The organism is Bacillus sp. T17B1 (assembly GCF_026796395.1).
GTDB classification, from domain to species: Bacteria; Bacillota; Bacilli; order Bacillales; family Bacillaceae; genus Bacillus; species Bacillus spizizenii_A.
Genome location: NZ_JALAYA010000011.1, coordinates 1 through 57,671, shown reverse-complemented (window position 1 = coordinate 57,671; position 57,671 = coordinate 1). Strand labels below are relative to the sequence as shown.

At 44.2% G+C, this 57,671-nt stretch carries 52 protein-coding genes, 2 riboswitches and 1 other annotated feature (1 of these 55 running past the window's edge); all 52 genes read left to right on the top strand.

Annotated elements, in window-relative coordinates; translation table 11 throughout:
* On the top strand, nucleotides 1-1,529 hold the 3' portion of the coding sequence (gene bshC / locus MOF34_RS07150) for a bacillithiol biosynthesis cysteine-adding enzyme BshC (protein ID WP_268399463.1). Its footprint begins 91 nt before the window's first position; 1,529 of the gene's 1,620 nt are visible here — the last part of the coding sequence; its start codon lies off the left edge, out of view; it ends in the stop codon at nucleotides 1,527-1,529.
* A 125-nt stretch (nucleotides 1,530-1,654) separates the two neighbouring features.
* Nucleotides 1,655-2,086: a division/cell wall cluster transcriptional repressor MraZ gene (mraZ, locus tag MOF34_RS07145; protein ID WP_003221402.1), complete on the top strand. Its 432-nt coding sequence runs from the start codon at nucleotides 1,655-1,657 to the stop codon at nucleotides 2,084-2,086.
* Between the two features lie 69 nt (nucleotides 2,087-2,155).
* Nucleotides 2,156-3,091 carry a 16S rRNA (cytosine(1402)-N(4))-methyltransferase RsmH gene (gene rsmH / locus MOF34_RS07140; protein ID WP_268399461.1) on the top strand — a complete coding sequence of 312 codons (936 nt, stop codon included), beginning with the start codon at nucleotides 2,156-2,158 and terminating at the stop codon, nucleotides 3,089-3,091.
* 36 nt (nucleotides 3,092-3,127) lie between these two features.
* On the top strand, nucleotides 3,128-3,481 hold the full coding sequence (ftsL, locus tag MOF34_RS07135; RefSeq protein WP_003221405.1) for a cell division protein FtsL: 354 nt from the start codon (nucleotides 3,128-3,130) through the stop codon (nucleotides 3,479-3,481).
* Nucleotides 3,478-5,628: a penicillin-binding protein 2B gene (gene pbpB / locus MOF34_RS07130; protein WP_268399459.1), complete on the top strand. Its 2,151-nt coding sequence runs from the start codon at nucleotides 3,478-3,480 to the stop codon at nucleotides 5,626-5,628. Before ftsL ends, pbpB begins: the two co-directional genes overlap by 4 nt.
* Nucleotides 5,629-5,744: 116 nt before the next feature.
* A complete protein-coding gene (locus MOF34_RS07125) occupies nucleotides 5,745-7,685 on the top strand; it encodes a stage V sporulation protein D (protein WP_268399458.1) in 1,941 nt (646 codons plus the stop codon).
* Between the two features lie 175 nt (nucleotides 7,686-7,860).
* Entirely contained in the window at nucleotides 7,861-9,345 is a 1,485-nt protein-coding gene (locus tag MOF34_RS07120; protein WP_268399456.1) for a UDP-N-acetylmuramoyl-L-alanyl-D-glutamate--2,6-diaminopimelate ligase, read from the top strand.
* Nucleotides 9,346-9,456: 111 nt separating this feature from the next.
* Nucleotides 9,457-10,431, top strand: coding sequence for a phospho-N-acetylmuramoyl-pentapeptide-transferase (gene mraY / locus MOF34_RS07115; RefSeq protein WP_268399455.1), 975 nt, complete (start codon nucleotides 9,457-9,459; stop codon nucleotides 10,429-10,431).
* Complete coding sequence (gene murD, locus MOF34_RS07110) at nucleotides 10,432-11,787, top strand: UDP-N-acetylmuramoyl-L-alanine--D-glutamate ligase (protein WP_268399453.1); 1,356 nt, start codon at nucleotides 10,432-10,434, stop codon at nucleotides 11,785-11,787. It begins immediately after the preceding gene.
* 60 nt (nucleotides 11,788-11,847) lie between these two features.
* Nucleotides 11,848-12,948, top strand: coding sequence for a stage V sporulation protein E (spoVE, locus tag MOF34_RS07105; RefSeq protein WP_268399451.1), 1,101 nt, complete (start codon nucleotides 11,848-11,850; stop codon nucleotides 12,946-12,948).
* 119 nt (nucleotides 12,949-13,067) lie between these two features.
* Entirely contained in the window at nucleotides 13,068-14,159 is a 1,092-nt protein-coding gene (gene murG / locus MOF34_RS07100) for an undecaprenyldiphospho-muramoylpentapeptide beta-N-acetylglucosaminyltransferase (protein ID WP_268399449.1), read from the top strand.
* A gap of 31 nt (nucleotides 14,160-14,190) precedes the next feature.
* Nucleotides 14,191-15,102, top strand: coding sequence for a UDP-N-acetylmuramate dehydrogenase (gene murB / locus MOF34_RS07095; protein WP_268399448.1), 912 nt, complete (start codon nucleotides 14,191-14,193; stop codon nucleotides 15,100-15,102).
* Between the two features lie 130 nt (nucleotides 15,103-15,232).
* Complete coding sequence (gene divIB, locus MOF34_RS07090) at nucleotides 15,233-16,024, top strand: cell division protein DivIB (RefSeq protein ID WP_268399446.1); 792 nt, start codon at nucleotides 15,233-15,235, stop codon at nucleotides 16,022-16,024.
* A complete protein-coding gene (locus tag MOF34_RS07085; RefSeq protein ID WP_268399444.1) occupies nucleotides 16,021-16,716 on the top strand; it encodes a DUF881 domain-containing protein in 696 nt (231 codons plus the stop codon). Before divIB ends, MOF34_RS07085 begins: the two co-directional genes overlap by 4 nt.
* A gap of 22 nt (nucleotides 16,717-16,738) precedes the next feature.
* The gene (locus MOF34_RS07080; RefSeq protein WP_019714333.1) at nucleotides 16,739-17,446 is read left to right on the top strand and encodes a DUF881 domain-containing protein; all 708 of its coding nucleotides are present in this window, start codon (nucleotides 16,739-16,741) and stop codon (nucleotides 17,444-17,446) included.
* A gap of 17 nt (nucleotides 17,447-17,463) precedes the next feature.
* Nucleotides 17,464-17,829 carry a small basic family protein gene (locus MOF34_RS07075; protein WP_268399442.1) on the top strand — a complete coding sequence of 122 codons (366 nt, stop codon included), beginning with the start codon at nucleotides 17,464-17,466 and terminating at the stop codon, nucleotides 17,827-17,829.
* Between the two features lie 176 nt (nucleotides 17,830-18,005).
* Entirely contained in the window at nucleotides 18,006-19,328 is a 1,323-nt protein-coding gene (ftsA, locus tag MOF34_RS07070) for a cell division protein FtsA (RefSeq protein ID WP_268399441.1), read from the top strand.
* Nucleotides 19,329-19,363: 35 nt separating this feature from the next.
* Entirely contained in the window at nucleotides 19,364-20,512 is a 1,149-nt protein-coding gene (gene ftsZ / locus MOF34_RS07065; RefSeq protein ID WP_019714336.1) for a cell division protein FtsZ, read from the top strand.
* 300 nt (nucleotides 20,513-20,812) lie between these two features.
* Nucleotides 20,813-25,114 (top strand): S8 family peptidase, encoded by a 4,302-nt coding sequence (locus tag MOF34_RS07060; RefSeq protein ID WP_268399439.1) that lies wholly within the window; start codon nucleotides 20,813-20,815, stop codon nucleotides 25,112-25,114.
* Between the two features lie 196 nt (nucleotides 25,115-25,310).
* Nucleotides 25,311-26,240, top strand: coding sequence for a sigma-E processing peptidase SpoIIGA (gene spoIIGA, locus MOF34_RS07055; protein ID WP_268399498.1), 930 nt, complete (start codon nucleotides 25,311-25,313; stop codon nucleotides 26,238-26,240).
* A gap of 62 nt (nucleotides 26,241-26,302) precedes the next feature.
* Entirely contained in the window at nucleotides 26,303-27,022 is a 720-nt protein-coding gene (sigE, locus tag MOF34_RS07050) for an RNA polymerase sporulation sigma factor SigE (protein ID WP_268399438.1), read from the top strand.
* 138 nt (nucleotides 27,023-27,160) lie between these two features.
* Entirely contained in the window at nucleotides 27,161-27,943 is a 783-nt protein-coding gene (sigG, locus tag MOF34_RS07045) for an RNA polymerase sporulation sigma factor SigG (RefSeq protein WP_019714339.1), read from the top strand.
* 152 nt (nucleotides 27,944-28,095) lie between these two features.
* Nucleotides 28,096-28,890, top strand: a complete 795-nt coding sequence (locus MOF34_RS07040) for an ABC transporter ATP-binding protein (protein ID WP_268399437.1) — start codon at nucleotides 28,096-28,098, stop codon at nucleotides 28,888-28,890.
* A gap of 11 nt (nucleotides 28,891-28,901) precedes the next feature.
* A riboswitch (TPP riboswitch) is annotated at nucleotides 28,902-29,004 on the top strand.
* An 87-nt stretch (nucleotides 29,005-29,091) separates the two neighbouring features.
* Entirely contained in the window at nucleotides 29,092-30,372 is a 1,281-nt protein-coding gene (locus MOF34_RS07035) for an acetylornithine deacetylase (RefSeq protein ID WP_268399435.1), read from the top strand.
* Nucleotides 30,373-30,454: 82 nt separating this feature from the next.
* Complete coding sequence (locus MOF34_RS07030; protein ID WP_003221455.1) at nucleotides 30,455-30,700, top strand: YlmC/YmxH family sporulation protein; 246 nt, start codon at nucleotides 30,455-30,457, stop codon at nucleotides 30,698-30,700.
* Between the two features lie 162 nt (nucleotides 30,701-30,862).
* Entirely contained in the window at nucleotides 30,863-31,699 is an 837-nt protein-coding gene (pgeF, locus tag MOF34_RS07025) for a peptidoglycan editing factor PgeF (RefSeq protein ID WP_268399433.1), read from the top strand.
* 6 nt (nucleotides 31,700-31,705) lie between these two features.
* Nucleotides 31,706-32,398, top strand: coding sequence for a YggS family pyridoxal phosphate-dependent enzyme (locus tag MOF34_RS07020; RefSeq protein ID WP_268399432.1), 693 nt, complete (start codon nucleotides 31,706-31,708; stop codon nucleotides 32,396-32,398).
* Nucleotides 32,395-32,850 carry a cell division protein SepF gene (gene sepF / locus MOF34_RS07015; RefSeq protein ID WP_019714345.1) on the top strand — a complete coding sequence of 152 codons (456 nt, stop codon included), beginning with the start codon at nucleotides 32,395-32,397 and terminating at the stop codon, nucleotides 32,848-32,850. The genes MOF34_RS07020 and sepF overlap by 4 nt, the downstream gene beginning before the upstream one ends.
* 6 nt (nucleotides 32,851-32,856) lie before the next feature.
* Nucleotides 32,857-33,129 (top strand): YggT family protein, encoded by a 273-nt coding sequence (locus tag MOF34_RS07010; RefSeq protein WP_268399430.1) that lies wholly within the window; start codon nucleotides 32,857-32,859, stop codon nucleotides 33,127-33,129.
* A 60-nt stretch (nucleotides 33,130-33,189) separates the two neighbouring features.
* Entirely contained in the window at nucleotides 33,190-33,963 is a 774-nt protein-coding gene (locus MOF34_RS07005) for an RNA-binding protein (RefSeq protein ID WP_268399428.1), read from the top strand.
* 93 nt (nucleotides 33,964-34,056) lie between these two features.
* Nucleotides 34,057-34,551: a septum site-determining protein DivIVA gene (gene divIVA / locus MOF34_RS07000; protein WP_003221468.1), complete on the top strand. Its 495-nt coding sequence runs from the start codon at nucleotides 34,057-34,059 to the stop codon at nucleotides 34,549-34,551.
* A 62-nt stretch (nucleotides 34,552-34,613) separates the two neighbouring features.
* Nucleotides 34,614-34,840 (top strand) — a binding site (T-box leader).
* A 53-nt stretch (nucleotides 34,841-34,893) separates the two neighbouring features.
* Nucleotides 34,894-37,659 carry an isoleucine--tRNA ligase gene (gene ileS, locus MOF34_RS06995; protein ID WP_268399425.1) on the top strand — a complete coding sequence of 922 codons (2,766 nt, stop codon included), beginning with the start codon at nucleotides 34,894-34,896 and terminating at the stop codon, nucleotides 37,657-37,659.
* 144 nt (nucleotides 37,660-37,803) lie between these two features.
* Nucleotides 37,804-38,178: a TraR/DksA family transcriptional regulator gene (locus MOF34_RS06990; RefSeq protein ID WP_268399422.1), complete on the top strand. Its 375-nt coding sequence runs from the start codon at nucleotides 37,804-37,806 to the stop codon at nucleotides 38,176-38,178.
* A 102-nt stretch (nucleotides 38,179-38,280) separates the two neighbouring features.
* The gene (lspA, locus tag MOF34_RS06985; protein WP_268399420.1) at nucleotides 38,281-38,745 is read left to right on the top strand and encodes a signal peptidase II; all 465 of its coding nucleotides are present in this window, start codon (nucleotides 38,281-38,283) and stop codon (nucleotides 38,743-38,745) included.
* Between the two features lies 1 nt (nucleotide 38,746).
* Nucleotides 38,747-39,658: an RluA family pseudouridine synthase gene (locus MOF34_RS06980; protein WP_268399418.1), complete on the top strand. Its 912-nt coding sequence runs from the start codon at nucleotides 38,747-38,749 to the stop codon at nucleotides 39,656-39,658.
* A gap of 181 nt (nucleotides 39,659-39,839) precedes the next feature.
* A complete protein-coding gene (gene pyrR, locus MOF34_RS06975) occupies nucleotides 39,840-40,385 on the top strand; it encodes a bifunctional pyrimidine operon transcriptional regulator/uracil phosphoribosyltransferase (RefSeq protein WP_003221477.1) in 546 nt (181 codons plus the stop codon).
* A gap of 174 nt (nucleotides 40,386-40,559) precedes the next feature.
* Nucleotides 40,560-41,867 carry a uracil permease PyrP gene (gene pyrP, locus MOF34_RS06970; RefSeq protein ID WP_019714350.1) on the top strand — a complete coding sequence of 436 codons (1,308 nt, stop codon included), beginning with the start codon at nucleotides 40,560-40,562 and terminating at the stop codon, nucleotides 41,865-41,867.
* A gap of 143 nt (nucleotides 41,868-42,010) precedes the next feature.
* The gene (locus MOF34_RS06965) at nucleotides 42,011-42,925 is read left to right on the top strand and encodes an aspartate carbamoyltransferase catalytic subunit (RefSeq protein WP_268399414.1); all 915 of its coding nucleotides are present in this window, start codon (nucleotides 42,011-42,013) and stop codon (nucleotides 42,923-42,925) included.
* Entirely contained in the window at nucleotides 42,909-44,195 is a 1,287-nt protein-coding gene (locus MOF34_RS06960) for a dihydroorotase (RefSeq protein WP_268399413.1), read from the top strand. Before MOF34_RS06965 ends, MOF34_RS06960 begins: the two co-directional genes overlap by 17 nt.
* Nucleotides 44,192-45,286 carry a carbamoyl phosphate synthase small subunit gene (locus tag MOF34_RS06955; RefSeq protein WP_019714353.1) on the top strand — a complete coding sequence of 365 codons (1,095 nt, stop codon included), beginning with the start codon at nucleotides 44,192-44,194 and terminating at the stop codon, nucleotides 45,284-45,286. The genes MOF34_RS06960 and MOF34_RS06955 overlap by 4 nt, the downstream gene beginning before the upstream one ends.
* On the top strand, nucleotides 45,271-48,486 hold the full coding sequence (gene carB / locus MOF34_RS06950; RefSeq protein WP_268399410.1) for a carbamoyl-phosphate synthase (glutamine-hydrolyzing) large subunit: 3,216 nt from the start codon (nucleotides 45,271-45,273) through the stop codon (nucleotides 48,484-48,486). The genes MOF34_RS06955 and carB overlap by 16 nt, the downstream gene beginning before the upstream one ends.
* Nucleotides 48,483-49,253, top strand: coding sequence for a dihydroorotate oxidase B electron transfer subunit (pyrK, locus tag MOF34_RS06945; RefSeq protein WP_268399408.1), 771 nt, complete (start codon nucleotides 48,483-48,485; stop codon nucleotides 49,251-49,253). The genes carB and pyrK overlap by 4 nt, the downstream gene beginning before the upstream one ends.
* Nucleotides 49,253-50,188 carry a dihydroorotate dehydrogenase gene (locus tag MOF34_RS06940; protein ID WP_268399406.1) on the top strand — a complete coding sequence of 312 codons (936 nt, stop codon included), beginning with the start codon at nucleotides 49,253-49,255 and terminating at the stop codon, nucleotides 50,186-50,188. The genes pyrK and MOF34_RS06940 overlap by 1 nt, the downstream gene beginning before the upstream one ends.
* Nucleotides 50,157-50,876, top strand: a complete 720-nt coding sequence (gene pyrF / locus MOF34_RS06935) for an orotidine-5'-phosphate decarboxylase (RefSeq protein ID WP_268399404.1) — start codon at nucleotides 50,157-50,159, stop codon at nucleotides 50,874-50,876. The genes MOF34_RS06940 and pyrF overlap by 32 nt, the downstream gene beginning before the upstream one ends.
* A complete protein-coding gene (gene pyrE, locus MOF34_RS06930; protein ID WP_284439989.1) occupies nucleotides 50,873-51,538 on the top strand; it encodes an orotate phosphoribosyltransferase in 666 nt (221 codons plus the stop codon). Before pyrF ends, pyrE begins: the two co-directional genes overlap by 4 nt.
* A gap of 111 nt (nucleotides 51,539-51,649) precedes the next feature.
* Nucleotides 51,650-51,755: riboswitch (SAM riboswitch) on the top strand.
* Between the two features lie 164 nt (nucleotides 51,756-51,919).
* Entirely contained in the window at nucleotides 51,920-52,621 is a 702-nt protein-coding gene (locus tag MOF34_RS06925) for a phosphoadenylyl-sulfate reductase (RefSeq protein WP_003221498.1), read from the top strand.
* An 11-nt stretch (nucleotides 52,622-52,632) separates the two neighbouring features.
* Nucleotides 52,633-53,697 carry a sulfate permease gene (gene cysP, locus MOF34_RS06920; protein WP_268399399.1) on the top strand — a complete coding sequence of 355 codons (1,065 nt, stop codon included), beginning with the start codon at nucleotides 52,633-52,635 and terminating at the stop codon, nucleotides 53,695-53,697.
* 48 nt (nucleotides 53,698-53,745) lie between these two features.
* Nucleotides 53,746-54,894 carry a sulfate adenylyltransferase gene (sat, locus tag MOF34_RS06915; RefSeq protein ID WP_268399396.1) on the top strand — a complete coding sequence of 383 codons (1,149 nt, stop codon included), beginning with the start codon at nucleotides 53,746-53,748 and terminating at the stop codon, nucleotides 54,892-54,894.
* Between the two features lie 12 nt (nucleotides 54,895-54,906).
* Nucleotides 54,907-55,500 (top strand): adenylyl-sulfate kinase, encoded by a 594-nt coding sequence (gene cysC / locus MOF34_RS06910; RefSeq protein ID WP_268399393.1) that lies wholly within the window; start codon nucleotides 54,907-54,909, stop codon nucleotides 55,498-55,500.
* A gap of 98 nt (nucleotides 55,501-55,598) precedes the next feature.
* Nucleotides 55,599-56,372 carry a uroporphyrinogen-III C-methyltransferase gene (cobA, locus tag MOF34_RS06905; RefSeq protein WP_268399390.1) on the top strand — a complete coding sequence of 258 codons (774 nt, stop codon included), beginning with the start codon at nucleotides 55,599-55,601 and terminating at the stop codon, nucleotides 56,370-56,372.
* Nucleotides 56,373-56,374: 2 nt separating this feature from the next.
* Nucleotides 56,375-57,160 (top strand): sirohydrochlorin chelatase, encoded by a 786-nt coding sequence (gene sirB / locus MOF34_RS06900; protein WP_268399387.1) that lies wholly within the window; start codon nucleotides 56,375-56,377, stop codon nucleotides 57,158-57,160.
* The gene (gene sirC, locus MOF34_RS06895; protein ID WP_268399383.1) at nucleotides 57,141-57,629 is read left to right on the top strand and encodes a precorrin-2 dehydrogenase; all 489 of its coding nucleotides are present in this window, start codon (nucleotides 57,141-57,143) and stop codon (nucleotides 57,627-57,629) included. The genes sirB and sirC overlap by 20 nt, the downstream gene beginning before the upstream one ends.
* Nucleotides 57,630-57,671 lie beyond the last annotated feature (42 nt).

The following is a 57,671-nucleotide window of genomic DNA, read 5'->3' as shown; positions in this document are numbered from 1 at the left end:
ACAGCATTCATAATAAGGATATGTGGGGCGAAAGACTGAAAGACTTATCCTCCCGATTTTTCGCAAGAGAGGAATTGGCGGCGTACTTATCCTCATATCATAACAAATTCGGTTCAAGTGCCATGCAGTCTGCTATTGAGAAGCTGAAGGACCCGTCAAGTGCCGCTGTTGTCGGCGGACAGCAGGCCGGACTTTTAACAGGACCGCTTTACACGATACATAAAATCATTTCAATCATTGTGTTAGCAAAGGAACAAGAAAAGCAACTGCAAGTGCCTGTCATACCGATCTTCTGGGTGGCCGGAGAAGACCACGATTTGGATGAGATTAATTTTGTCCATACATCCGAAGAGAACGGGCCTGTGAAAAAAAAACTGCCTCAGTCTTATTGGAAGAAATCTTCGGCAGCAAGCACATCGCTTGATCAGGAAAAATGTGCCGAGTGGATAGATGATGTATTTGCCGCTTTTGAGGAAACGGACCATACAAATGCACTTCTCGACAATGTAAAACGATGTTTAAGGGAATCTGTTACATTCACTGACTTCTTTGAACTGTTGATCGCGGATCTGTTCCAAGAGGAGGGGTTAGTTTTATTAAATTCTGGAGATCCGGGGATTAAAAAGCTGGAAACGGCCATGTTCCAAAAGATTCTTCGGGAAAATGATGAACTCGCCCGCGCGGTTTCAGATCAGCAGGCCTTCATGCGTGAAGCAGGCTACAAGCCGATTATCGAGTCCGGAAAAGAACAGGCGAACCTGTTTTATGAATATGAAGAAGAACGTTTTTTAATTGAGAAAGACAACGGTCATTTTGTCGTCAATGAGCTTGATCTTACATGGACGATGGATGAACTTTATACACATATGGAAGAGCATCCTGAGCGTTTTAGCAACAATGTCGTGACGAGGCCGTTAATGCAGGAATACCTCATTCCGACTTTAGCATTTATTGCAGGGCCCGGAGAAATCAACTATTGGGGTGAGCTCAAACAGGCCTTTGCGGTGATGGGCTTTAAAATGCCCCCTGTTATGCCAAGGATGAACATTACGATACTTGAACGGCATATTGAGAAAAAGCTGCTTGAACGGAATATCTCATTACAAGACGCGATTGAACGCGGAACAGAGAATCAAAGAGAGACATACTTTGAGCACCAGATTCCGGAAGAGTTTACAGCAGTGATGGATGAGGCGAAAAGCCAAATTGAAGCGATTCACAAAGCGGTCCGGCAGGAGGCGTTGAAGGTTGATCAAAGCATGGAACCTTTACTCCTGAAAAATGCCACCTTTATACAGGATCAGCTTCAGTTCTTAGAGCGTACTGTGACGAAGCGAATTGAAGAAAAAGAAGGCTATGTCCTGAAGGATTATGAGAGAATCCAAAATAGCATTAAGCCGCTTCTTGCGCCGCAAGAACGAATTTGGAATATTATGTATTATTTAAATAGGTATGGTCCAAAATTCTTCACATCATTCAAAAATCTGCCATTTTCTTTTCAAAATCAACATCAAGTTGTCAAACTTTGAAATAAAGTTTTAAAGAACCCTGAATAGTTCAGGGTTTTTTTTTATGGGTAAACAGTGTAAAATGAAGTTGTGGAGAGAAGTGGTGGATAGTGGTGAGTTAAGGAGAGAAAGTGGGGCAAGAGATCATGTTTATGGGTGAATATCAGCATACCATCGATGCGAAGGGCCGCATGATCGTACCCGCTAAATTCAGAGAAGGCCTAGGTGAGCAATTTGTGCTGACTAGAGGGCTTGACCAATGTCTCTTCGGCTACCCTATGCACGAATGGAAACAAATTGAAGAGAAACTAAAAGCACTTCCTCTCACTAAAAAAGATGCCCGTGCGTTTACCCGTTTCTTCTTTTCAGGGGCGACCGAATGCGAACTGGACAAGCAAGGCAGGGTAAATATCGCATCATCTCTATTGAATTACGCCAAACTGGAAAAAGAATGTGTTGTTATCGGGGTTTCTAATCGAATTGAATTGTGGAGTAAAGTAATTTGGGAACAATACACAGAAGAGCAAGAAGATTCATTTGCTGAAATTGCTGAAAACATGATTGGGTTTGATATATAATGATTCTTCGTGTATAACACTCTAAAAACAATTTCAATTCATCCTGATAAAAGGTGGGACCAACACAATATGTTTCAACACAAGACAGTACTTCTTCGTGAAACCGTAGACGGGCTCAATATTAAACCGGACGGTACATATGTAGACTGCACACTCGGCGGAGCTGGGCACAGTACATACTTATTGCAGCAGTTATCCGAGAAGGGGCGTTTAATCGCTTTTGACCAAGACGATATGGCATTACAGTATGCGAAAGAAGCGTTGTCCGATTATAAAGGGCAGCTTATTCTGATTAAAAGCAATTTCAGGTATTTAAAAGAATGTTTGAATGAACAAGGCATTACTGAAGTAGACGGTATTTTATTTGATTTAGGGGTGTCTTCTCCGCAGCTGGATACACCGGAACGCGGATTCAGTTACCATCATGACGCACCGTTAGACATGAGGATGGACCAGTCGGCCACACTTACGGCGAAAGAAGTCGTTAATGAGTGGCGCTATGAAGATCTCGTTCGTATATTCTTTAAATACGGCGAAGAAAAGTTCAGTAAACAGATCGCCAGAAAAATTGAAGAGGCAAGAATCAAATCTCCTATTCAAACTACGGGCCAACTGGTCGATCTAATAAAAGACGCGATTCCCGCTCCAGCGAGAAGGAGCGGAGGACATCCTGCTAAACGCGTGTTTCAGGCAATCAGAATTGCTGTGAACGATGAACTTAAGGTGTTTGAAGAGGCTTTGGAGCAAGCAATTGAGGTTCTGAAGCCAGGGGGAAGGGTATCAGTCATTACCTTCCACTCGCTTGAAGACAGAATTTGCAAATCCACTTTTAAAGAAAAGTCGTCACTTCCGGAACTTCCTCCGGGTCTTCCAGTCATACCGGAAGAGTTTGAACCGGAGCTAAAGCTCATCACACGAAAACCGATTACGGCATCTCAAGAAGAGCTTGAAGAAAATAACCGGGCTCGTTCTGCGAAGCTTCGGATTGCCGAAAAAAGAAAATAAAAACGCGAAAGCAAATTAAAAGGAGGTCATCAGCCTATGAGCAATTTAGCTTACCAACCAGAGAAACAGCAGCGGCATGCGATTAGTCCTGAGAAAAAAGTGATTGTCAAGAAAAGGGCTTCCATTACTCTCGGGGAAAAAGTGCTCCTTGTCCTCTTTGCTGCGGCGGTGCTCAGCGTATCGCTTTTGATTGTATCGAAGGCGTATGCGGCATATCAAACCAATATTGAGGTGCAAAAGCTTGAGGAGCAAATTTCAGCCGAAAACAAGCAAATTGGTGACCTCGAAAAAAATGTTGCTGATTTAAGCAAACCCCAGCGCATTATGGACATTGCGAAAAAGAACGGATTGAATTTAAAAGATAAAAAAGTGAAAAACATACAGGAATGATTCAAATGCCAAAAAAGAATAAATTTATGAATAGAGGAGCAGCGATTCTAAGTATTTGTTTCGCTCTCTTTTTCTTTGTGATCCTGGGGAGAATGGCATATATTCAAATAACCGGAAAAGCGAATGGCGAAGTTCTTGCGACAAAAGCGACAGAGCAGCATGAAAAGAAACGGACCATCGAAGCAAGCCGCGGCTCGATTTTAGACCGGAAGGGAAAAGTGATAGCAGAGGATACAGCGACATATAAACTGATTGCCATTCTCGATGAAAAAATGACCACTGATATCAAGCATCCTCAGCATGTCCAAAACAAAGAAAAAACGGCGGAAGCGCTATCTAAAGTGATAAAGATGGACAAAGCTGACATTCTTGATATCTTAAATAAGGATGCGAAACAAGTCGAGTTCGGCTCAGCAGGCCGGGATATTACGTATTCGCAAAAGCAAAAAATCGAAAAGCTGAAACTCCCGGGCATTTCATTTTTACGGGATACAAAACGCTACTATCCAAACGGCGTATTTGCATCCAATTTAATCGGCTATGCCGAGGTTGATCAAGAAACAAATGAAATTTCCGGCGCGATGGGATTAGAAAAAGTGCTGGATAAGTATTTGAAGGAGCGGGATGGATATGTGACATATGAAAGTGACAAATTCGGCTGGGAGCTCCCGAACAGCAAAAATAAAATTACAGCACCAAAAAATGGTGATAATGTATATCTAACCATTGACCAGAAAATTCAAACCTTTTTGGAAGACAGCATGACGAAAGTGGCGAAAAAGTATAATCCGAAAAAAATCATGGCTGCAGTCGTCGACCCGAAAACGGGCAAAGTGCTTGCCATGGGGCAGCGCCCAAGCTTTGATCCGAACACGCGCGATGTGACGAACTACTATAATGATTTAATTTCATATGCGTATGAGCCTGGATCAACGATGAAGATCTTTACACTTGCTGCTGCCATACAGGAGAATGTGTATAACGGCAATGAAAAGTACAAGTCTGGAACATACAAAGTAGGCGGAGGAATAGTAAGAGACCATAATGAAGGGGTAGGCTGGGGGCCAACTTCATACCATGATGGTGTAGTACGGTCTTCTAATGTGGCTTTTGCCAAATTGGCTAATGAAAAGCTAGGCTATAACCGTCTAAATGAATATCTTCATAAATTTAATTTCTATCAAAAAACGGGTATTGACTTGCCGAATGAAGTTTCAAGTAAAATGAACTTTAAATATGAATTTGATAAAGCATCGACTGCATATGGTCAAGCTTCCGCTGTTACACCAATTCAACAGCTGCAGGCTGCGACTGCGATAGCAAATGACGGTAAAATGATGAAACCTTACGTCATAGACCATATTGTTGATCCAGATACAAAGAAAACCATTTATCAAAATAAACCTCAGTCGGCTGGTACGCCAATCTCTGCAGACACCGCTAAAGAGGTTCGTAATATTTTAGGTGATGTTGTTACATCTGATATCGGTACTGGGCAGCCTTATAAAATTGAAGGATTTGATGTAGCTGTTAAAACCGGGACAGCACAAATTGCCGGGCAAAACGGTTATCTATCTGGGCGCGATAATTATGTTTTTTCTGTTATGGGAATGGCGCCTAAAGATGATCCTGAGCTGCTGATCTATGTTGCAGTGCAGCAGCCGCAATTAGAAAATGATGAAACGGGTTCAAACCCAGTATCAGAAATCTTTAACCCAACAATGAAAAACAGCCTGCACTACCTGAACATTGAACCGACTGAAACGTCTGATTCAAATAAGGAAGAAACGAAAGCGCAGACAATGCCTGATTTAACAGATCAATCGGTAACTGCTGCCCAAAAGAAAGCAAAAGAAGAGAATCTCACACCGATTGTCATCGGCAGTGATGTCGCTGTAAAAGAACAGTATCCAAAAGCAGATGAGGAAGTTCTGACCAATCAAAAGGTGTTCCTGAAAACGGGCGGCAACATCAAAATGCCTGATATGACAGGCTGGTCGAGAAGAGAGGTTCTTCAGTACGCCGAGCTGGCGGGAATTCATATTGAGGTAAGCGGACAAGGTTATGCTGTCAGCCAAAGCGTTAAGAAGGACAAAGAAATAAAAGACAAAACCGTCATCAAGGTTAAGTTTAAAAATCCGGATTAAAAAGAAAGCTTGCGTTATGCAGGCTTTCTTTTTTTATACCTTCAGTTGAGCATCGTTCTACCTGTCCGATTACAGGCATAAAATGAAACAAGCCTAAATAAGGAGTGAACGGTCTCTTGCGCGTCTCGAATGTAACGGTTAGAAAACGTTTATTATTTGTTTTGCTTTTTGGCGTGATCGTGTTTTTGATCATTGATACTAGGCTGGGGTATGTTCAGTTTGTGATGGGCGAGAAACTGACTTCGCTGGCGAAAGATTCCTGGAGCAGGAACTTGCCGTTTGAGCCGGAGAGAGGCGAGATTCTGGATCGGAACGGTGTAAAACTCGCAACAAACAAAAGTGCGCCGACCGTATTCGTCGTGCCGCGCCAAGTCCAGAATCCAATGAAAACGAGCAAGCAGCTGGCGGCGGTATTAAACATGTCAGAAGAAAAAGTATATAAGCATGTGACGAAAAAAGCGTCAATTGAAAAGATAACTCCGGAAGGAAGAAAGATATCAAATGAAAAGGCGAAAGAAATTAAAGCGCTTGATTTAAAGGGAGTGTATGTAGCGGAGGATAGTATCCGCCATTACCCGTTCGGCAGCTATTTATCTCATGTGCTTGGATTTGCCGGTATTGACAACCAAGGACTCCTTGGACTTGAAGCCTATTACGACGATGATCTCAAAGGTGAAAAAGGGTCTGTTAAGTTTTATACGGATGCCAAGGGGAAGAAAATGCCTGATGAAGCGGATGACTACACGCCGCCTAAGGACGGGCTTGATATGAAGCTGACAGTTGATTCAAAGGTTCAGACGATAATGGAAAGAGAGCTTGATAACGCTGAGGCCAAATACCACCCTGACGGTATGATTGCCGTCGCCATGAATCCGAAAAACGGAGAAATATTGGGAATGGCGAGCAGACCTGACTTTGACCCGGCTGATTATCAATCGGTCGATCCGTCAGTCTACAATCGGAATCTTCCGGTATGGAGCACGTATGAGCCGGGATCTACCTTTAAAATTATTACACTTGCAGCAGCACTAGAGGAGCAAAAAGTAAATTTAAAACGTGATCAATTTTACGATAAAGGGCATGCGGAAGTGGATGGAGCGAGACTGCGGTGCTGGAAAAGAGGCGGACACGGGCTGCAAACGTATCTAGAAGTTGTACAGAACTCCTGTAACCCGGGGTTTGTTGAATTAGGCGAACGCTTAGGAAAGGAGAAGCTTTTCAAATATATCAAAGACTTTGGTTTTGGGCAAAAAACGGGAATTGATCTGCAGGGCGAGGGAACAGGAATTTTATTCCCGCTTGACAGAGTAGGGCCGGTGGAGCAAGCGACTACGGCTTTCGGACAGGGGGTATCTGTCACGCCGATTCAGCAGGTTGCAGCCGTATCTGCCGCTGTAAACGGAGGAACGCTCTACACACCTTATATTGCAAAGGAATGGATTGACCCTGTAACGAAAAAAACAGTTAAAAAACAATCACCAATCGCAAAGAAACAAGTTATTTCTGAGGGGACATCAAAACAAATCCGTTATGCACTAGAGAGCGTCGTCGCGGAAGGCACGGGCCGCAATGCATTTGTTGAGGGGTATCGTGTCGGCGGTAAAACGGGAACTGCACAAAAGGTTAAAGATGGAAAATACCTTGAAAACAACCATATTGTATCATTTATCGGTTTCGCGCCGGCTGACGATCCGAGTCTTGTCGTCTATGTCGCGGTAGATAACCCGAAAGGCACGATTCAGTTTGGCGGAACGGTTGCAGCGCCAATTGTCGGTAATATTATGAGAGACAGCCTGCCGGAGCTTGGTGTGAAGCCTCGGAAAAATCAAATCGAGAAAAAATACCAATGGAACGACACAAAAACAGTAGAAGTTCCGAATGTTGTAGGGATGTCTGTCTCAGATCTTGAGTCACTTTTGGTGAATCTCAATGTGGATGCTTCCGGGAAAGGAAGCAAAATCGTTAAACAATCGCCAGCTGCCGGAACGAAAGTAAAAGAGGGCTCAAAGATACGCGTTTATTTGACTGAAGAAGATGAAAAGGAGGCAGCCGATTAATTCGGGCTGCCTTTTATATTATTGCAGAAAAATTGCTGATATCTTTCAAGATTAGCTGGATGTATCCTTTTATTTACGCTAAAATATGAACTGTATGCTTAAAATCATTATCACATCAGTTGACGTGACTTCAATGATAAAAAGAACGAACTAGAATGTTGAGAGGTTTGATACGATGAAACTTACAAAGCTGCTTACATATTTAACAACCGAACCATCTGTAAACGACTCACAAGACCCTGAAATAACTTCAATTGAGATGGACTCCAGAGAAGTAAAAGAAGGGAGTCTTTTTGTATGTGTAAAAGGGTATACGGTGGATGGCCATGATTTTGCGCAAAAAGCAGTAGAAAACGGTGCAGCGGCTATTGTGGCAGAAAGAGAGCTCGATGTGGATGTGCCTGTCATTATAGTCCGGCGGTCACTGCGAGCGCTGAGCGTTTTGTCGGATGCGTTTTACGGACAGCCGACTAAGAAGCTCCAGCTGATCGGAATCACAGGTACAAACGGCAAAACATCAACGACCCATATGGTCGATGAGATTATGAAAAAAGCGGGAAAACGCACAGGCCTGATCGGTACCATGTACATGAAAATCGGTGATGAAACAATTCCCGTTAAAAACACGACTCCGGAAAGCGTCACACTGCAGAAAACGTTTAAGAAAATGAATGACAAGCAAGTAGACACTGCCATCATGGAAGTTTCTTCTCACGCTTTGTCTTTGGGACGTGTTCATGGGTGTGATTATGATGTTGCCGTGTTTACGAATTTAACGCAGGACCATCTGGACTACCATAAAACGATGGATGAGTACCGACAGGCAAAAAGCCTGCTCTTTTCTCAGCTTGGCGGGGCTTTCAACCACGAACATCCAAAGCGTGCCGTACTGAATGCTGACGATGAGGCGAGCGCTTATTTTGAAAAGGTAACCGCAGCGCATATCTCTACATACGGAATTAAAAACAATGCTGATGTGATGGCGAAGAACATCACGATCACTGCACAAGGAACAAGCTTTGATCTTGTGACAATGATAGGCACTAAGCACATTACAATGTCGCTTGTCGGACAATTTAATGTGTATAATGTGCTGGCAGCTGTTGCAACATGTATCGCAGCGGGCATTCCGTTTGATACCATTACCGCAGCTGTTGAAGAATTGCATGGTGTAAGAGGCCGATTTGAATTGGTCAATCAGCAGCAGGAGTTTCCGGTCATTGTAGATTACGCACACACGCCGGACAGCCTTGAAAATGTGCTGAAGACTTGCAGGGACATGACGGAAGGAAAGCTTTTTGTCGTTGTTGGCTGCGGGGGAGACAGAGATAAGACGAAACGCCCGAAAATGGCTAGAATTGCTGTGGAGTTGGCTGACGAACCGATTTTCACTTCAGATAATCCGAGAAGCGAGGATCCCCGCGCGATTTTAAGAGATATGGAAGCTGGCGTTGAGAACGAATACTATCACAGCATTGCAAACCGCGAGCAGGCGATCTTTTTCGCGATTGCCAATGCCAAAAAAGGTGACGTTGTTCTTATTGCCGGAAAAGGACACGAAACCTATCAGCAGATTGGAAGCGAAACTTTCGATTTTGACGATGCTGAAGTGGCGGCGAGAGCCATTGTCGAACTCAATAAAAATAAGACAAATTCATAGGAAAGAGATGTTATGGAATAATGGAGCTTGAAAAGATGTTTCATATGGAAAAAAATCATGAATATGATAACTACGTATGTCGTTTGAAAGAAACAGGAGGAGAAAAGGACAATGCTTGAGCAAGTCATTCTGTTTACAATTTTAATGGGATTTTTAATTAGTGTTCTGCTCTCTCCAATTCTTATTCCGTTTTTAAGAAGATTAAAATTCGGCCAGAGTATTAGAGAAGAAGGACCGAAATCACATCAGAAAAAATCAGGGACGCCGACAATGGGCGGGGTCATGATCATACTTTCTATCATTGTGACAACAATTGTTATGACACAGAAGTTTTCAGAAATAAGCCCGGAAATGGTGCTGCTACTGTTTGTTACGCTCGGCTACGGGTTGCTTGGCTTTTTAGATGATTACATCAAGGTCGTCATGAAGCGCAACCTTGGATTGACGTCAAAGCAAAAGCTGATCGGGCAAATTATTATTGCGGTTGTATTTTATGCCGTGTACCATTACTACAATTTTGCGACGGACATTCGAGTGCCCGGAACTGACTTGTCATTTGATCTTGGCTGGGCTTACTTTATCCTGGTGCTCTTTATGCTTGTCGGCGGATCAAATGCAGTTAACCTGACTGACGGTCTTGACGGTCTATTATCCGGTACGGCTGCGATTGCTTTTGGCGCCTTTGCTATCCTGGCATGGAATCAGTCTCAATATGACGTAGCGATTTTCTCAGTTGCCGTTGTCGGTGCAGTGCTGGGCTTCCTCGTATTTAATGCTCATCCGGCCAAAGTCTTTATGGGAGATACGGGATCGCTTGCATTGGGAGGAGCTATCGTTACCATTGCCATCTTAACGAAACTAGAGATCCTGCTGGTTATCATCGGCGGTGTATTCGTTATCGAGACATTATCCGTTATTCTGCAGGTTCTCAGCTTTAAAACGACAGGTAAACGAATCTTTAAAATGAGTCCGCTTCATCACCATTATGAGCTTGTCGGCTGGTCTGAATGGAGAGTAGTCGTGACGTTTTGGGCTGCGGGACTTTTGCTTGCCGTTTTAGGAATTTACATCGAGGTGTGGTTATAAGTGGAAAACGATCAATTTTTACAGAATCAGCATTTTTTAATCCTTGGTCTCGCGAAAAGCGGGTATGCGGCGGCATCCATTCTTCATGAAAAAGGCATTTATGTTGCAGTCAACGACCAAAAGCCTTTTGAAGAAAACGAACCAGCGCAAAAGCTTTCTGAAAAAGGAATCGAGGTTGTTTGCGGGGAGCATCCAGTTTCTCTGTTCGATCAGCATCAAATCACAGTTCTGATCAAAAACCCGGGAATTCCTTATGAAAATATTATGGTTCAGGAAGCGGAAAAAAGAGGCATTCCGGTTTGGACGGAAATTGAGCTCGCTTACTACTTGACAAACGCCAAGTTTATCGGGATTACCGGATCAAACGGAAAAACGACCACGACAACGCTGATTTATGAAATGCTCAAAGCTGACTCGCAAAAGGCACTGATTGCGGGGAACATCGGCACAGTCGCAAGTGAGGTTGCCTATCATGCTGATGGGGATGAATGGATCGTTACTGAACTGTCTTCGTTTCAGCTGATGGGAACACACGCTTTTAGACCGGAAATCAGTCTGATTTTAAACGTGTTTGACGCTCATTTGGATTATCACCATACGAGAGAAAACTATGAAAAAGCGAAACAGAAAGTGTATCTTCATCAGACTGCCTCAGATAAAGCCATTGTCAACCAGAATGATGAAACTGTCGTGCGTCTGGCTGAAGCAGGAAAAGCCGAAATCATCCCATTTTCAGTCACCAAAACGCTTGAACAGGGCGCTTATGTAAAAGACGGTATGATTATGTTTAACGGCGAAGCCATTATTCCTCTGGAAGAGGTTGTGCTGCCCGGCGCTCATAATTTGGAGAACATTTTAGCTGCTATTGCAGTTGTGAAAACAGCAGGAGCGTCCAACGAAGCAGTCAAAAAGGTGCTGACAAGCTTTACTGGCGTGAAGCATCGTCTCCAATATGTCACAACAGTGAAAGGCCGCAAATTTTATAATGACAGTAAGGCGACAAACATTTTGGCGACAAGCAAGGCGCTTTCAGCGTTTGACAAACCGGTCATCTTGCTTGCGGGCGGACTGGATCGCGGAAATGGTTTTGACGACTTAAAACCATATATGAAACATGTCAAAGCAGTGCTAACATTTGGCCAGACAGCGCCGAAACTTGAGAAGCTCGGCAATGAGATGGGAATACAACATGTCAAACGTGTCGATAATGTTGAACAAGCAGTATCTGCGGCGTTTGCGCTCTCAAATGAAGGAGATGTCATCCTGCTGTCACCTGCGTGTGCGAGCTGGGATCAATTCAAAACATTTGAAGAACGTGGTGACATGTTTATACATGCCGTGCATATGCTTAAGTAAGGGCTTGTCTTGGAGTAAATCGGCAGCCCTAATGACTTTAAGCTTGGGGTGTCGATTGCTTTGACTACTAAAAAAACATCGCCTGATTTCTTATTGGTCATCATTACGTTATTATTATTAACAATCGGGTTAATTATGGTGTACAGTGCGAGTGCGGTATGGGCAGATTATAAATTTGACGACTCATTCTTTTTCGCGAAACGGCAGCTGCTGTTTGCGGGAATCGGCGTCATTGCCATGTTTTTTATCATGAATGTTGATTATTGGACTTGGAGGACATGGTCCAAGCTGCTATTGGTTATCTGCTTTTTCCTTCTGGTGCTTGTTTTGATACCGGGCGTTGGCATGGTGCGAAACGGTTCAAGAAGCTGGATCGGAGTCGGGGCATTCAGCATACAGCCATCAGAGTTTATGAAGCTTGCGATGATCGCATTCCTTGCTAAATTTCTCTCTGAAAAACAAAAAAACATCACATCGTTCAGACGGGGATTCGTCCCGGCACTTGGCATCGTGTTTTCAGCGTTTTTGATTATCATGTGCCAGCCTGACCTCGGAACGGGAACGGTGATGGTCGGAACTTGTATTGTCATGATTTTTGTAGCCGGCGCGCGAATCGCCCATTTTGTCTTTCTAGGGCTGATTGGCCTTAGCGGATTTGTCGGGCTCGTACTATCGGCCCCATATCGGATTAAGCGGATTACCTCCTACTTAAATCCGTGGGAAGACCCGCTCGGAAGCGGTTTTCAAATCATTCAATCGCTTTATGCAGTGGGGCCGGGCGGATTGTTTGGAGTGGGACTTGGACAAAGCAGACAGAAGTTCTTTTATCTGCCTGAGCCTCAAACAGACTTTATTTTCGCCATCTTGTCAGAGGAGCTTGGCTTTATCGGGGGAACGCTTATTTTGCTTCTCTTCAGTGTTCTGCTGTGGAGAGGGATCAGAGTTGCGCTCGGTGCCCCTGATCTGTACGGAAGCTTTGTCGCAGTCGGCATTATTTCAATGATTGCTATTCAAGTCATGATTAATATCGGTGTAGTAACGGGTCTTATTCCGGTAACAGGCATCACGCTCCCGTTTTTGAGCTACGGAGGCTCTTCATTGACCCTGATGCTGATGGCTGTCGGCGTGCTGCTGAATGTGAGCCGCTACTCGAGGTATTAATGAATGTATTGCCAGGCGTCCTATGAACAGGAAGCTGGGAACCAATTGATGCGATAACCCTGTCCAACAAAACAGGGTTATCGCTATGTTATAGAGAAACTTAGACTGGGGGAAGAGATATGCGAATTGCAATAAGCGGAGGCGGTACAGGAGGACATATTTATCCTGCGCTTGCTTTTATTAAAGAAGTTCAGCGCCGTCATCCTGATGTGGAATTTTTATATATCGGAACAGAAAACGGACTGGAGAAAAAAATTGTTGAGCGGGAGAATATACCGTTTCGTTCAATTGAGATTACAGGATTTAAAAGAAAGCTGTCATTTGAGAACGTCAAAACTGTGATGCGTTTTCTGAAGGGTGTAAAAAAGAGCAAGTCGTATTTAGCGGAATTTAAGCCCGATGCCGTGATTGGAACGGGCGGTTACGTATGCGGGCCGGTTGTCTATGCCGCTGCAAAAATGGGAATTCCGACTATTGTCCATGAACAAAACAGCCTCCCGGGCATCACGAATAAGTTTCTTTCAAAATATGTTAATAAAGTAGCGATATGTTTTGAAGAAGCAAAATCACATTTTCCTAGCGAGAAAGTTGTTTTTACGGGAAACCCGAGAGCTTCTGAAGTCGTCTCAATAGAGACGGGCCGATCAATGGACGAATTTGGGCTTTCTGAAGAGAAAAAAACAGTTTTAATCTTCGGAGGAAGCCGAGGCGCTGCACCGATTAACCGTGCTGTCATTGACATGCAGGATGCGCTGAAAACAAGAGACTATCAAGTGCTGTATATCACCGGTGAGGTTCACTATGAAAAAGTGATGAGTGAGCTGAATAGCAAGGGTGCCGCTGATAATATGGTCACAAAGCCGTTTCTTCATCAAATGCCAGAATATTTAAAGGCCATTGATGTCATTGTGGCCAGAGCCGGTGCGACGACGATTGCCGAAATTACTGCTCTCGGAATCCCAAGTGTTTTGATCCCAAGTCCATATGTAACAGCGAATCACCAGGAGGTCAATGCGAGATCTCTCGGCCAGCATGATGCGGCGATTGTTCTGAAAGAAACAGAGCTTAGCGGTGAAAAGCTGATTGATGCGCTCGACCGGATTGTATTGAATGAGCAAACGTTAAAGGAAATGAGCGAACGGACAAAGTCACTCGGTGTTCCTGATGCGGCTGCCCGTTTATACAGCGTACTCGAAGAATTGAAAAAATAATAGAAAAGCAAATGGAATGCGGAGGTTTACGATGGAGAAAGTGATACAGGAATTAAAAGAACGCGAAGTCGGCAAGGTTCTTGCAAACGAACCGCTCGCGAATCATACAACGATGAAAATCGGCGGACCTGCGGATGTATTGGTCATTCCAAGCAGTGTAGATGCTGTCAAAGATATCATGGACGTGATTAAAAAATATGATGTGAAGTGGACAGTCATCGGCCGCGGATCGAATCTTCTTGTTTTAGATGAGGGAATCAGAGGCGTAGTGATTAAGCTGGGTGCAGGTCTTGACCATTTGGAGCTTGAAGGGGACCAAGTAACGGTCGGAGGCGGTTATTCAGTGGTCCGTCTTGCTACATCATTGAGCAAAAAAGGCCTGTCCGGTTTGGAATTTGCTGCGGGTATTCCTGGATCAATCGGCGGAGCGGTTTACATGAATGCCGGCGCTCACGGCTCTGATATGAGCGAAATCCTCGTCAAAGCACATATTTTGTTTGAAGACGGTACGATTGAGTGGCTGACAAATGAGCAGATGGATTTCAGCTACAGAACATCTGTATTGCAAAAGAAACGGCCGGGCGTTTGCCTTGAAGCTGTTCTGCAGCTGGAGCAGAAGGATAAAGAATCAATCGTTCAGCAAATGCAAAGCAATAAAGACTACAGAAAAAATACACAGCCGTATTCAAGCCCATGTGCGGGAAGCATATTTAGAAATCCGCTTCCGAATCATGCTGGAAACCTTGTAGAAAAAGCTGGCTTGAAAGGATATCAAATCGGCGGTGCAAAGATATCGGAAATGCACGGAAACTTCATCGTCAATGCGGGCGGAGCTTCAGCAAAAGATGTGCTTGATCTCATTGACCATGTGAAAAAGACAATCCGTGAAAAATACGAGATTGATATGCACACAGAGGTTGAAATCATCGGCGAAAATCGCTGATTCAAGTTCTGGCTGAAGCTGTTCTTATGATATACTGTAAGCAAATGACAAACGGCATCCATAGTATGCCGTTTGTTTTGGAATAGACAGACTTTTAACAGCTGTTTCATTTGAATGAGGTGAACAGGCAATGAACCCGGGTCATGAACAAGAAAAAATCGTAAACATAGAGGAACGGATTCCTAAAATTAAAGAGCAGCGGAAACAGAAGGCCAACCGCCGTCTCATTTCATTTATTATGCTCTTTTTTATTATGGTGCTGATCATCGTGTATCTGCAGACGCCAATCAGTAAAGTATCAACAATCTCTATTACAGGGAATGAGAATGTATCCAAAAAGGAAATTATCGACCTTTCCGATATTAACAGCGGAGATACTGAGTTTTGGAGTTTGGACAAGAAAAAAACAGAAAAGAAGATTCAGCAAAATAAATTAGTGAAAAAAGCGGAGATCAGCAAATCGCTTCCTAATAAAATCAACATTGCGATTGAAGAATATAAAGCGATTGCTTATTTAGAAAAAGACGATGTGTACTATGAAGTGCTTGAAAACGGTTCAGTGCTGCCAAACGAAGTAACGCCGGATGATGCGGGACCGATACTGGTAAATTGGACAAACGCGAAGAAACGGTCTCAAATGGCCAAGCAGCTCGATGCTTTGTCAAATTCGTTAAAACAGTCGATTTCAGAAATTTATTATACGCCAGTAAAAATGGATGAAAACCGTATTAAGTTGTACATGAACGACGGTTATGTTGTCACTGCGTCTATTAAAACCTTTGCAGACCGTATGAAAACATATCCTTCTATCATTTCGCAGCTTAGCAGCAATAAAAAAGGAATTATTCATTTAGAAGTTGCTACCTATTTCGAAGAGTTTGGAAAAAACGATAAAGCTGCTAAAAAGGAAGATGAAAATTGAGGGGCAAATCAGCAGTCCTCCTTTCTTTGATTATGCTTATCGCAGGCTTTTTGATTTCATTCTCCTTTCAAACGGCAAAAGAAAAAAACAAAAGCGCGGGTGAGACGGAAGAATGGAAAAAAGAATATGCGTTGAGAGATGAACTCTTGAAACAGGAGAAAGAAAATAAAAATCTTGAAAAAGAATTATATCAAAAGCAAAACAAAGTCCGTCAGGCAGAAAATAAACTGAAGAAAGAAAAGACGGAATACTATAACGTCCTCGAAGATACAGAAAAATACAGAATGTACATTGGGGAAGTCGGTGTGCAGGGAAAGGGCATTGAGGTGACCTTGGAGGATGCGTCGTACATACCGGAAGGGGAGAATGTGAACAGTTACATCGTTCACGAAAGCCATATCTTTCAAGTGGTAAACGAATTGTATATCTCTGGTGCGGCGGCCGTCGCCGTTAATGGCCAGCGTTTGACATATGATTCCTATATCAAGTGCAATGGTCCTGTTGTAACGGTAGACGGGGTACAGTACCCCGCCCCATTTACGATATCTGCTATTGGCGATCCTGATGTCCTGCTGCCTTCGTTAAATATAGCAGGAGGCCTGATTGATCAGCTGTCAATGGATCATATTTCTGTTTCCGCAGAAAAAGAGAAAAACGTACAAATGAAACCGATTCTGAAAACGAAGGAATGATTGAAAAAGCGGGTGAAACGGATTGAAAATAAAGCGTTCCTTCATAAGCATCAGTGTGCTTATGGTCATTTTCGGCCTCATGATAGCTGTTCAGTTTAACTCATTGAAGCACCCTCAAGTCCGAGACACAAGAGATATGTGGGATATAAGGGAAGAGCTGACGTCAGAGCAGAAGAAGCAGGAAAAACTGCTGGCTGAAATAAACAAATATGATAAACTGCTCAATAGCTATTCGCAAACGAAAGAAATGACAAAAGAAACCGCGCTTAATAATACCTTGCAAACCTTAAAAAAAACAGCCGGCATGACCGATATAACTGGTAGCGGAATTGTCATCACCATTTCCCCGCTGTTTTCTGAAAGCTTAACAGGAGAGCCGATCGAAAATCCGCCTCCGGATTTGCTGAAGAAGCTGATCAATGAACTCAACTCCTTCGGTGCAGAACATATCTCGATTAATGAGCGAAGAGTTGTGAATCATACGGTCATAAGGGATATAAACGGCACAACGAAAATAGACGGATACAGCCTTGACGATTATCCTTTAAAAGTAAAAGTGCTTGCCGAAGATCCGGACATGCTGTACAGCAGAGTGAAGGGATCAGGACTTGAGGACCTTTTTGCATCTGAAAATTTAGCATTAAAGGCCGGTAAATCTGACAGCAACCTGACACTAAAAGCATATGACAGACCATTAGACGTACAACAGCTGAAACCGCTTAAAGACTGAAAAGGAGGAGAATTGTCATGTGGCTGCCCGTGCTGGGACTGGTGCTCGGAATAGCGATCGGACTGATGACAAACCTAACGATACCGAGTGAATATTCAAACTATTTGTCACTTGCCGTGCTTGCCGCACTTGATACTTTAATTGGCGGAATCAGGGCGCATTTACAAGGTACATATGATGAAATGGTATTTGTTTCCGGTTTCTTTTTTAATATTATATTGGCAATAAGTTTAGCTTTTCTGGGAGTCCATCTTGGTGTAGACTTGTATTTAGCAGGTATATTCGCATTTGGAGTCAGATTATTTCAGAATATAGCCGTTATCAGAAGAAATCTACTAACAAAGTGGAGTCTTTCTAAAAAAAATAAAAAAAATGTGATATAAAAGAGGATATACATAGGATATAACGAATATTTTCAATAAACATAAAATGTGATTAGCATATAAGGAATATTCCGTTGTTATTTTTTTTGTTACACACTTGTAAAGCCACATTCATTGTATTGTTGTTCCGCAAATAATAGAATAGAAATGATCGAAATGTGAGGAGGTGCCATAGAATGAACAACAATGAACTTTACGTCAGTCTTGACATCGGTACGTCCAATACAAAAGTGATCGTCGGAGAAATGACAGATGATTCCCTTAATATTATCGGTGTGGGAAATGTACCGTCTGAAGGGTTGAAAAAAGGCTCAATCGTTGATATAGATGAGACTGTTCATTCTATAAGAAAAGCGTTTGACCAAGCTGAAAGAATGGTAGGTTTTCCGCTTAGAAAAGCTATTGTCGGCGTTAATGGAAATTATATCAATATTCAAGATACAAACGGTGTCGTAGCAGTTTCCAGTGAAAATAAGGAAATTCAAGTTGAAGATGTGCGCCGTGTCATGGAGGCAGCACAGGTTGTTTCAATACCGCACGAACAGCTGATTGTAGACGTCATTCCTAAACAGTTTATCGTTGATGGAAGAGATGAAATCACCGACCCGAAAAAAATGCTGGGTGTGCGTTTAGAAGTTGAGGGCACCTTGATCACCGGTTCAAAAACAATCTTACATAACTTACTCCGCTGTGTTGAAAGAGCCGGTATTGAAATAACTGATATTTGTCTTCAGCCGTTGGCAGCAGGTTCTGCTGCATTATCAAAGGACGAAAAAAACCTTGGTGTGGCTCTCATTGATATAGGGGGAGGGTCAACAACCATTGCCGTATTCCAGAACGGACATCTCACTTCTACCCGTGTCATTCCTCTCGGAGGCGAAAATATCACCAAAGATATTTCCATCGGATTGAGAACGTCAACAGAAGAAGCAGAACGCGTGAAAAAGCAATTTGGACATGCCTACTATGACGAAGCCTCGGAAGATGAAGTATTTGAGGTAACCGTTATAGGCACCAATCAAAAACAAACATTTACACAGCAGGAAGCAGCGAATATCATTGAAGCAAGACTAGAAGAGATTCTTGACATTGTTTCAGAAGAGCTTAGCAGTATGGGCATTACCGATCTGCCGGGAGGCTTCGTGCTGACAGGGGGACAAGCAGCAATGCCGGGTGTCATGTCATTGGCACAGGATGTGCTGCAAAACAATGTCAGAGTGGCAAGCCCGAATTATATCGGTGTAAGAGATCCTCAATATATGACGGGAGTGGGCCTGATCCAATTCGCCTGCGGAAATGCAAGAATTCAAGGCAGAAAAATAGGCTTCAAGATGCCTGAAGAAGCGTTACAGGAAATTGCAGTCTCATCATCAGAGGAACAAGAGCAGCATCATCACCAAAATGAGGTGCAGCAGCGGCCAAAAGGAAAACAAAAAACACAAGCCGAACATAATAAACAGAGCAAAATGAAAAAACTATTAAGCATGTTTTGGGAATAGATAGATAGTCATTCGGCAGATTAGGAGGATTTAGCATGTTGGAGTTCGAAACAAACATAGACGGCTTAGCATCAATTAAAGTAATCGGAGTAGGAGGCGGCGGTAACAACGCCGTTAACCGAATGATTGAAAATGAAGTGCAAGGAGTAGAGTACATTGCGGTAAATACGGACGCTCAAGCTCTTAACCTGTCAAAAGCAGAAGTGAAAATGCAAATCGGCGCAAAACTGACTAGAGGATTGGGAGCAGGTGCGAATCCGGAAGTCGGAAAAAAAGCCGCTGAAGAAAGCAAAGAGCAGATTGAAGAAGCGTTAAAAGGCGCTGACATGGTATTCGTGACAGCTGGTATGGGCGGCGGAACAGGAACAGGTGCTGCACCGGTTATCGCCCAAATCGCGAAAGACTTAGGCGCATTAACAGTTGGAGTTGTTACAAGACCGTTTACATTCGAAGGACGCAAAAGACAGCTTCAGGCTGCAGGCGGAATCTCAGCAATGAAAGAAGCGGTGGATACACTGATCGTGATCCCGAACGACCGTATCCTTGAAATTGTTGATAAAAACACACCGATGCTTGAAGCATTCCGCGAAGCGGATAATGTACTTCGCCAAGGGGTTCAAGGTATTTCAGACTTGATTGCTACACCTGGTCTTATCAACCTTGACTTCGCTGATGTGAAAACCATCATGTCAAATAAAGGATCTGCTTTGATGGGTATCGGTATTGCGACTGGAGAAAACCGCGCGGCAGAGGCAGCGAAAAAAGCAATCTCCAGCCCGCTTCTTGAAGCGGCCATTGACGGTGCGCAAGGCGTCCTTATGAACATCACTGGAGGAACAAACCTCAGCCTATATGAAGTTCAGGAAGCAGCAGACATTGTCGCTTCTGCATCTGACCAAGATGTAAACATGATTTTCGGTTCTGTTATTAATGAAAATCTAAAAGACGAAATTGTGGTGACAGTGATTGCGACTGGTTTTATTGAACAAGAGAAGGACGTGACGAAACCTCAGCGTCCAAGCTTAAACCAAAGCATCAAAACACATAATCAAAGTGTTCCAAAGCGTGAGCCAAAACGTGAGGAGCCTCAGCAACAAAACACAGCAGGCCGTCATACTTCACAGCCGGCTGATGATACGCTTGACATCCCGACATTCCTAAGAAACCGCAATAAACGTGGCTAATGTAAAGGACAAAATCGTTTTCGATTTTGTCCTTTTTGTTTCTCTCCGAGATTATTCTTCTTGAAAGTCTATTTCCCTATGTCATCCTTCGCATACCAACAAATCAGACTATTAGACCTATTCATATTTCATGACAATCATATCATTTTCATATATTTGGAAATGAAATGACATAAAACGACAATATCTGTAATGCAGATTGTCTACAGTTAACGTACAGCGATGTTCTGACAAAACCATTCATTTTTAAAAGGAGGGACGACATTTTTTTACAAAGTATTTTGAAAAAGGGGGATAAATATGAGGAAAAGAACGAAAAACAGACTCATCAGCTCTGTTTTAAGTACGGTTGTCATCGGTTCACTGTTGTTTCCGGGTGTAGCCGGGGCAAGCAGCAAAGGCGCTTTATCTTCTGTTAAACAGGAGCTTCAATCTGCTGAATCCATTCAGAACAAGATCTCGAGTTCATTAAAGAAAAGCTTTAAGAAGAAAGAAAAAATGACCTTTCTGATTAAATTTAAAGATCAAGCTGATACAGAAAAAGCGGCAAAAGCTGCTGTTAAAAAAGCGAAATCGAAGAAGCTGACTGCCGCTAAGACAGAATATCAAAAGCGTTCTGCCGTTGTGTCTTCCTTAAAAGCCACAGCCGATGAATCCCAGAGAGATGTCTTAACATACTTGAACAGCCAGAAAAATCAGGGGAATGCAGACCAAATTCACTCTTATTATGTAGTGAATGGGATCGCTGTTCATGCCTCAAAAGAAGTGATGGAAAAAGTAGCACAGTTCCCTGAAGTGGAAAAGGTGCTTCCAAATGAGAAACGACAGTTATTTAAGTCATCCTCTCCATTTAATATGAAAAAAGCGCAAAAAGCTGTCAAAGCAACTGACGGTGTGGAATGGAATGTAGGCCAAATCGACGCCCCGAAAGCTTGGGCACTTGGATATGACGGAACTGGCACGGTTGTCGCGTCCATTGATACAGGCGTGGAATGGAACCATCCGGCATTAAAGGAGAAATATCGCGGATATCATCCGGAAAATCCTGATGAGCCGGATCATGAAATGAACTGGTATGATGCCGTAGCCGGGGAAGCAAGCCCTTATGATGATTTGGCTCATGGAACCCACGTGACAGGTACGATGGTGGGATCTGAACCCGATGGAACAAATCAAATAGGTGTAGCGCCGGGCGCAAAGTGGATTGCTGTTAAAGCGTTCTCTGAAGATGGCGGCACTGATGCTGACATTTTAGAGGCCGGTGAATGGGTTTTAGCCCCAAAGGATGCAGAGGGCAATCCTCACCCGGAAATGGCTCCTGATGTTGTCAATAATTCATGGGGCGGGGGTTCAGGACTTGATGAATGGTACAGAGACATGGTCAATGCCTGGCGTGCGGCCGATATTTTCCCTGAGTTTTCAGCGGGGAATACGGATCTCTTTATTCCTGGCGGCCCTGGTTCTATCGCAAACCCGGCAAACTATCCTGAATCGTTTGCAACCGGAGCGACTGATATAAACAAAAAGCTGGCTGACTTTTCTCTTCAAGGGCCATCTCCATATGATGAAATAAAGCCGGAAATTTCTGCACCAGGTGTAAATATTCGTTCTTCCGTTCCCGGTCAGACATATGAGGACGGATGGGATGGCACATCAATGGCAGGGCCTCATGTGTCCGCTGTTGCCGCACTGCTGAAACAGGCGGATGCCTCACTTTCTGTCGATGAGATGGAGGATATATTAACCAGTACGGCTGAACCGCTGACGGATTCAACATTTCCTGATTCTCCGAATAACGGATACGGCCATGGTTTGGTGAACGCTTTTGATGCTGTATCAGCTGTTACAGACGGTTTAGGAAAAGCAGAAGGACAAGTTTCTGTTGAGGGAGATGATCAAGAGCCTCCTGTCTATCAGCATGAGAAAGTAACAGAAGCCTATGAGGGCGCGAGCCTGCCGCTTACTTTGACAGCTGAAGACAATGTAAGCGTGACATCTGTAAAACTGTCTTATAAGCTGGATCAAGGTGAATGGACAGAAGTAACGGCTAAGCGAATCAGCGGTGATCACCTGAAAGGAACGTATCAGGCAGAGATTCCAAATATAAAAGGAACTGCACTAAGCTATAAGTGGATAATTCAGGACTTTGGCGGCCATGTCGTTGTGTCTGACACATACGATGTAACAGTGAAACCGAGCATCACGGTGGGATATAAGCAGGACTTTGAAACTGCACCCGGCGGCTGGATTGCGAGCGGAACAAATAATAGCTGGGAATGGGGAGTTCCGTCAGCAGGCCCAACTACAGCAGCATCCGGAGAAAAGGTATACGGAACAAACCTGTCAGGAAACTATGCCAACTCAGCAAACATGAATCTTGTGATGCCTCCTGTTCAAGTGCCGGATTCAGGAAACCTGTTTCTCCAATTTAAAAGCTGGCACAATTTAGAGGATGATTTTGATTACGGCTACGTTTTTGTTTTGCCTGAGGGTGAAAAGAATTGGGAGCAGGCAGGTGTCTATAATGGAAAGACATCAAGCTGGACAGACGAAGAAATTGATTTATCCGCTTATAAAGGTCAAAACATTCAAGTAATGTTTAACCTCCAATCTGATGAAAGTATTACAAAAGAGGGCTGGTACATTGATGATGTAGTGCTTTCTGACAAATCAGCCGGCAAAACAGCCAAAAAGAATAAGCTGGGTGTCGAAAAGCCGTCTGGAAAGCTAAAGAAAAAGGCAGTAAATCCGAAAAAAGCTAAGCCATCTGCAAACACAACGGTAAATCATCAGAGTAAAGATATACAGCCTCAAGTTTTGCCGCTCAGGGCACAAGTCAGTGTGGTAGAAACAGGGAAAACAACATATTCAGATCAATCCACAGGGAAGTACACGCTGACGCACAAAGCGGGAGACTATACGCTAATGGCAGAAGCATACGGCTATCAATCGAAAACACAAAAAGTTTCTTTGCAGGCAGATCAGACGACACAAGCTAATTTTACGTTAGAGGAAATGAAGAAGGGCACATTAAAAGGGACAGTCATCAATAAAACGACAGGAGATCCGGTAAAAGGCGCCTCTGTTTATGTGGTAGAGGATGCTGCGGTTGAACCGGCTACAACAAACGACAAAGGCGAATATACGCTAGAGGCATATGAAGGCGCCTATACGATTAAAGTCGCTGCACCGGGTTTTTACAGCGATGAATTTTCTGTTGATTTAAGAGGTGATGTGACAAAAGAAACTGTACTGAAGCCTTTCGTCGGGTATCCGGGTGAGATTGCATATGATGACGGAACGGCGGAGAATGCCAATTCCTATTTTGCGGCCGGTAACGGATGGGCCGTCAAAATGACGCTGGCTGACGGCAAGGAAAAAGGCATGCTTACAGGAGGACTGTTCCGATTCTGGGATACAGAGTTTCCTGATCCAGGCGGCACAGAGTTTAAGGTTGAGGTATACGATGCTACAGGAGAAAACGGAGCACCGGGTAAGAAAATTGCCGGGCCATTTAACGCTGAAACCCTTCGCAATGGCGAATGGACCAAGGTGGATCTCAGTTCAAAAGGGATTATGGTCGATAAAGACTTTTATCTTGTGTATATCCAGTCGAAACCTGACCCGTATTCACCTGGACTGGCTATGGATGAAACCGGTCAGAATTCCGGCCGGAACTGGCAGTATATAGACGGAAAATGGCAGCCAGGTGACGAAGCAGACGGCAACTATATGATCCGCGCATTAGTTGATTATGAAGCTGCTGTACCTGAGATTACTTCACCGGCAGATAAATCATATACAAATAAGGAGAGCGTCACCGTAAAAGGAAAAGCCTCTCCGGGAACAACGGTACACATTTATAATGGAGAGCAAGAAGCAGGAGAAACAAAAGCTTCTGCGGATGGCACGTTCCAGGCAGGCATCACACTCAGCAAGGGCGAAAATGAGCTGACGGCAACTGCATCAACAGACAGCGGAACAACGGATGCCTCCAGCCCGATCACGGTCACGCTTGATCAAGACAAGCCTGAATTAACGCTTGACAATCCAAAGGATGGCGAGAAAACAAATAAAGAGGCGCTGACTGTCAAAGGGTCTGTATCCGATGATAATCTGAAAGAAGTTAAGGTGAATGGCAAAAAAGCAACGATAACTGATGGTTCATACTCGGCTCGTATTCTTTTGGAGAACGGAAGCAATGAAATCAAGGTGACTGCTACAGACTTAGCAGGAAACAAAACGACGAAAAAGGCTGTCATTGATGTCAACTTTAACCAGCCTGTTATCTCCGGATTGATTCCGGGAGAGGACAAAATCTTAAAAGCTGGTGAATCTGTGAAAATCGCTTTCTCAAGCGCTGAAGATTTGGATGCAACGTTTGTTATTCGTCTGCCTCTGACAAATGCAAGAGCGAGTGTGCAAAATGCCACAGAGCTCCCGCTAAGAGAAATTTCTCCTGGGAGATATGAAGGCTATTGGACAGCCACTTCTTCTATTAAAGCAAACGGAGCAAAAGTAGAAGTGATTGTACGAGATGATTATGGAAATGAAACAAGAAAAACAGCGAACGGAAAACTTTATATCAATACTGAAAATTAAGTGTGAAAAAGCTGCTGCTAAAAGGCAGCTTTTTTTTTATACATCCTCTCATTCAATTCCTCGACAAATTAAGCAGATATCCCTTAAAAATTGTATTTTCCTCTCAACATTAATTGACAGACTTTCCCACAGAGCTTGCTTTATACTATGAAACAAGAAGGGGAACAGCGTGATGCAAGAAGGAAAGGAGTCAGATGTGAAAATCTATTTAGATGTCATTTGGCTGTTAAACTTTTGTTTTGATGCACTTTTGCTTTTGCTCACGGCATTTATTTTAAAACGGCATGTGAAAAAAAGAAGACTGATAGGCGGAGCGTTCATCGGTTCCAGTATCGTCCTTTTGATGTTTACTCCTTTTTCGCCGATCGTTGAACATCCGGCAGGTAAGCTGGCTTTTTCAGTTGTTATTGTGATGGTGACATTTGGCTTTAAGAGATTCCGCTATTTCTTTCAAAATTTGTTTTCCTTTTATTTTGCGACTTTTTTAATGGGGGGAGGAATAATCGGAGCCCATTCCTTGCTGCAGTCAAATTCTGTTGTTCAAAATGGTGTCATGATTACCAATCAAACTGGGTTTGGAGATCCGATCAGCTGGTTGTTTATTGTTGCTGGCTTTCCAGCATTATGGTTTTTTTCTAAGAGAAGAATTGAAGATGTTGAAACAAAAAACATTCAATATGAGGAACGAGTCAGCGTACAGGCTGATTTGGCCGGCCAAACGCTTCATGTCAGAGGGCTGATTGATTCCGGTAATCAGCTGTACGATCCGCTTACTAAAACGCCGGTCATGATTATTCACATTGATAAACTGGAACCGATTTTCGGAGCAGCCGAAACGACAATTATTCGAAACACAGATCCATTGCAAGCCATCCAACAACTCGATGATTCATTTCGCTTTTTAGATAAACTGAGGCTGATTCCATACAGGGGAGTAGGTCAGCAGAATCAATTTTTACTATGCGTTAAACCGGATCACGTAACGATTATAACAAAAGAAGATATGGTTTCTGCAGATAAATGCTTAATCGGCATCAGCACAACACAGCTATCGGCAGATGGAGAGTTTGACGCAATTATTCATCCGAAAATGCTTTCGGGCAAGGCCATCAAACACGTTTCATAATGTTCTCAAATGTCCGTTACTTATCATACTCAAACGACGTGACATTTAGAAGGGAGAGGAAGATGAAAAAACTGAAATTGCGATTGACGCACCTCTGGTATAAGCTGCTGATGAAAATTGGGCTGAAAAGTGATGAAGTCTATTACATAGGTGGGAGTGAAGCCCTGCCGCCTCCATTATCTAAAGATGAGGAGCAGGTTCTGTTAATGAAGCTCCCAAACGGCGATCAGGCGGCACGCGCCATTTTGATTGAACGCAATTTGCGCCTCGTCGTCTATATCGCCCGTAAATTTGAAAATACGGGAATTAATATAGAGGATTTAATCAGCATCGGTACCATCGGATTAATCAAAGCTGTGAATACGTTCAATCCAGAAAAGAAAATTAAGCTGGCGACCTATGCCTCCCGCTGTATAGAAAACGAAATCCTGATGTATTTAAGGAGAAACAACAAAATCCGTTCAGAGGTTTCCTTTGATGAGCCGCTAAATATTGATTGGGACGGCAATGAGCTTTTGCTTTCTGATGTGCTTGGCACTGACGATGACATCATCACAAAAGACATAGAGGCTAACGTAGATAAAAAGCTTTTGAAAAAAGCGCTTGAACAGCTCAATGAGAGGGAAAAACAAATCATGGAACTCCGTTTTGGTCTTGTCGGCGAGGAGGAAAAGACCCAAAAGGATGTAGCGGATATGATGGGGATTTCCCAGTCCTATATTTCTCGTCTTGAGAAACGAATCATTAAAAGATTGCGAAAAGAATTCAACAAAATGGTGTAAAAATTTTTTGCGGGTAATCCCTTGATTTTACAAGGATTTCCCAATACTGACTATTTTTCGGTCTGAGTGCAGTGCATATTTTTCCCACCCGAGGAGATACTTAACGTTGTACAGCAGCTCCTGTAGGGAGGGAAAAAAGTGTCGAGAAATAAAGTCGAAATCTGCGGGGTGGATACCTCCAAATTACCAGTACTCAAGAATGAAGAGATGAGAAAGCTGTTTAGGCAGCTGCAGGATGAAGGCGATGATTCAGCAAGAGAAAAGCTTGTAAACGGGAACTTACGTCTTGTCTTAAGTGTCATTCAAAGATTTAATAACAGAGGAGAGTATGTTGATGACTTATTTCAGGTCGGCTGCATCGGACTAATGAAATCCATTGATAATTTTGACCTAAGCCACAATGTTAAGTTTTCAACATACGCTGTACCTATGATTATCGGAGAGATCCGCAGGTATTTACGCGATAATAACCCGATCCGTGTCTCAAGATCACTCCGGGATATCGCTTATAAGGCACTTCAAGTAAGAGAGCGGTTAATCAGTGAGACAAGCAAGGAGCCGACTGCAGAAGACATTGCAAAAGTTCTTGAAGTACCGCATGAGGAAATCGTATTTGCGCTTGATGCCATCCAGGATCCGGTTTCACTATTTGAACCGATCTATAACGACGGCGGAGACCCGATCTTTGTGATGGATCAAATCAGTGATGAGCGCAATAAAGATTCACAATGGATTGAAGAGCTGGCTTTAAAAGAGGGCATGAGAAGGCTGAATGATAGGGAAAAAATGATTTTGAGAAAGCGATTCTTCCAAGGGAAAACTCAAATGGAAGTGGCCGAGGAAATCGGTATTTCTCAAGCGCAGGTGTCCAGACTTGAAAAAGCGGCTATCAAACAAATGAATAAAAATATTCATCAATAATGAAATAGAAAGCCTTTAAAACGATTGTGTTTTAAAGGCTTTTCTATTGGTTGCAGGCGGTTTACGTTTTGGGAAAAATAAGGTATCCTAGTTCGTACAAAGTTTTATGAAAATTTAAATAATTATAAAGGGTAGTGAAGAGGAGGACCACAATGATTTTGCAACTTGACAATGTCTCATTAAAGCGGAATGGAAAATGGATACTGAGAGATATTCATTGGAAGGTGGAAGAAAAAGAAAATTGGGTGCTTTACGGACTGAATGGAGCCGGGAAGACAGCCTTGTTAAATATGCTTTGCTCATATTATTTTCCAACATCGGGCGAGATGCAGGTGCTTGGCCATCAATTTGGTAAAACGGAGCTTGGAGAGAAACTTAGACGGAAAATTGGCCTCGTCTCAGCGGCTCTTCAGCAAAAATTTTATCCGGCAGATTCAGCATTTGAAATTGCTTTGAGCGGAGCTTACGCTTCAATTGGATTATATGAAACACCCAGTGCAGAAATCAGGGAAAAAGCCATTGGTTTGTTAGATGACTTGGGAGCAATTGAATATGCCGACCGCCGCTATGAAACCCTTTCTCAAGGAGAAAAACAAAGAGCCTTGATTGCAAGAGCGCTTATGGCCGATCCGGAGCTGCTGATACTGGACGAACCGGTCACAGGGCTGGATTTTATTGCCCGGGAAAAGCTGTTAGACACGATTACATACATTGCCAATAAAGAAAATGCGCCATCGATCCTTTACGTGACTCATCATGCGGAAGAAATTTTGCCGGTCTTTGACAAAGCCCTTTTGTTAAAACAGGGAGAGGTCTTTAAATCGGGAGAAATAAAGGAAATGCTTACTGATCAAATCCTTTCCGCTTTTTTTGATACGCCAATCCATGTATTATGGAATCAGGATCGGCCGTTTTTAACAAGAGCTGAGCCAATAACGAATGCCTGACAAACACATATCGATCATCCTAGGGGTGCTTTGCGAAGCTGAGAGAGACATTTGTCTTAACCCTTTTGACCTGATCTGGATCATGCCAGCGGAGGGAAGCGGTGAAAAAACGGAGTACATAGGACTCTGTTTGTTTTTATTAAGCCGTTTCATAACATTTGAAACGGCTTCTTTGATTTTAAAGAATAGGAGCGGATCGCATTGAATCAACAAATAGAGTCTCTGTTAACAAAGGTGGAAGATCAAAAGGAGGAGCTTATTCAGCTAGCAAAAACGCTGATTTCCTATAAAACTCCTGCTCCGCCTGCAAGAAATACCGACGGCATTCAGTCTTGGATTGCTGGGTTTTTAAATGAAATGGGATTCTCAATTGATAAATGGGACGTGTACCCAGGAGATCCCAATGTTGTAGGGTTACTAAAGGGAACAGATTCAGCAGGTTATTATAGCTTGATCATCAATGGCCATGTAGATGTGGCAGAGGTGAAAGAGGATGAGGAGTGGGAGCATGATCCGTTTCATCCAATTGAAAAAAACGGCCTCTTAATTGGACGGGGCGCTTCTGATATGAAAGGCGGAATGGCATGTGTGCTGTTTGCGGTAAAATTGATTCGTGAAGCCGACATTGAACTTCCTGGTGATTTGATTCTGCAATCGGTAATCGGGGAGGAAGTCGGAGAAGCCGGGACGCTTGAATGCTGCAAGAGGGGCTATCATGCTGATTTTGCAGTTGTCGCGGATACGAGCGATATGCATATTCAAGGTCAAGGCGGTGTTATTACAGGCTGGATTGAAATCAAAAGCAGTCAAACGTTTCATGATGGGACGAGGCGGAATATGATTCACGCAGGCGGAGGAACATTCGGAGCAAGCGCAATTGAAAAAATGGCAAAAATCATTGCGGGACTCGGGGAACTGGAGCGCCACTGGTCTATCATGAAAAGTTATCCCGGTTTTAAACCAGGCACAAATACGATAAATCCGGCTGTCATAGAAGGCGGCAGACATGCGGCTTTTATAGCGGATGAGTGCAGGCTGTGGATCACAGTCCATTTTTACCCTAATGAAACTCATGAACAAGTGGCAGCGGAAATAGAAGATTACATTAACCGACTGAGTGACAGTGATATTTGGCTTAGGGAAAACCGCCCTGTCTTCAAGTGGGGAGGCTCATCTATGATTGAAGACAGAGGAGAAATTTTTCCGGCACTGGAAGTTGACCCTGGCCACCCAGGCGTATCAGCGCTTACAGCGTCTCATGAGAAAGTGAAACGGGAGCGTCCGGTTATTGACGTTTCTCAATCCGTTACAGACGGAGGATGGCTGTATAATGCCGGCATTCCAAGCGTGATTTACGGACCTGGAGATCTGCATAATGCACACTCCGTGAACGAGGAGGTATCGATTGAGCAACTGGTAGATTATACGAAAATTATGCTCAATTTTATCATTAACTGGTGCAGCCGAAAAAAAGAACAGTGACCATGAAAATTTCTTCTTGCTGACAAGGTTCAGCCTGCCCGTTCATATACTTGAAAAAAGGACGGAAAAAGGACGTGATGGAATGATCAGCATTTCAGAATTTCAAGTGAAGGATGTCGTCAATGTCTCAAACGGAAAAAAGCTGGGGAGCATTGGTGATATAGATATCAATGTAACCACTGGCAAAATTCAGGCGATCATACTAGGTGGAAATGGAAAAGTGCTTGGATTTTTTGGAAAAGAAGAGGAATTGGTCATTCCATGGCGAAATATAGTAAAAATCGGGGAAGATGTAATCTTAGTCCGATTAAATGAACCGCATGCATAACTTGCTCGTCTGCAGCGGATTGGCAAATGCCGGAAGTCTGGATTCTTCCGGCACATTTCATTTAGAAATTATGCAAATCGGCGCTCAACGAATGCAGAAAGATGTGGTAAAATAAGTGGGAAATTCCGCTTTTTTAAATGTTTGTCGAAAGGTTGGATCATCATGAATACATATCACCCATTCAGTCTTACCACACCCTCGACACTCATGATACAAGACTGGACACAAACGAATCAAAACAACAGAGAAGTCATTGCCGGATTTACTACGAAAAACGGCGGTGTCAGCCAAAAGCCTTTTGAATCGTTAAATACAGGATTGCACGTTCATGACAAAGATGCAGATGTAGTTAAAAATCGTGAATATATTGCCGATATGTTTAATATTGATTTGCAGTCTTGGGTATTTGCTGATCAGACGCATGATAATCGCGTTCAGAAAGTGACACAGAGGGATAGGGGAAAAGGCGCCCGTGAGTATCACACGGCTCTAAAAGCAACGGACGGGCTCTATACAAATGAAAAGAATGTGTTTTTAGCATTGTGCTTTGCTGATTGTGTGCCTCTATTCTTTTATGATCCGGTTAAATCGCTTGTCGGGGTCGCCCATGCCGGGTGGAAAGGCACTGTCAAACAGATTGGCAGAGAAATGGTGAAGCAATGGACCGAGCAGGAAGGTTCAAATCCCTCAGATATTTATGCTGTTATTGGACCGGCTATCAGCGGAGCATGCTATACAGTAGACGACCGTGTCATGGATGCTGTCCGGGCATTGCCGGTTTCCGCAGAACGTGCTGTAAATCAGGCGGCACAGGCACAATATCAGCTTGACCTGAAAGAGCTGAACCGCCTTATATTGATTGACAGCGGTTTGGTAAATGAACAGATTTCTGTCAGTGGCTTATGCACGGAAAGCGAACCGTCTCTTTTCTATTCTCACCGCCGCGATCAGGGGAAAACTGGACGGATGATGTCCTTTATAGGAATGAAGGAGGCATAAAAGATCTTGCGTGTTGTTGATCATTTACGACATATAAACGAACGAATAAACGAAGCATGTAACAGATCGGGCCGCAGCTCCGATGAAGTTACGGTTATTGCAGTTACAAAATATGTATCGCCTGAAAGAGCACAGGAGGCAGTGGATGCGGGCATCACCTGCCTCGGAGAGAATCGGGATGCGGAACTGCTCCGCAAACAGGAAATGATAAACGGGAATCCGGAATGGCATTTTATCGGCAGTCTGCAATCAAGAAAAGCAAAAGCTGTCGTCAATTCGGTTTCCTATATCCATTCCTTAGACCGGCTCTCATTAGCGAAAGAAATTGAAAAACGGGCTGAAGGTACTGTCCAATGCTTTGTGCAGGTCAATACCTCTCTTGAGCCTTCTAAACACGGCATGAAAAAAGAAGAAGTCATTCCATTCATACAGGAGCTTTCCGGTTTCGAACACATCGTTGTGGCCGGACTGATGACTATGGCTCCGCTGACTGATGATCAAGATGAGATCAGAGGCTGTTTCAGAGCGCTGAGAGAACTCCGTGATCAGGTTCAGGAGCTGAAACAGCCGAACGCTCCGTGTACTGAACTGTCGATGGGCATGTCAAATGATTTTGAAATTGCAATTGAAGAAGGGGCTACTTATATTAGAATCGGCTCATCGTTAGTCGGAAATGAAACAGGGGGTGTACAGCAATGAGTATGAAAAATAAACTGAAAAACTTTTTCTCAATGGAAGATGAAGAATACGAATATGAATATATTGAGACAGAGCAAGAATCTCATGAAGAGCATGACCAAAAGGAAAAACCGGCTTATACCGCAAACAAACCTGCGGGCAAACAGAATGTAGTAAGCTTGCAAAGTGTTCAGAAATCCTCTAAAGTGGTGTTGAGTGAGCCGCGTGTTTATGCGGAGGCGCAGGAAATAGCCGACCATTTGAAGAACCGGCGGGCAGTTGTCGTCAATCTTCAGCGGATACAGCATGACCAGGCTAAGCGGATTGTTGACTTTTTAAGCGGAACCGTTTATGCCATTGGCGGCGATATTCAAAGAATCGGCTCGGATATTTTCCTCTGCACGCCTGACAACGTAGATGTATCAGGCACAATTTCTGAGCTCATATCTGAAGACGAACATCAGAGGTGGTAAAGCGAGATGATCCTTTATCAAGTTTTTTCGGTTTTAAGCTTATTAATTACAATATACTCATTTGCCCTGATCATATATATTTTTATGTCATGGGTGCCGAGTACGAGGGAAACAGCAGTCGGGCGTTTTTTGGCTTCGATTTGTGAACCATATCTCGAACCATTCAGAAAAATCATCCCTCCGATTGCAATGCTGGATATTTCTCCAATTGTAGCTATGTTAGTGTTGCAATTTGCGAAAACCGGCTTGTGGGGACTTTATCGCATGATTGCGTTTTAATGTGACAGTTTGATAGGGGCTTGGCAGCGGCCAAGCCTCTTTACATAGAAGGGAAAGACGATGAGCGATATATATCAGCACTTCAGAAAAGACGAGCGGGCCTTTATTGATCAGGCGCTCGAATGGAAAAGTATTGTCCAGGAGCAGTACAGGATGAAGCTGACTGACTTTTTAGATCCCCGAGAGCAGGTCATCCTCTCTGCTGTTACCGGACAGGCAGACGTCGGGCTTGCTTTTTCCGGCGGCTATGACAGAGCGGAACGAAAACGGGCGATTCTGTATCCAGAGTACATCACTCCGGAAGAATCGGATTTTGAACTGCAGGCGTTTAACGTCCGTTATGCTGAAAAGTTTGTCTCTGTAGATCACCGTTCTCTGCTTGGTGCATTAATGGGCATAGGCTTAAAGCGTCAAAAGTTTGGTGACATCGTGTTTTCTGAGGCATCAGTGCAATTGATTGTCTCAGCCGATACCGCTGATTTTGTAGCTGCACAGCTGACCCAAGCAGGGAAAGCGGCAGTCAGCCTAGAGAAAATCGACTTATCAGACCTTAACATTCCAGCAGTTGATGTCGAAATAAGAGATGACACGGTTTCTTCATTAAGGCTGGACGCCGTCTGTGCCTCTATGAGCAGACAATCCCGCCAGAAATCACAGGCGCTTGTGAAAAACGGCCTTGTGAAAGTGAACTGGAAGGTGGTTGAAGATCCTTCATACATGGTGGCAGAAGGGGACATGCTGTCTATCAGGGGCTTTGGCCGATGCAGTTTAACAAAAATCGAAGGAAAAACCAAAAAAGACAAGTGGAGAGTCACGTTTGAACGACAAAAATAGTCAGTTTTTCAGTTTTTTTCTCCATCTGTGCGAAATTTGTTTTATAATGTGAACTAGATAACCGTACTGAAATGTAAAAATGGAGGTGGCATCATGCCATTAACGCCAAATGATATTCACAACAAGACCTTTACAAAAAGTTTTCGCGGATATGATGAAGATGAAGTAAATGAATTCTTGGCACAAGTCAGAAAAGATTACGAAATTGTTCTCCGTAAGAAAACTGAGCTTGAAGCGAAAGTCAATGAACTTGATGAGAGAATCGGACACTTTGCCAATATTGAAGAAACACTGAATAAATCGATTTTAGTTGCTCAAGAAGCGGCTGAAGACGTAAAACGCAATTCTCAAAAAGAAGCAAAGCTGATTGTACGCGAAGCGGAGAAAAATGCTGATCGCATTATCAACGAATCTTTATCAAAATCAAGAAAAATTGCCATGGAAATTGAAGAGCTGAAAAAACAGTCTAAAGTTTTCAGAACACGTTTCCAAATGCTGATTGAAGCTCAACTCGATCTTCTGAAAAATGACGATTGGGATCATCTTCTTGAGTATGAGGTCGACGCAGTATTTGAGGAAAAGGAATAAATTTTTTGATTACCTTGACATTTTCTTAGCTTGTCGAATATAATACGTTCATAAATTCAGATGAAAAAACGGTTGAAAGGGACAGTCATGTTTCCTTCAGGCCTTTATAGCGACCCGGAGATGGTGAGAGTCCGGGAAGGCCGGAATCATGTAGATCAGCCCTTAAGTTTCCTTTCTGAACTCACAGTAGGTTAGGACGTTCATCACGTTACGATGCTCGAGAGGAAAAGGCGTATGCTTGCTTTTTCTAAAAGGGTGGTACCGCGAGATAAGCTTTCTCGTCCCTTATGGGATGAGAGGGCTTTTTTTATTTTCTGAAAAAGTTTCAGTGGAGGAATGAAAATGGATTTTAAAGAAACGCTCTTAATGCCGAAAACAGATTTCCCGATGCGTGGAAATTTGCCAAACCGTGAGCCTGACATTCAAAAGAAATGGGAGGAAGAGGATATCTACCGCCTTGTACAGGAACGGACGAAAGACCGCCCGAAATTTGTTTTACACGACGGACCTCCGTATGCAAACGGCGATATCCATATGGGACACGCGCTTAACAAGATTTTGAAGGACTTTATTGTGCGCTACAAATCAATGAGCGGCTATAACGCGCCGTATGTACCGGGCTGGGATACACACGGATTGCCGATTGAGACGGCTCTCACAAAAAACAAAAAAGTCAACCGCAAAGAAATGTCAGTAGCGGAGTTCCGCAAACTGTGCGAAGAGTACGCTTGGAAGCAAATCGAGGGACAGCGTGAGCAGTTTAAACGCCTTGGTGTCCGCGGTGATTGGGAAAACCCATATGTGACATTAAAACCGGAATACGAAGCGCAGCAAATCCGCGTGTTTGGTGAGATGGCAAAACGAGGTTACATTTATAAAGGTCTTAAACCGGTTAACTGGTCACCTTCAAGTGAATCTGCTTTGGCTGAAGCCGAGATCGAATATCAAGACAAACGTTCAGCATCTATTTACGTTGCTTTCGGTGTGAAAGACGGAAAAGGCGTTCTTGAAAACGGTGAGCGCATCATCATTTGGACAACAACACCTTGGACAATTCCGGCGAACCTCGGAATTTCAGTGCACCCTGATCTTGAGTACAGCGTGATTGCAGTAGGTGAAAATCGCTTTGTCGTAGCAAGTGCTTTAGTCGAAAATGTTGCATCTGCATGCGGATTTGATCAATATGAAGTAACAAGAACGATCAAAGGGAAAGACCTTGAGAACATTATCGCTGAACACCCGCTATATGGCAGAGACTCTCTCGTTATGCTTGGCGAACACGTAACAACTGATGCCGGAACAGGCTGCGTTCACACAGCGCCGGGACACGGGGAAGATGACTTTATCATCGGCCAAAAATACGGTTTGGATGTGCTATGTCCAGTTGATGCAAAAGGTGTAATGACAAGCGAAGCTCCAGGCTTTGAAGGTATGTTCTATGATGATGCGAACAAAGCGATCACGCAGCAGCTTGATGAAAAAGGCGCGCTTGTGAATCTTGAATTCATTACTCACTCTTATCCGCACGATTGGAGAACAAAAAAACCAACCATTTTCAGAGCGACAGCGCAATGGTTTGCGTCTATTAAAGATTTCAGGTCAGACCTGCTGGATGCCATTAAAGAAACCAAATGGGTTCCTGAATGGGGCGAGCAGCGTTTGCACAACATGGTTCGTGACCGCGGAGACTGGTGTATTTCCAGACAGCGTGCATGGGGTGTGCCGATCCCGGTATTTTATGCTGAAAACGGAGAACCGATTATTACAGATGAAACCATTGAATATGTTTCTGAATTATTCAGACAGCACGGATCAAACATTTGGTTTGAAAAAGAAGCGAAGGATCTTCTTCCGGAAGGCTTTACGCATCCTGGCAGCCCGAACGGCACATTTACAAAAGAACAGGACATCATGGATGTTTGGTTTGATTCAGGATCTTCTCATCAAGCAGTGCTTGATGAGCGTGAAGATCTCGTTCGCCCAGCTGATTTATATCTAGAAGGATCTGACCAATATCGCGGCTGGTTTAACTCATCTCTTTCTACAGCAGTGGCTGTAACAGGAAAAGCGCCATATAAAGGTGTGCTCAGCCATGGGTTCGCACTGGATGGAGAAGGACGCAAGATGAGTAAATCGATTGGTAACGTCGTTGTTCCTGCTAAAGTTATGAAACAGCTTGGTGCCGACATCTTGAGATTATGGGTGTCTTCAGTTGATTATCAGGCGGACGTTCGCGTATCTGACGCCATTTTGAAGCAGGTTGCAGAAGTATACCGTAAAATCCGCAATACGTTCCGTTTCCTTCATGGCAACCTATTCGATTTTGATCCAAAAACGAATGCGGTGGCTGTCGAAGACCTTCGCGAAGTGGACCAATATATGCTGATTAAACTGAACAAACTGATTGATAAAGTGAAAAAAGCGTATGACGAGTACGAATTTGCGGTTGTGTATCACAGCATCCATAATTTCTGCACAATCGAATTGAGCTCGTTCTATCTTGATTTCGCAAAAGATATTGTGTACATCGAGCATGCGGATCATCCGGATAGACGCAGCATGCAGACAGTATTCTATGAAACGCTTCTTGCATTAGTGAAGCTTTCAGCGCCTATCCTTCCTCATACGGCTGACGAATTATGGTCTCATTTAACATTTGTTGAAGAGCAGAGCGTTCAGCTGACAGATATGCCGGAAACAATCACGGTTCCAAACAGCGAAGCGACAGAAGATAAGTTTGACCGATTTATGGCTTTCCGTGATGATGTCCTAAAAGCGTTAGAAACTGCGCGGAATGAAAAAGTTATCGGTAAATCATTGGAAGCCAACCTGAAATTGTATCCAAATAAAGAAAACCAAGAGCTCTTGGCTTCCATTAAAGAGAATCTTTCTCAGCTGTTTATTGTTTCTGAGCTGACAATCAGCGAAGAAAAAGAAGCGCCGAACGATGCGCAAAGCTTTGCGACAGGTAAAATTGCTGTCGAGAAAGCCGAAGGCGAAATGTGTGAGAGATCACGTGTGATTTCAAAAGATGTAGGTGCAAATCCGAAATATCCTACACTTTCACTGCGAAACGCTGAAATCGTTGAGAAATACTATCAAAAATAATGGAAAAGGGTCCGGCGTAAAAGCCGGGCTTTTTTTGTGCCAAGAGTGACATCGTTTAGAACGGCAGGAAAAATCTTATGGGCTTTAGATCATCATTCACAGGCAACAATATAGGTACTACGTTAAGAGCAGGAGTTGTGATGAATGGATGATCAACTGACCGCAATATATACGGAACTTCTTCTGACGAAAGAAGAATTACAGTCGAGATTATTTGAGTATTCTTGCTTTCAGGCTTCAACAAGCCCCCAAGCAGCAATCAATCATAAACAAAAAGCAACTCTGATCTATCACATTAAAGAAGAGCTTCAAGACGTTCTCCTCGCATTGTCCAAAATCGAAAACGGTACATTCGGGTACTGCGAAGAAACCGGGGCTCCTATTCCTCTTTCAAAGCTTGCTGTGCTGCCGACTGCCCGTACAGAAAACGATTTTCTTTACTCTGTCCAATTTGAAAAAAAAACGCTTCCGCTGTGGAAATCAACGAATATCGAATATGGCCAGGCACTGTATGAATAACAGTGTCTGGCCGGTTATTATGCCTGATATTTCTTTACTCCAGTGCTTTTTATTGATAAAATGCATAATGGATTAAAGTAACCGTAAACTGGAGGAACGTTTGTGCTGTATTATGTGATCGCACTACTTATTATTGCAGCCGATCAATTGACAAAATGGCTTGTCGTTAAGAACATGGAGCTTGGACAAAGCATTTCGGTCATTGATCAGGTATTCTATATCACCTCCCATCGCAATACGGGTGCTGCATGGGGGATATTAGCCGGTCAGATGTGGTTTTTCTACCTCATTACAACCGCGGTAATTATTGGCATTGTTTATTACATACAGCGTTACACAAAAGGACAAAGGCTTCTTGGCGTGGCCCTCGGACTTATGCTTGGCGGTGCCATCGGCAACTTCATTGATCGGGCTGTCAGACAGGAAGTTGTGGATTTTATCCATGTTATTATTGTGAATTACAATTACCCCATTTTTAACATCGCAGACTCCTCGTTATGTGTCGGCGTAATGCTTTTATTTATACAAATGTTGTTGGACAGCGGGAAAAAGAAAAAGGAGCAATAGCATGAACCAAATTGATATTACCGCTTCAGATGAACAAAAAAGTGAGCGGATTGATAAATTTCTAGCATCGACTGAAAATGATTGGTCGAGAACACAGGTACAGCAATGGGTGAAAGACGGACAAGTTGTCGTGAACGGAAGCCCTGTAAAATCGAATTATAAAATTCAGCCGGGGGATCAGGTGACCGTCACTGTGCCTGAGCCGGAAGCGCTCGACGTGCTGGCAGAACCTATGGATCTTGATATTTACTATGAAGATCAGGATGTGCTGGTCGTCAATAAACCTCGCGGAATGGTTGTGCACCCAGCTCCCGGACACCTTACCGGTACACTTGTAAACGGCCTTATGGCTCATTGTACGGACCTTTCCGGAATAAATGGTGTGATGCGTCCGGGGATCGTCCACAGAATCGATAAGGACACGTCCGGCTTATTAATGGTGGCGAAGAATGATATGGCGCACGAGTCACTTGTAAACCAATTGGTCAACAAAACGGTCACGCGGAAATATACGGCAGTTGTCCATGGGCTTATTTCTCACGATGACGGCACAATTGACGCGCCGATCGGACGGGACAAGAAAGACCGTCAAAGCATGACTGTGACGCGTGATGGCAAAAATGCCGTCACTCATTTCCATGTGCTTGAGCGTTTTCAGGATTTTACGTTGGTGGAATGCCAGCTTGAAACCGGAAGAACGCATCAAATTCGTGTTCATATGAAATATATTGGATTTCCATTAGCCGGCGATCCAAAATACGGTCCGAGAAAAACGATCGATTTTAACGGTCAGGCCCTTCACGCCGGTATTTTAGGATTTGATCATCCCCGCACTGGCGAATATGTCGAATTTGAAGCGCCACTTCCGGAGGATATGGCAGAATTAATCGAAAACCTCAGAAAAAACGATTGACAGACTGTTTCTTTTCTGAAATAATAAACGAAGCTGAATAGATTCTTTAAAACAGTCCAGAGAGGCTGAGAAGGATAACGGATAGACAGGATGCGTGTATATACGCGCACCTTGTCCTAAAACCCCTCTATGCTCTGGCAGGAGGGGTTTTTCTTCTATATGAACTGTGAGGTGTCACATATTGAATCAAAAAGCTGTCATTCTCGATGAACAGGCAATCAGACGGGCGCTGACCAGGATTGCTCACGAAATGATTGAACGCAATAAAGGAATGAATAACTGTATCCTTGTCGGCATCAAGACAAGAGGGATTTACTTGGCAAAACGCCTCGCGGAACGAATCGAACAGATTGAAGGGAATCCTGTAACAGTCGGTGAAATTGATATTACCCTTTATAGAGACGATCTTTCCAAAAAAACGAGCAACGAAGAACCGCTTGTGAAAGGCGCAGATATTCCGGTAGACATCACAGATCAAAAAGTGATCCTCGTAGATGATGTTCTGTACACCGGAAGAACGGTCAGAGCAGGTATGGATGCGCTTGTTGATGTAGGCAGACCTTCCTCTATTCAGCTGGCTGTACTAGTTGACAGAGGACACCGGGAGCTGCCGATACGAGCAGATTATATCGGGAAAAACATCCCGACATCAAAAGCTGAAAAGGTTATGGTTCAGCTTGATGAGGTAGATCAAAACGATCTCGTCGCCATTTATGAAAATGAATAATAGATTACCTTTTTAAAGGCAATCCAGAGAGGTTGCAAAGAGGTGCACAACAAAGTCCCGAAAGTGTTCGGCAGGTCTTTGTATGCCTCTTTGCGTAAAAATAGCAAAGAGGTTTTTTTATACAGTCATTGAGTCAACCTAAAATGAAAGTTAACAATCAGGGGGAAAATCATCATGAGTAAGAAAAAAGTAAATTTAGGAGTCAGGGATGTCCCGACACCTTTCTCTTGGGTTTCATTCAGTCTGCAGCATTTGTTTGCCATGTTTGGCTCAACGATTTTGGTACCGAAGCTGGTCGGAATGAGTCCTGCTGTGGCACTGGTGACAAGCGGCATCGGGACACTTGCTTATCTTCTTATAACGAAAGGGCAAATTCCGGCGTATCTCGGTTCATCCTTCGCCTTTATTTCTCCGATCATACTGGTAAAAGCGACCGGCGGGCCGGGAGCGGCAATGGTCGGGGCGTTTCTTGCAGGGCTAGTATACGGACTGATTGCCTTATTGATCAGGCAGCTTGGAACCGGTTGGCTGATGAAGATTCTCCCGCCTGTCGTCGTAGGCCCCGTTATTATCGTCATCGGGCTGGGGCTGGCAAGTACTGCAGTAAACATGGCGATGTATGCTGATCCGAACGCGAGTGAATTGGTCTACAGCTTAAAGCACTTCAGTGTCGCAGGAGTTACGCTGGCGATCACGATTATTTGCGCAATTTTCTTACGAGGATTTTTAAGCCTGATTCCGGTTCTGATCGGAATCATCGGCGGATACCTGTTTGCCCTTACTCAAGGGATTGTCAACTTCCAGCCGGTGCTTGACGCGAAATGGTTTGCAGTGCCTGAATTTATCATCCCGTTTAAAGACTATTCACCGTCAGTAACACTCGGCATCGCAGCAGCAATGGTTCCCGTCGCGTTTGTGACAATGTCGGAGCATATCGGCCACCAAATGGTGCTGAGCAAAGTTGTTGGACAAGATTTCATTAAAAAACCGGGGCTGCATCGCTCCATTATGGGTGACAGCGTGGCGACCATCCTTGCTTCCTTGATTGGCGGTCCGCCGACAACGACTTACGGAGAAAACATTGGCGTGCTGGCCATCACAAGAGTATTCAGCGTCTTTGTCATCGGCGGTGCGGCGGTGATTGCCCTTTGCTTCGGCTTTATCGGCAAAATCTCAGCACTGATCAGTTCAGTGCCGTCGGCGGTCATGGGAGGTGTCTCCTTCCTGCTGTTTGGAATCATCGCTTCGAGCGGCCTAAGAATGCTGATTGACAACAAAATTGATTATGAAAACAACAGAAACCTTATTATCACATCGGTTATCCTAGTGATCGGTGTAGGAGGCGCATTTATCCAAGTGTCTCAAGGGGGATTCCAAGTGTCAGGAATGGCGCTAGCCGCAATTGTCGGTGTCATCTTAAACCTGGTTCTTCCGCAGTCGAAGGAAGAGCAGGCAGACACATCTGAACAACATCATATCTAAAACCTTTTAAAGAAAGTCCAGAGAGGCTTGGAAGGGTTATGAGGAGAAGGAAGCTCAATGCTGCCCTCTGTTTAACCATACCCCGAGTCTATCTTAGACCGGGGTTTTTTCAGCCTTCAAGTTGAAATGAGAGGGGAAAGAACATGAAGCATTTAACGACGATGAGCGAGCTCAGTATTGAGGAAATCAAAGAATTGCTTCAAACAGCACAAGACCTCAAAAGCGGAAAAACAGACAATCAGCTTATGGGGAAATTTGCAGCAAACCTGTTTTTCGAACCGAGCACGAGAACGCGGTTCAGCTTTGAGGTGGCAGAAAAAAAGCTGGGTATGAATGTGCTGAATCTTGATGGAACAAGTACAAGCGTGCAAAAAGGCGAAACCTTATATGATACCATCCGAACGCTCGAATCAATCGGTGTGGACGTGTGCGTCATCAGGCACAGTGAGGATGAGTACTATAAAGAACTTGTCAGCCAGGTGAAGATCCCGATTCTGAACGCGGGAGACGGATGCGGCCAGCACCCGACGCAATCATTGCTTGATTTAATGACAATTAATGAAGAGTTCCATACGTTCAAAGGGCTTACCGTCTCCATTCATGGCGATATTAAGCACAGCAGAGTGGCTAGATCAAATGCGGAAGTGTTGACAAGACTAGGTGCCCGTGTCCTGTTTTCAGGTCCTTCGGAATGGCAGGATGAAGAAAATCCATTCGGCACGTATGTCTCAATGGATGAAGCAGTTGAGTCTTCCGATGTTGTCATGCTGCTTCGCATTCAAAATGAAAGACATCAGTCCGCTGTCAGTCAGGACGGCTATTTAAACAAATACGGCTTGACCGTAGAGCGGGCTGAGCGTATGAAGCAGCATGCGATTATTATGCATCCAGCTCCGGTAAACAGAGGAGTGGAGATTGATGACAGCTTAGTAGAAAGCAAAAAATCAAGAATCTTCAAACAAATGCAAAATGGCGTATTTATCAGAATGGCAGTGATACAGCGTGCCTTACAAACCAAAGTGAAAAGAGGAGAAACAGCGTATGTCATATCTCATTAAAAATGGCTGGTTACTTAACGAAAATGGTGAAAAAACAGAAGCGGATATTCGAGTGACTGGAGAAATCATCACCGAAATCGGCAGGCTTGATGCAGCGGATGAAGAAACGGTAATTGATGCAAAAGGCTTGCTCGTTTCACCTGGGTTTGTTGATCTCCACGTACACTTCAGAGAGCCGGGCGGAGAGAAAAAAGAAACCATTGAAACCGGTGCAAAAGCAGCGGCGCGCGGCGGCTATACAACAGTAGCGGCAATGCCGAATACGCGGCCGGTCCCTGATACGAAGGAGCAGATGGAATGGGTTCAAAACCGTATTAAAGAAACATCATGTGTCAGAGTTCTTCCGTATGCATCCATTACGATCAGACAAATCGGTGATGAGATGACAAACTTTGAAGCTTTAAAAGAAGCCGGAGCATTTGCTTTTACAGATGACGGTGTTGGTATACAGACAGCAGGAATGATGTATGAAGCGATGAAACGGGCAGCTGCGATCGACAAAGCGATTGTGGCACATTGTGAAGACAACTCCTTAATTTACGGAGGAAGCGTTCATGAGGGGACATTCTCCAAAGCGAACGGGCTCAGCGGCATCCCTTCTGTGTGTGAATCAGTTCATATTGCTCGCGATGTATTGCTGGCTGAGGCGGCAAACTGCCATTATCATGTATGCCATATCAGCACGAAAGAATCTGTGAGAGTCGTGCGTGATGCGAAAAAAGCGGGAATTCGGGTGACAGCAGAAGTTTCACCTCATCATTTACTGCTTTGTGATGAAGACATTCCGGGATTGGATACCAATTATAAAATGAATCCTCCGCTCCGCGGCGCAGAAGACAGAGCTGCTTTAATCGAAGGTCTTTTAGATGGAACGATTGATTTTATCGCAACAGACCATGCGCCGCATACTGAAGAAGAGAAAAATACAGAAATGAGGCTGGCGCCATTTGGAATTGTCGGCTTAGAAACAGCGTTCCCGCTCCTATACACACACTTTGTCAAAAATGGCAGCTGGTCGCTGAAACAGCTGATTGATTACATGACAATCAAACCATGCGAAGCGTTCGGTCTCCCATACGGAACATTACAAACGGGGCAAGTTGCCGACATTACGTTAATCGACCTGGAAAAGGAAGCAGTTATTGACAAAGAGACATTTTTATCAAAAGGAAAAAACACACCATTTAACGGCATCAGCTGCACCGGCTGGCCTGTCGCTACAATTGCGGCAGGGAAGCTTGCTTACGAAGAAGGGAGACTTGTCAAATGAAGAGACGATTAGTACTGGAAAACGGAGCGGTATTCGAGGGAGAAGCTTTCGGAGGCTTAGAACACAGCATGGGAGAAGTCGTTTTTAACACCGGGATGACAGGCTATCAGGAAATATTATCTGATCCTTCTTACTGCGGGCAGATCGTAACATTAACGTATCCGCTTATCGGAAATTACGGCATCAACCGTGATGATTTTGAATCCATTACCCCTTTTGTGAAAGGGCTGATCATTAAAGAATTGTGTGAACAGCCTTCCAATTGGCGTTCAGCATACACATTAGACGAGTATTTAAAAATGAAAAACATTCCGGGACTGCAGGGAATTGATACAAGAAAGCTGACACGAATGATTCGCACGGCAGGCGCGCTAAAAGGAACATTCGCTTCACCTGATGAAGATATCGAAGCGGTGCTGAAAAGACTGAATGAAACTGAACTGCCAAGAAATCAAGTCTCCCAAGTATCGGCCAAGACAGCATATCCGAGCCCTGGAAGAGGCAAACGCATTGTCTTGGTTGATTTCGGCATGAAGCACGGTATTCTTAGAGAGCTGAACAAACGGAAATGTGACGTCATCGTTGTGCCTTACAACATTACAGCGGAAGAAGTGCTTCAGCTGAAACCGGACGGCATCATGCTTTCTAACGGACCTGGAGATCCGAAAGATGTGCCTGAAGCGATTGAGATGATTAAAGGTGTGCTTGGAAAAGTGCCATTATTCGGAATTTGTCTCGGCCACCAGTTATTCGCGCTGGCGTGCGGAGCGAATACTGAAAAAATGAAATTCGGCCACAGGGGCTCGAATCACCCGGTAAAAGAGCTGTCTACCGGAAAAGTCGCCTTAACATCTCAAAACCATGGCTATACAGTCTCATCAATCAGCAAAACAGAACTCGAAGTGACGCATATCGCAATTAACGACGATACGATTGAAGGGCTGAAGCATAAAATACTGCCGGCTTTTACGGTTCAATATCATCCTGAAGCCTCTCCTGGTCCTGAGGATGCCAACCATCTATTTGACAGATTCATCGAAATGATCGAAACAACAGAGAAAGAAGGGGAAGCGGTATGCCAAAACGCGTAGACATTAACAAAATTTTAGTAATTGGATCTGGACCGATCATCATCGGCCAAGCAGCAGAATTTGACTATGCGGGAACCCAAGCTTGCCTCGCATTGAAAGAAGAAGGCTATGAGGTCATCCTTGTCAACTCAAACCCTGCTACGATCATGACAGATACAGAAATGGCTGACCGAGTCTACATCGAACCGCTCACTCCTGAATTCCTGACGCGAATCATCAGAAAAGAGCGCCCGGATGCCATTCTTCCTACTCTCGGAGGCCAAACCGGTTTGAATCTTGCGGTTGAGCTTTCTGAAAGAGGCGTGCTGGAAGAGTGCGGCGTCGAAGTGCTTGGCACGAAGCTGTCTGCGATTCAGCAGGCTGAAGACCGCGATTTGTTCAGAACACTTATGAATGATCTGAATGAGCCGGTGCCAGAAAGTGAAATTATCCACTCTCTTGAAGAAGCAGAAAACTTCGTCAGCCAAATTGGTTTCCCTGTCATTGTCCGCCCGGCATATACATTGGGAGGAACAGGCGGCGGCATCTGCTCGAATGAAACCGAACTGAAAGAAATTGTTGAGAACGGCTTAAAATTAAGCCCGGTGCATCAATGTCTGCTTGAAAAAAGCATCGCGGGCTATAAAGAAATCGAGTATGAAGTGATGCGAGACAGCCAGGACCACGCGATTGTCGTTTGTAATATGGAGAACATTGATCCAGTCGGAATCCACACTGGAGACAGTATTGTTGTCGCGCCAAGCCAAACGCTCAGCGACCGCGAATATCAGCTCTTGCGGAATGTATCGTTAAAACTGATCCGCGCGCTTGGAATCGAAGGTGGATGTAACGTCCAGCTCGCTTTAGATCCAGACAGCTTCCAATACTACATTATTGAAGTAAACCCGCGGGTCAGCCGTTCATCTGCCCTTGCCTCAAAAGCAACGGGATATCCGATTGCAAAGCTTGCTGCTAAAATTGCTGTCGGCCTTTCATTAGATGAAATGATGAACCCAGTGACAGGAAAAACATATGCAGCATTTGAACCGGCTCTTGACTACGTCGTATCCAAAATTCCGCGCTGGCCGTTTGATAAGTTTGAATCAGCAAACAGAAAGCTCGGCACGCAAATGAAAGCGACAGGAGAGGTCATGGCGATCGGCCGCACGCTTGAAGAGTCATTGCTGAAGGCTGTGCGTTCACTGGAAGCGGATGTGTATCATCTTGAATTAAAGGACGCTGGAGACATTTCCGCTGAGCTTCTTGAAAAACGAATTAAAAAGGCCGGTGATGAACGCTTATTCTACTTAGCTGAAGCGTACAGAAGAGGCTATACGGTAAAAGACCTCCATGAATTTTCTGCGATCGACGTCTTCTTCCTGCATAAGCTGTTCGGAATTGTACAGTTTGAAAAAGAATTGAAGGCAAATGCAGGTGATACTGACGTACTGAGGCGGGCAAAAGAATTCGGATTCTCTGATAAGTACATCAGCCGTGAGTGGGAAATGAAAGAATCGGAGCTTTACAGCTTAAGAAAACAAGCGGGAATTGCGCCGGTATTCAAAATGGTGGATACGTGCGCGGCGGAATTTGAATCAGAAACGCCATACTTCTATAGCACATATGAAGAGGAAAATGAATCTGTCGTTACAGAAAAGAAAAGTGTGATAGTGCTTGGTTCGGGGCCGATTCGAATCGGTCAGGGTGTTGAATTCGATTATGCGACTGTTCACTCTGTATGGGCAATTAAACAAGCAGGCTATGAAGCCATTATTGTCAATAACAACCCGGAAACCGTTTCAACAGACTTCAGTATCTCAGACAAGCTGTACTTTGAACCGCTTACGATTGAAGATGTCATGCACATCATTGACCTCGAACAGCCAATGGGCGTTGTCGTACAGTTCGGCGGACAAACTGCGATTAACCTTGCTGACGAGCTTTCTGCACGTGGAGTGAAAATCCTTGGGACTTCGTTAGAAGATTTAGACCGTGCGGAAGATCGGGATAAATTTGAACATGCGCTTGGAGAACTCGGTGTTCCGCAGCCGCTTGGCAAAACAGCGACATCAGTTGATCAGGCGGTAAGCATTGCGAGTGATATCGGCTATCCGGTACTGGTGCGCCCTTCCTATGTACTTGGCGGCCGGGCGATGGAGATTGTGTATTATGAAGAAGAACTGCTTCATTACATGAAAAACGCAGTCAAAATCAATCCGCAGCATCCTGTATTAATTGACAGATATTTAACTGGGAAAGAAATTGAAGTTGATGCAGTATCTGACGGTGAAACAGTCGTCATTCCGGGAATTATGGAGCACATTGAACGGGCGGGCGTTCACTCCGGAGACTCAATCGCTGTTTATCCGCCTCAGTCTCTCACAGAAGACATTAAGAAAAAAATTGAACAGTACACAATAGCACTAGCTAAAGGGCTGAACATTGTCGGTTTGCTCAATATTCAATTTGTCTTATCACAAGGCGAAGTGTACGTGCTCGAAGTAAATCCGAGATCGAGCAGAACCGTACCGTTCTTAAGCAAAATCACGGGTATCCCAATGGCGAACCTTGCTACAAAGGTCATTCTCGGCCAAAAGCTGGCGGCGTTTGGCTATACAGAGGGCCTTCAGCCTGAACAGCAGGGGGTTTTTGTAAAAGCGCCAGTCTTTTCCTTCGCTAAGCTGAGAAGAGTGGACATTACGTTAGGGCCTGAAATGAAATCAACTGGAGAGGTCATGGGGAAAGATTCCACACTTGAAAAAGCGCTCTATAAAGCTCTAATTGCTTCAGGCATTCAAATCCCTAACTACGGATCCGTGCTTTTAACAGTGGCTGATAAGGACAAAGAAGAAGGGCTTGCCATCGCTAAGCGATTCCATGCGATCGGGTATAACATTTTAGCGACCGAAGGAACGGCGGGGTATCTCAAGGAAGCGTCAATTCCAGCGAAGGTCGTCGGAAAAATCGGCCAGGACGGCCCGAACTTGCTAGATGTGATCAGAAACGGAGAAGCGCAGTTTGTCATCAATACGCTGACAAAAGGAAAGCAGCCGGCAAGAGACGGATTTAGAATCAGACGTGAATCAGTAGAAAATGGTGTTGCCTGCTTAACATCTTTAGATACGGCTGAAGCGATACTGCGAGTGCTGGAAAGCATGACATTCCGTGCCGATCAAATGCCGGCAGTCAACACAAATCAGGAGGCGGCAGTCACTATATGAAAAAAGCGTATTTGACAGTATGTTCTAACCAGCAAATTGCAGACCGGGTGTATCAAATGGTTTTGAAAGGGGAGCTTGTCCAAGGGTTTACAACCCCGGGACAGTTCCTTCATCTTAAAGTGAGCGAAGCGGTTACGCCTCTTTTAAGAAGACCAATCAGCATTGCTGACGTCAACTTTGAAAAAAATGAAGTCACTATCATTTATCGAGTAGATGGGGAAGGAACAAGACTCTTATCGATGAAGCAGCAGGGAGAACCTGTGGATGTTCTCGGACCTTTGGGAAATGGCTTTCCTGTCAATGAAGTCCAACCCGGAAAGACGGCTTTGCTGGTAGGAGGCGGTGTAGGTGTCCCGCCTCTCCAAGAGCTGTCGAAACGCTTGAAAGAAAAAGGGGTAAAGGTCATACACGTGTTAGGGTTCCAATCGGCAAAGGATGTTTTTTATGAGGAAGAGTGCCGACAGTATGGAGACACGTATGTGGCAACAGCTGACGGAAGCTACGGGGAAACCGGGTTTGTCACAGATGTCATAAAACAGAAGAATCTAGAGTTTGATATTCTCCTCAGCTGCGGGCCAACAGCGATGCTGAAGGCATTAAAACAGGAATATGCCCATAAAGAAGTTTACCTGTCTATGGAGGAACGAATGGGCTGCGGAATCGGCGCCTGCTTCGCGTGTGTGTGCCATACAAACGAAAGTGAGACATCCTACGTAAAAGTATGTCTCGACGGACCTGTATTTAAAGCTCAGGAGGTGGCGCTGTAATGCTAGAGGTCAAACTGCCTGGACTTGAATTGAAAAATCCGATCATTCCGGCATCAGGCTGCTTCGGTTTTGGAAAAGAATTTGAGCGTTTTTATGATTTATCTTGTCTTGGAGCCATTATGATCAAAGCTACGACACAGGAACCTCGCTTCGGGAACCCGACACCTAGAGTAGCTGAGACTGGCGCTGGAATGCTCAATGCGATCGGTCTCCAAAATCCGGGGCTGGAAAGCGTTTTGCAAAATGAGCTGCCGTGGCTTGAACAGTTTGATACGCCGATAATTGCAAATGTTGCAGGCTCTCAAGTCGAGGAGTATGTTGAAGTCGCAGAGCATATCAGCCAAGCGCCTAATGTTCATGCTCTTGAATTGAACATTTCTTGTCCGAATGTGAAAACAGGCGGAATTGCTTTTGGCACGAATCCTGAAATGGCTGCTGATTTGACGAAGGCGGTTAAAAAGGTTTCGGATGTACCCGTTTATGTAAAGCTTTCCCCGAACGTGGCAAATATCACAGAAATTGCATCTGCGATCGAAGAAGCGGGAGCGGACGGCCTTACAATGATTAACACATTAATCGGCATGAGGCTTGATTTAAAATCAGGAAAACCGATATTAGCGAATAAAACAGGGGGGCTTTCCGGCCCTGCCGTGAAGCCGGTTGCCATTCGCATGGTGTATGAAGTCAGCCAAGCGGTCAATATTCCGATTATTGGTATGGGAGGCGTGCAGACGGCCGAAGATGCACTGGAGTTTCTTCTCGCGGGAGCAAGCGCGGTAGCTGTCGGAACAGCAAACTTTGTGAATCCTTTTGCATGCCCGGACATTATTGAACAGCTCCCTGCTGTTTTACGCCAATACGGCTATGAATCTGTTGAAGAATGCATCGGAAGGAGCTGGAACCATGAAAAACAACCTGCCCATCATCGCGCTTGATTTTGCATCAGCTGAAGAAACACTTGCGTTCTTAGCGCCTTTTCAGCTAGAACCGTTATTTGTAAAGGTTGGAATGGAACTTTTTTATCAAGAAGGACCATCTATAGTTAAACAATTAAAAGAAAGAAATTGCGAGCTGTTTCTAGATTTAAAGCTTCATGACATCCCGACCACTGTAAACAAAGCGATGAAGCGCCTTGCTGGTCTCGGGGTGGACCTCGTCAATGTTCATGCGGCCGGAGGCAAAAAAATGATGCAAGCAGCCCTGGAAGGCTTAGAAGAAGGAACGCCGTCCGGAAAAAAACGCCCGTCACTTATCGCGGTAACCCAGCTGACAAGCACATCTGAACAAATGATGAAGAATGAACTGCTGATCGAAAAGCCTCTGATCGACACGGTTGTGCACTACAGCAAGCTGGCAGAAGAAAGCGGGCTTGATGGAGTGGTCTGCTCTGTTCATGAAGCAAAAGTCATTTACCAATCGGTGTCGCCTTCATTTCTGACTGTCACTCCGGGGATCAGGATGTCTGAGGACGCTGCGAATGACCAAATTCGCGTAGCGACACCTGCAATTGCAAGAGAGAAAGGGTCATCAGCAATTGTGGTAGGACGCTCGATTACAAAAGCGAAAAACCCAGTAAAAGCCTATGAAGCTGTCAGACTCGAATGGGAGGGAATCAAATTATGAAACAAATCATCGCAAAACATCTATTAGACATCCAAGCTGTATTTTTACGCCCGAACGAGCCATTTACATGGGCAAGCGGCATTTTATCGCCAATCTACTGTGACAACCGCCTTACGCTATCTTTCCCAGAGGTCAGAAATGATGTCGCCTCAGGCATCAGCAAGCTTGTCGAAGAGCATTTTCCTGAAGCTGAAATGATTGCTGGAACAGCAACAGCCGGTATTCCTCATGCTGCTCTGGCGGCTGACCGATTGAATCTTCCGATGTGTTATGTGAGAAGCAAGCCGAAAGCGCACGGAAAAGGCAATCAGATTGAGGGAGCTGTTCAAAAGGGGCAAAAAACTGTCGTCATTGAAGACTTAATCTCCACAGGAGGAAGCGTACTTGAAGCTTCGGCAGCTTTACAAGCGGCTGGCAGTGAAGTGCTCGGTGTCGTCTCGATTTTTACGTACGGGCTCCCTAAAGCGCGGGAAGCATTTGCAAAGGCAGAACTGCCATATTACTCTTTAACAGATTATGATACGCTTACAGAGGTCGCGCTTGAAAACGGAAATATTCATTCAGACGATCTGGAAAAGCTGAAAACGTGGAAACAAAATCCCGAGTCAACAGATTGGTTTAAAAAACAACAAATAAATTTCGGTGATGTGCAGAGGCTTTAAAGCCTTGCTGTACTTTAAATCAGGCCACTCGGCCTGTTTTTTTATTAATCCTATAAAAAAAGTCGGGTTGACTTATGTTAGAATTGTGCTAAAATTTACTACAAATCTAAAAACTTATCAAGAGCGGCTGAGGGACTGGACCTATGAAGCCCGGCAACCTGCATAGTTTGTAAGGTGCTACTTCCAGCAAAATGAATTCCATTTTGAAAGATAAGGGCTACATGCTGTTCCTGTCTTTCTTTCCGCCGGATTGAAAGTTTTTTATTTTAAGAGGAAAAAAGGCTGATTTTGATAACAGCAGCCGCGCATCACATTACAATTGGAAAAAGACAACCGGCAGAAAGCTACTGTTTGTTTGTCTCCGAAAGGAGGAAAGAAGAAATGTTAACGTACGATAATTGGGAAGAACCAACGATTACATTTCCGGAAGACGATCCTTATAAAGGAGCGCTGTCAGTTTTAAAGTGGGCATACGGCCATTACGGCAATCAGCTTGTTTATGCCTGCAGTTTCGGAATTGAGGGAATCGTTCTGATTGACTTAATTTATAAAGTGAAAAAAGACGCAGAGATTGTGTTTCTTGATACAGGACTTCATTTTAAGGAAACCTATGAAACGATTGAACGAGTGAAAGAACGTTATCCAGGTCTTAATATCATCCTGAAAAAACCAGACCTTACCCTTGAGGAGCAAGCCGAAGAACATGGTGACAAACTGTGGGAAAGAGAACCGAATCAGTGCTGCTATCTTAGAAAGGTTGTCCCTTTAAGAGAAGCACTGTCAGGACACCCAGCCTGGCTTTCTGGTCTGCGCCGCGATCAAGGGCCGAGCCGTGCCAATACGAATTTCTTAAACAAAGATGAAAAATTTAAATCAGTAAAAGTATGCCCGCTTATCCATTGGACTTGGAAAGACATTTGGAGATACACTTCCCGGAATGAGCTGGACTACAATCCGCTTCATGACCAAGGATATCCAAGTATTGGCTGCGCGCCTTGCACGGCTCCTGCTTTTACCGCAGAGGATTTACGTTCAGGCAGATGGAATGGTATGGCGAAAACAGAATGCGGACTGCATGAATAAGGAGCTGCAAAATGGAACTAGCCGCTATATTATTTAGCTTGTTTTTCGCGATGAATATTGGTGCAAGCGGCGCTGCAGCTTCGATGGGAGTTGCTTACGGCTCTGGAGCCATCAAAAAGAAAACCTACGCTTTGATCCTGTGCGCAGTCGGTGTGCTGGCCGGGGCGGTCATTGGCGGGGGAGAGGTTGTAAAAACCATCAGCTCCGGGATTATTCCCGAGCAGACGATTACACTGACGATTGTTTGTATTATTATTGGAGCCGCTGCGCTGTCGCTCTTTACGGCTAATCTCCTCGGCATTCCTTTGTCGACAAGTGAAGTTACAGTCGGCGCAGTTGTCGGTGTGGGAGTGGCTTACAAAGTATTGTTTGTGAACAACCTGCTGGTCATTGTGTCGTTTTGGGTTTTCGTCCCGCTGTTCGCTTTCGGTTTTACCTATTTTGTATCTAAGCTGTTTCGTTATTTTAAGATTGAAATTACATCTTCTAAAAAGCAAAAAATCCTTGGCATAGTTTTGTTAGGTGCAGGATTTTTTGAAGCATTCTCTGCCGGTATGAACAATGTGGCAAATGCCGTTGGCCCATTAGTAGCGGCCGGTGTGCTGGATGTAACGAAAGGAACCTTGTACGGGGGAGCTTTTGTTGCTCTTGGCGCGTTGTTATTAGGTCGCCGGGTGTTAGAAACAAACGGGAAGAAAATTACGAGATTTTCAAAAGGAGAAGGCATTCTCCTATCCGGTACAGGAGCCGGACTGGTAATCATCAGTTCTGTATTTGGGATGCCGGTGCCATTGGCGCAAGTCACGTCATCGTCTATTATCGGAATAGGCATGGCAAAAAACGGTCCGAACGTGTTCCATAAACAAGTTGTTCAAACGATGTTGAAGGTATGGATCGTATCGCCGTTTTTATCTTTATCAATTTCTTATCTGCTTGTATCCTTGTTTTTAAAAGCGGATTATTATTCAATCTTTATCATGGTAAGTGTGCTTTTAGCGACGGGCGGTGCCGTCAGCCTGATGAAGGCCATACGTAAAGAGAGACGCTCGGTCCACGAACAAGGCGGGGGAATCTGACTATTAATCTGAGTTATTTTATATGTTAACTAGGAGGAAATCGATATTATGAGCTTAGCACCACACGGAGGAACATTAGTAAACAGAGTAGATGAATCATATGATGTGAGCAGCATTCAAAAAGAAATTGAACTCGATTTGATTTCTTTTGCAGATTTGGAATTAATAGGGATAGGTGCATACAGCCCGATCGAAGGCTTCTTTAATGAAAAAGATTACGTATCTGTTGTCGAAAGCATGCGTCTTTCTTCCGGCGTTGTCTGGTCCCTTCCAATTACGCTTCCGGTTGATGCGCAAAAAGCAGCGGAACTGTCAGTCGGTGAAACGGTAAAGTTAACGTATGAAGGAGAAACATACGGCGTTATCCAAATCGAAGACCTGTACGTGCCTGACAAACAAAAAGAAGCTGTCAATGTGTATAAAACGGATGAGCAGGAGCACCCGGGTGTTAAAAAGCTTTTCAGCCGCGGCAATACATACGTCGGCGGACCAATCACATTGATGAAAAAGGCTTCAAAACAGTTCCCTGAGTTTACGTTTGAACCGGCGGAAACAAGACGCCAGTTTGCGGAAAAAGGCTGGGAAACCATTGTTGGTTTCCAAACAAGAAATCCTGTTCACAGAGCGCATGAATACATTCAAAAAACGGCTCTTGAAACAGTAGACGGCTTGTTTTTAAACCCGCTGGTAGGTGAAACAAAATCTGATGACATCCCAGCTGATGTGCGGATGGAAAGCTACCAAGTGCTTCTTGACAATTATTACCCGAAAGACCGTGTGTTCCTCGGTGTCTTCTTAGCGGCGATGCGTTATGCAGGACCGAGAGAAGCGATTTTCCACGCGCTTGTCAGAAAGAACTACGGCTGCACGCATTTCATTGTCGGCCGCGATCACGCAGGTGTAGGTGACTATTACGGAACGTACGAGGCGCAGGAACTGTTTGACACATTTAAAGCTGAAGAGCTCGGGATTACACCGCTGAAATTCGAGCACAGCTTTTTCTGTGAAAAATGCGGAAATATGGGGACAGCGAAAACGTGCCCTCACGGCAGAGAACACCACGTCATTTTATCAGGAACTAAGGTAAGAGGCATGCTGAGAGACGGTGTGCTCCCGCCTGCAGAATTCAGCCGCGCAGAAGTTGTAGAAGTGTTAATCAGAGGGATGAAGAAAAAAGAAGAAGCAGGCGTATCTTAAGGGGGACTGGCAGTGACAAATCGCGATATCGTATGGCATGAAGCCTCTATTACAAAAGAAGAATACCAGCAAAAAAATAAGCACAAAAGCTCCATTCTCTGGCTGACAGGGTTGAGCGGTTCAGGCAAATCAACTATTGCCAATGCCGCTGCGAGAGAATTGTTTGAGCAGGGCTACCAAGTCATTGTGCTGGACGGGGATAATATCCGTCACGGCTTAAATAAGGATCTTGGTTTTTCTGACGAAGACCGAAAAGAAAATATCCGCAGAATCGGAGAGGTGGCAAAGCTTTTTGTTCAGCAGGGCACCATTGTGATTACTGCTTTTATCTCTCCTTTCCGCGAGGACAGAGAACAGGTTCGCCAGCTTGTAGAAGCAGGCGAATTCAATGAAGTATACATTAAATGCGACCTCGATATTTGTGAACAAAGAGATCCGAAAGGGCTTTATAAAAAAGCAAGAAACGGAGAAATCCCGTTCTTTACAGGAATTGATTCTCCTTATGAGGAGCCGGATGCACCGGAGCTCGTTCTTGATTCAGGACAGTATGACCGTGAAGCGTGCAAAAATCAGCTGATCGAGTTTGTCAAACAAAAATTGAGCTAAATATGATCTGCTGTGTTCTTATCAGATGCCGGAATGCAAGCGAGAACAACATCACAGCAAATGTTCTGGAAGAACTCGAATAGATCGGGGGAAATACGATGGGGAAAGTATATATTGTAGGAGCGGGTCCCGGTGACCCTGATCTGCTCACAATTAAAGCGCTAAAAGCCATTGAAAAAGCTGATGTCATCTTATATGACAGATTAGTCAATAAAGAGATTTTACAATATGCCAAAGAGCAAGCAGACCTGATCTACTGCGGGAAGCTTCCAGATTTTCATACGATGCAGCAGGAAACCATCAATCGATTTCTTGTAAAGTATGCGCAAAAAGGGAAAACCGTTGTCAGACTGAAAGGCGGAGACCCTTTTGTGTTCGGAAGGGGAGGGGAAGAAGCGGAATGTCTCTCTGAAAACGGAATTCCGTTTGAAATCATCCCCGGCATTACGTCAGGAATTGCGGCAGCGGCTTATGCCGGGATTCCTGTTACTCATCGGGATGCGGGCTCTAACGTCGCTTTTGTAACGGGTCATTATAAAAAAGACGAAGATTTTGAGGATAAGTGGAAAGCGCTGGCTACAGGAATTGATACACTTGTCATCTATATGGGTATCAAAAACGTGCAGCAGATTGAAAGAAAACTTCTTGAAAACGGCCGGGACGGTTCTACGCCGGCAGCCTTTATTCACTGGGGAACAACGGATAAGCAAAAATCTGTTTTTTGTACAGTTGACACTCTTTCAGAAACGGTGATAAAAGAAGACATTAAAAATCCGAGTTTAATTGTCATTGGAAATGTTGTAAATTATCACTATAAGCTGGAATGGTTTGAATCTGAGCTGAAAAAACACGATTTAAGCGAGGCGTTGTAAGAATGAAACAAGCGATTTTATATGTCGGTCACGGCAGCCGGGTAAAAAAGGCGCAGCAAGAAGCCGCAGCCTTTTTGGAAGGATGCAAGGCGCACGTTTCTGCGCCTGTACAAGAAATCAGCTTTTTAGAGCTTCAGGAGCCGACAATTGAGACAGGGTTTGAAGCATGTGTGAAGCAAGGCGCCACTCATATCGCAGTGGTGCCTCTGCTTCTTTTAACAGCTGCGCATGCAAAACATGATATTCCGGAAGAAATTGCGCGTGCTGCATCCCGATATCCTTCAATCCGTATTTCATATGGGAAGCCGATCGGGATTGATGTAGAAGTAGTCAAAGCTGTATATCACCGAATGAAGGACATAGGTGTTCCGTATGAAAATGCAAGAGTTGTGCTTATCGGAAGGGGAAGTTCAGATCCCGACGTAAAAAGAGACGTAACCGGAATTGCCAATCTTCTTCAACACATGATTCCGGTCAAGGAAGTCATCCCGTGCTTTTTGACAGCGTGCGATCCGAATTACAAAGAGGTTTTTTCAAAACTTAAAAAAGATGACGGCGTGACAACCTTGGTTGTTCCCTATTTGCTTTTTACCGGCATGCTGATGAATGAAATCGAACGAGAGGTTCAGACATTAAAGGCTGATAATCCGAATGTCTACCTTTCTTCTTATATCGGATTCCACCCTCATGTGAAAAACGCATTTTTGAACCGTGTGAGAGAAACTGCTGAAAATCCTGAGGGACAATTTGATTTTGACGGAGGTTCATATGCTCCCGCTGCACATTAGCCTGGAAAAAAAGAAGGTTGTCATTGCGGGCGGGGGCAGCATCGCTCTCAGAAGGCTGAAAACGGTGCTTTTTGAGGGGGCTGATATTACGCTTGTCAGTCCGGATGTTGAACCGGAAATCAAGCAGATGGCAGAAAACGGCCGTATCAGATGGGTCAGCCGTGCGATTGAAGAAGAAGATTATTTCGATGCTTTTTTGATTATTGCCGCGACGGATAATGCGGCAGTGAACAAAGAAATTGTTCAAACTGCTTCACCTTTTCAGCTTGTTAATTGTGTCAGTGACGCTGAGCTTGGCAATGTGTACATACCGAAAATCGTAAAAAGAGGGCATGTTACGGTGTCTGTTTCTACAAACGGAGCCAGTCCAAAGCATACAAAGGAACTGGCTGGAAAAGTGGATAAGCTGATTGACGGCGATTTTGTAGATGAAGTTGACAGGCTTTATCAGGTAAGAAGAAAGAAATAAGCCAGAGCATACAATGCTCTGGCTCAGGCTGTCGAGAAAATC

Bases quoted from the DNA above. Each gene is read 5' to 3' on its own strand.
- mraZ (WP_003221402.1), top strand. From the start codon at position 1,655: ATGTTTATGGGTGAATATCAGCATACCATCGATGCGAAGGGCCGCATG.
- rsmH (WP_268399461.1), top strand. From the start codon at position 2,156: ATGTTTCAACACAAGACAGTACTTCTTCGTGAAACCGTAGACGGGCTC.
- ftsL (WP_003221405.1), top strand. From the start codon at position 3,128: ATGAGCAATTTAGCTTACCAACCAGAGAAACAGCAGCGGCATGCGATT.
- pbpB (WP_268399459.1), top strand. From the start codon at position 3,478: ATGATTCAAATGCCAAAAAAGAATAAATTTATGAATAGAGGAGCAGCG.
- MOF34_RS07120 (WP_268399456.1), top strand. From the start codon at position 7,861: ATGAAACTTACAAAGCTGCTTACATATTTAACAACCGAACCATCTGTA.
- mraY (WP_268399455.1), top strand. From the start codon at position 9,457: ATGCTTGAGCAAGTCATTCTGTTTACAATTTTAATGGGATTTTTAATT.
- murG (WP_268399449.1), top strand. From the start codon at position 13,068: ATGCGAATTGCAATAAGCGGAGGCGGTACAGGAGGACATATTTATCCT.
- murB (WP_268399448.1), top strand. From the start codon at position 14,191: ATGGAGAAAGTGATACAGGAATTAAAAGAACGCGAAGTCGGCAAGGTT.
- divIB (WP_268399446.1), top strand. From the start codon at position 15,233: ATGAACCCGGGTCATGAACAAGAAAAAATCGTAAACATAGAGGAACGG.
- MOF34_RS07075 (WP_268399442.1), top strand. From the start codon at position 17,464: ATGTGGCTGCCCGTGCTGGGACTGGTGCTCGGAATAGCGATCGGACTG.
- ftsA (WP_268399441.1), top strand. From the start codon at position 18,006: ATGAACAACAATGAACTTTACGTCAGTCTTGACATCGGTACGTCCAAT.
- ftsZ (WP_019714336.1), top strand. From the start codon at position 19,364: ATGTTGGAGTTCGAAACAAACATAGACGGCTTAGCATCAATTAAAGTA.
- MOF34_RS07060 (WP_268399439.1), top strand. From the start codon at position 20,813: ATGAGGAAAAGAACGAAAAACAGACTCATCAGCTCTGTTTTAAGTACG.
- sigE (WP_268399438.1), top strand. From the start codon at position 26,303: ATGAAAAAACTGAAATTGCGATTGACGCACCTCTGGTATAAGCTGCTG.
- MOF34_RS07040 (WP_268399437.1), top strand. From the start codon at position 28,096: ATGATTTTGCAACTTGACAATGTCTCATTAAAGCGGAATGGAAAATGG.
- MOF34_RS07030 (WP_003221455.1), top strand. From the start codon at position 30,455: ATGATCAGCATTTCAGAATTTCAAGTGAAGGATGTCGTCAATGTCTCA.
- pgeF (WP_268399433.1), top strand. From the start codon at position 30,863: ATGAATACATATCACCCATTCAGTCTTACCACACCCTCGACACTCATG.
- sepF (WP_019714345.1), top strand. From the start codon at position 32,395: ATGAGTATGAAAAATAAACTGAAAAACTTTTTCTCAATGGAAGATGAA.
- MOF34_RS07010 (WP_268399430.1), top strand. From the start codon at position 32,857: ATGATCCTTTATCAAGTTTTTTCGGTTTTAAGCTTATTAATTACAATA.
- MOF34_RS07005 (WP_268399428.1), top strand. From the start codon at position 33,190: ATGAGCGATATATATCAGCACTTCAGAAAAGACGAGCGGGCCTTTATT.
- divIVA (WP_003221468.1), top strand. From the start codon at position 34,057: ATGCCATTAACGCCAAATGATATTCACAACAAGACCTTTACAAAAAGT.
- ileS (WP_268399425.1), top strand. From the start codon at position 34,894: ATGGATTTTAAAGAAACGCTCTTAATGCCGAAAACAGATTTCCCGATG.
- MOF34_RS06990 (WP_268399422.1), top strand. From the start codon at position 37,804: ATGGATGATCAACTGACCGCAATATATACGGAACTTCTTCTGACGAAA.
- MOF34_RS06980 (WP_268399418.1), top strand. From the start codon at position 38,747: ATGAACCAAATTGATATTACCGCTTCAGATGAACAAAAAAGTGAGCGG.
- pyrP (WP_019714350.1), top strand. From the start codon at position 40,560: ATGAGTAAGAAAAAAGTAAATTTAGGAGTCAGGGATGTCCCGACACCT.
- MOF34_RS06965 (WP_268399414.1), top strand. From the start codon at position 42,011: ATGAAGCATTTAACGACGATGAGCGAGCTCAGTATTGAGGAAATCAAA.
- MOF34_RS06960 (WP_268399413.1), top strand. From the start codon at position 42,909: ATGTCATATCTCATTAAAAATGGCTGGTTACTTAACGAAAATGGTGAA.
- MOF34_RS06955 (WP_019714353.1), top strand. From the start codon at position 44,192: ATGAAGAGACGATTAGTACTGGAAAACGGAGCGGTATTCGAGGGAGAA.
- carB (WP_268399410.1), top strand. From the start codon at position 45,271: ATGCCAAAACGCGTAGACATTAACAAAATTTTAGTAATTGGATCTGGA.
- pyrK (WP_268399408.1), top strand. From the start codon at position 48,483: ATGAAAAAAGCGTATTTGACAGTATGTTCTAACCAGCAAATTGCAGAC.
- MOF34_RS06940 (WP_268399406.1), top strand. From the start codon at position 49,253: ATGCTAGAGGTCAAACTGCCTGGACTTGAATTGAAAAATCCGATCATT.
- pyrF (WP_268399404.1), top strand. From the start codon at position 50,157: ATGAAAAACAACCTGCCCATCATCGCGCTTGATTTTGCATCAGCTGAA.
- pyrE (WP_284439989.1), top strand. From the start codon at position 50,873: ATGAAACAAATCATCGCAAAACATCTATTAGACATCCAAGCTGTATTT.
- MOF34_RS06925 (WP_003221498.1), top strand. From the start codon at position 51,920: ATGTTAACGTACGATAATTGGGAAGAACCAACGATTACATTTCCGGAA.
- cysP (WP_268399399.1), top strand. From the start codon at position 52,633: ATGGAACTAGCCGCTATATTATTTAGCTTGTTTTTCGCGATGAATATT.
- sat (WP_268399396.1), top strand. From the start codon at position 53,746: ATGAGCTTAGCACCACACGGAGGAACATTAGTAAACAGAGTAGATGAA.
- cobA (WP_268399390.1), top strand. From the start codon at position 55,599: ATGGGGAAAGTATATATTGTAGGAGCGGGTCCCGGTGACCCTGATCTG.
- sirB (WP_268399387.1), top strand. From the start codon at position 56,375: ATGAAACAAGCGATTTTATATGTCGGTCACGGCAGCCGGGTAAAAAAG.
- sirC (WP_268399383.1), top strand. From the start codon at position 57,141: ATGCTCCCGCTGCACATTAGCCTGGAAAAAAAGAAGGTTGTCATTGCG.